At 59.8% G+C, this 57,162-nt stretch carries 54 protein-coding genes (2 of these 54 running past the window's edge); 37 read left to right on the top strand and 17 right to left on the bottom strand.

Annotated elements, in window-relative coordinates:
* Positions 1-1,071, top strand: the 3' portion of a protein-coding gene (locus tag HWX34_RS13160; protein WP_178972669.1) for an EAL domain-containing protein. It extends 168 nt beyond the left edge of the window; 1,071 of the gene's 1,239 nt are visible here — the last part of the coding sequence; the start codon falls outside the window, past its left edge; the stop codon is at positions 1,069-1,071.
* Here the strand turns inward: HWX34_RS13160 and HWX34_RS13165 are convergent.
* Entirely contained in the window at positions 1,048-1,959 is a 912-nt protein-coding gene (locus HWX34_RS13165; RefSeq protein WP_218645172.1) for a DMT family transporter, read from the bottom strand. The genes HWX34_RS13160 and HWX34_RS13165 overlap by 24 nt on opposite strands.
* 85 nt (positions 1,960-2,044) lie before the next feature.
* Between HWX34_RS13165 and HWX34_RS13170 the strand changes: the two genes are divergently transcribed.
* The 4 genes from HWX34_RS13170 (at position 2,045) to HWX34_RS13185 (ending at position 7,904) form a co-directional block, all read left to right on the top strand.
* Positions 2,045-2,905 (top strand): LysR family transcriptional regulator, encoded by an 861-nt coding sequence (locus tag HWX34_RS13170; protein WP_255496715.1) that lies wholly within the window; start codon positions 2,045-2,047, stop codon positions 2,903-2,905.
* 147 nt (positions 2,906-3,052) lie between these two features.
* Positions 3,053-4,285: an MFS transporter gene (locus HWX34_RS13175; protein WP_178972670.1), complete on the top strand. Its 1,233-nt coding sequence runs from the start codon at positions 3,053-3,055 to the stop codon at positions 4,283-4,285.
* Between the two features lie 290 nt (positions 4,286-4,575).
* Entirely contained in the window at positions 4,576-6,345 is a 1,770-nt protein-coding gene (locus tag HWX34_RS13180; protein ID WP_178972671.1) for a DUF1302 domain-containing protein, read from the top strand.
* Between the two features lie 89 nt (positions 6,346-6,434).
* Positions 6,435-7,904 (top strand): tetratricopeptide repeat protein, encoded by a 1,470-nt coding sequence (locus tag HWX34_RS13185; RefSeq protein ID WP_178972672.1) that lies wholly within the window; start codon positions 6,435-6,437, stop codon positions 7,902-7,904.
* Positions 7,905-7,910: 6 nt separating this feature from the next.
* Here HWX34_RS13185 and HWX34_RS13190 read toward each other — a convergent pair whose 3' ends face one another.
* From HWX34_RS13190 to cobA, 10 genes are all read right to left on the bottom strand, one after another.
* Positions 7,911-8,252, bottom strand: coding sequence for an FKBP-type peptidyl-prolyl cis-trans isomerase (locus HWX34_RS13190; protein WP_178972673.1), 342 nt, complete (start codon positions 8,250-8,252; stop codon positions 7,911-7,913).
* Positions 8,253-8,415: 163 nt separating this feature from the next.
* Entirely contained in the window at positions 8,416-9,684 is a 1,269-nt protein-coding gene (locus HWX34_RS13195; RefSeq protein ID WP_255496717.1) for an NnrS family protein, read from the bottom strand.
* A gap of 71 nt (positions 9,685-9,755) precedes the next feature.
* Positions 9,756-10,874 (bottom strand): HPP family protein, encoded by a 1,119-nt coding sequence (locus tag HWX34_RS13200; RefSeq protein ID WP_178972674.1) that lies wholly within the window; start codon positions 10,872-10,874, stop codon positions 9,756-9,758.
* 123 nt (positions 10,875-10,997) lie between these two features.
* Entirely contained in the window at positions 10,998-11,438 is a 441-nt protein-coding gene (locus HWX34_RS13205; RefSeq protein ID WP_178972675.1) for a MarR family winged helix-turn-helix transcriptional regulator, read from the bottom strand.
* A gap of 42 nt (positions 11,439-11,480) precedes the next feature.
* Positions 11,481-11,894 carry a DUF488 family protein gene (locus HWX34_RS13210; protein WP_178972676.1) on the bottom strand — a complete coding sequence of 138 codons (414 nt, stop codon included), beginning with the start codon at positions 11,892-11,894 and terminating at the stop codon, positions 11,481-11,483.
* Between the two features lie 14 nt (positions 11,895-11,908).
* Positions 11,909-12,472, bottom strand: coding sequence for a YIP1 family protein (locus HWX34_RS13215; protein WP_178972677.1), 564 nt, complete (start codon positions 12,470-12,472; stop codon positions 11,909-11,911).
* Between the two features lie 126 nt (positions 12,473-12,598).
* Positions 12,599-13,897 carry a hypothetical protein gene (locus tag HWX34_RS13220; RefSeq protein WP_178972678.1) on the bottom strand — a complete coding sequence of 433 codons (1,299 nt, stop codon included), beginning with the start codon at positions 13,895-13,897 and terminating at the stop codon, positions 12,599-12,601.
* Positions 13,894-14,106, bottom strand: a complete 213-nt coding sequence (locus HWX34_RS13225) for a DUF2249 domain-containing protein (protein ID WP_045846230.1) — start codon at positions 14,104-14,106, stop codon at positions 13,894-13,896. Before HWX34_RS13225 ends, HWX34_RS13220 begins: the two co-directional genes overlap by 4 nt.
* Entirely contained in the window at positions 14,103-14,531 is a 429-nt protein-coding gene (locus HWX34_RS13230) for a hemerythrin domain-containing protein (RefSeq protein WP_178972679.1), read from the bottom strand. Before HWX34_RS13230 ends, HWX34_RS13225 begins: the two co-directional genes overlap by 4 nt.
* Before the next feature lie 72 nt (positions 14,532-14,603).
* Positions 14,604-15,440, bottom strand: coding sequence for a uroporphyrinogen-III C-methyltransferase (gene cobA / locus HWX34_RS13235; RefSeq protein ID WP_178972680.1), 837 nt, complete (start codon positions 15,438-15,440; stop codon positions 14,604-14,606).
* Positions 15,441-15,602: 162 nt separating this feature from the next.
* Here cobA and HWX34_RS13240 point away from each other — a divergent pair, with 162 nt between their 5' ends.
* From HWX34_RS13240 to HWX34_RS13270, 7 genes are all read left to right on the top strand, one after another.
* Positions 15,603-16,028: a cytochrome c gene (locus HWX34_RS13240; RefSeq protein ID WP_178972681.1), complete on the top strand. Its 426-nt coding sequence runs from the start codon at positions 15,603-15,605 to the stop codon at positions 16,026-16,028.
* Positions 16,029-16,060: 32 nt separating this feature from the next.
* Positions 16,061-17,488, top strand: coding sequence for a cbb3-type cytochrome c oxidase subunit I (locus tag HWX34_RS13245; protein WP_218645173.1), 1,428 nt, complete (start codon positions 16,061-16,063; stop codon positions 17,486-17,488).
* Between the two features lie 55 nt (positions 17,489-17,543).
* Positions 17,544-18,137: a cytochrome c oxidase subunit 3 gene (locus tag HWX34_RS13250; RefSeq protein ID WP_178972682.1), complete on the top strand. Its 594-nt coding sequence runs from the start codon at positions 17,544-17,546 to the stop codon at positions 18,135-18,137.
* A gap of 51 nt (positions 18,138-18,188) precedes the next feature.
* Positions 18,189-18,470, top strand: coding sequence for a cytochrome C oxidase subunit IV family protein (locus tag HWX34_RS13255; protein ID WP_255496718.1), 282 nt, complete (start codon positions 18,189-18,191; stop codon positions 18,468-18,470).
* Between the two features lie 9 nt (positions 18,471-18,479).
* Positions 18,480-19,283, top strand: a complete 804-nt coding sequence (locus HWX34_RS13260; RefSeq protein ID WP_045846236.1) for a CbbQ/NirQ/NorQ/GpvN family protein — start codon at positions 18,480-18,482, stop codon at positions 19,281-19,283.
* A 12-nt stretch (positions 19,284-19,295) separates the two neighbouring features.
* On the top strand, positions 19,296-21,128 hold the full coding sequence (locus tag HWX34_RS13265; protein ID WP_178972683.1) for a nitric oxide reductase activation protein NorD: 1,833 nt from the start codon (positions 19,296-19,298) through the stop codon (positions 21,126-21,128).
* A 167-nt stretch (positions 21,129-21,295) separates the two neighbouring features.
* Positions 21,296-21,511 carry a DUF3079 domain-containing protein gene (locus HWX34_RS13270; protein ID WP_178972684.1) on the top strand — a complete coding sequence of 72 codons (216 nt, stop codon included), beginning with the start codon at positions 21,296-21,298 and terminating at the stop codon, positions 21,509-21,511.
* Between the two features lie 45 nt (positions 21,512-21,556).
* Here the strand turns inward: HWX34_RS13270 and HWX34_RS13275 are convergent, their stop codons facing one another.
* Complete coding sequence (locus HWX34_RS13275; protein ID WP_178972685.1) at positions 21,557-21,841, bottom strand: hypothetical protein; 285 nt, start codon at positions 21,839-21,841, stop codon at positions 21,557-21,559.
* 617 nt (positions 21,842-22,458) lie between these two features.
* Between HWX34_RS13275 and HWX34_RS13280 the strand changes: the two genes are divergently transcribed.
* The 13 genes from HWX34_RS13280 to HWX34_RS13340 all read left to right on the top strand — a co-directional run bounded on the left by HWX34_RS13280 (position 22,459) and on the right by HWX34_RS13340 (position 36,880).
* On the top strand, positions 22,459-23,727 hold the full coding sequence (locus tag HWX34_RS13280; RefSeq protein WP_218645174.1) for a radical SAM protein: 1,269 nt from the start codon (positions 22,459-22,461) through the stop codon (positions 23,725-23,727).
* Between the two features lie 163 nt (positions 23,728-23,890).
* Positions 23,891-25,099, top strand: a complete 1,209-nt coding sequence (locus tag HWX34_RS13285) for an MFS transporter (protein ID WP_218645175.1) — start codon at positions 23,891-23,893, stop codon at positions 25,097-25,099.
* The gene (gene speD / locus HWX34_RS13290) at positions 25,092-25,475 is read left to right on the top strand and encodes an adenosylmethionine decarboxylase (RefSeq protein WP_178972687.1); all 384 of its coding nucleotides are present in this window, start codon (positions 25,092-25,094) and stop codon (positions 25,473-25,475) included. The genes HWX34_RS13285 and speD overlap by 8 nt, the downstream gene beginning before the upstream one ends.
* Positions 25,462-26,631 carry a cytochrome P450 gene (locus HWX34_RS13295; RefSeq protein ID WP_178972688.1) on the top strand — a complete coding sequence of 390 codons (1,170 nt, stop codon included), beginning with the start codon at positions 25,462-25,464 and terminating at the stop codon, positions 26,629-26,631. The genes speD and HWX34_RS13295 overlap by 14 nt, the downstream gene beginning before the upstream one ends.
* A gap of 849 nt (positions 26,632-27,480) precedes the next feature.
* Positions 27,481-29,208 carry a nitrite reductase gene (locus tag HWX34_RS13300; protein ID WP_178972689.1) on the top strand — a complete coding sequence of 576 codons (1,728 nt, stop codon included), beginning with the start codon at positions 27,481-27,483 and terminating at the stop codon, positions 29,206-29,208.
* A 79-nt stretch (positions 29,209-29,287) separates the two neighbouring features.
* Positions 29,288-29,596 (top strand): c-type cytochrome, encoded by a 309-nt coding sequence (locus HWX34_RS13305; protein ID WP_178972690.1) that lies wholly within the window; start codon positions 29,288-29,290, stop codon positions 29,594-29,596.
* Positions 29,578-29,922: a cytochrome c gene (locus HWX34_RS13310; RefSeq protein ID WP_178972691.1), complete on the top strand. Its 345-nt coding sequence runs from the start codon at positions 29,578-29,580 to the stop codon at positions 29,920-29,922. Before HWX34_RS13305 ends, HWX34_RS13310 begins: the two co-directional genes overlap by 19 nt.
* Positions 29,883-31,091: a cytochrome D1 domain-containing protein gene (locus HWX34_RS13315; RefSeq protein WP_178972692.1), complete on the top strand. Its 1,209-nt coding sequence runs from the start codon at positions 29,883-29,885 to the stop codon at positions 31,089-31,091. The genes HWX34_RS13310 and HWX34_RS13315 overlap by 40 nt, the downstream gene beginning before the upstream one ends.
* Positions 31,091-32,095: an Lrp/AsnC family transcriptional regulator gene (locus HWX34_RS13320; RefSeq protein ID WP_178972693.1), complete on the top strand. Its 1,005-nt coding sequence runs from the start codon at positions 31,091-31,093 to the stop codon at positions 32,093-32,095. The genes HWX34_RS13315 and HWX34_RS13320 overlap by 1 nt, the downstream gene beginning before the upstream one ends.
* A complete protein-coding gene (locus HWX34_RS13325; RefSeq protein WP_178972694.1) occupies positions 32,079-33,086 on the top strand; it encodes an Lrp/AsnC family transcriptional regulator in 1,008 nt (335 codons plus the stop codon). The genes HWX34_RS13320 and HWX34_RS13325 overlap by 17 nt, the downstream gene beginning before the upstream one ends.
* An 88-nt stretch (positions 33,087-33,174) precedes the next feature.
* Positions 33,175-34,371, top strand: a complete 1,197-nt coding sequence (gene nirJ, locus HWX34_RS13330; RefSeq protein ID WP_178972695.1) for a heme d1 biosynthesis radical SAM protein NirJ — start codon at positions 33,175-33,177, stop codon at positions 34,369-34,371.
* 134 nt (positions 34,372-34,505) lie between these two features.
* Positions 34,506-36,044 (top strand): cytochrome D1 domain-containing protein, encoded by a 1,539-nt coding sequence (locus tag HWX34_RS13335; protein ID WP_255496720.1) that lies wholly within the window; start codon positions 34,506-34,508, stop codon positions 36,042-36,044.
* Between the two features lie 158 nt (positions 36,045-36,202).
* Positions 36,203-36,880: a Crp/Fnr family transcriptional regulator gene (locus tag HWX34_RS13340; RefSeq protein WP_178972696.1), complete on the top strand. Its 678-nt coding sequence runs from the start codon at positions 36,203-36,205 to the stop codon at positions 36,878-36,880.
* A gap of 78 nt (positions 36,881-36,958) precedes the next feature.
* Here the strand turns inward: HWX34_RS13340 and HWX34_RS13345 are convergent, their stop codons facing one another.
* Positions 36,959-39,115 (bottom strand): TonB-dependent siderophore receptor, encoded by a 2,157-nt coding sequence (locus tag HWX34_RS13345; RefSeq protein WP_178972697.1) that lies wholly within the window; start codon positions 39,113-39,115, stop codon positions 36,959-36,961.
* Between HWX34_RS13345 and HWX34_RS13350 the strand changes: the two genes are divergently transcribed.
* The 9 genes from HWX34_RS13350 to HWX34_RS13390 all read left to right on the top strand — a co-directional run bounded on the left by HWX34_RS13350 (position 39,102) and on the right by HWX34_RS13390 (position 48,973).
* Positions 39,102-39,365, top strand: a complete 264-nt coding sequence (locus tag HWX34_RS13350) for a hypothetical protein (protein ID WP_178972698.1) — start codon at positions 39,102-39,104, stop codon at positions 39,363-39,365. The genes HWX34_RS13345 and HWX34_RS13350 overlap by 14 nt on opposite strands.
* A gap of 166 nt (positions 39,366-39,531) precedes the next feature.
* Positions 39,532-40,851 carry a lysine N(6)-hydroxylase/L-ornithine N(5)-oxygenase family protein gene (locus HWX34_RS13355; protein WP_178972699.1) on the top strand — a complete coding sequence of 440 codons (1,320 nt, stop codon included), beginning with the start codon at positions 39,532-39,534 and terminating at the stop codon, positions 40,849-40,851.
* A complete protein-coding gene (locus HWX34_RS13360; RefSeq protein WP_178972700.1) occupies positions 40,848-42,023 on the top strand; it encodes an MFS transporter in 1,176 nt (391 codons plus the stop codon). Before HWX34_RS13355 ends, HWX34_RS13360 begins: the two co-directional genes overlap by 4 nt.
* Positions 42,020-42,616: a GNAT family N-acetyltransferase gene (locus HWX34_RS13365; RefSeq protein WP_178972701.1), complete on the top strand. Its 597-nt coding sequence runs from the start codon at positions 42,020-42,022 to the stop codon at positions 42,614-42,616. Before HWX34_RS13360 ends, HWX34_RS13365 begins: the two co-directional genes overlap by 4 nt.
* Positions 42,617-42,677: 61 nt before the next feature.
* Positions 42,678-44,501, top strand: a complete 1,824-nt coding sequence (locus HWX34_RS13370) for an IucA/IucC family siderophore biosynthesis protein (protein ID WP_178972702.1) — start codon at positions 42,678-42,680, stop codon at positions 44,499-44,501.
* Positions 44,488-45,273 carry a siderophore ferric iron reductase gene (locus HWX34_RS13375; protein WP_178972703.1) on the top strand — a complete coding sequence of 262 codons (786 nt, stop codon included), beginning with the start codon at positions 44,488-44,490 and terminating at the stop codon, positions 45,271-45,273. The genes HWX34_RS13370 and HWX34_RS13375 overlap by 14 nt, the downstream gene beginning before the upstream one ends.
* Positions 45,257-46,024, top strand: coding sequence for an ABC transporter ATP-binding protein (locus tag HWX34_RS13380; protein ID WP_178972704.1), 768 nt, complete (start codon positions 45,257-45,259; stop codon positions 46,022-46,024). Before HWX34_RS13375 ends, HWX34_RS13380 begins: the two co-directional genes overlap by 17 nt.
* Position 46,025: 1 nt before the next feature.
* Positions 46,026-48,026, top strand: coding sequence for a Fe(3+)-hydroxamate ABC transporter permease FhuB (gene fhuB, locus HWX34_RS13385; protein WP_178972705.1), 2,001 nt, complete (start codon positions 46,026-46,028; stop codon positions 48,024-48,026).
* Positions 48,023-48,973 (top strand): iron-siderophore ABC transporter substrate-binding protein, encoded by a 951-nt coding sequence (locus tag HWX34_RS13390; RefSeq protein WP_178972706.1) that lies wholly within the window; start codon positions 48,023-48,025, stop codon positions 48,971-48,973. The genes fhuB and HWX34_RS13390 overlap by 4 nt, the downstream gene beginning before the upstream one ends.
* Here HWX34_RS13390 and moaA read toward each other — a convergent pair.
* The 4 genes from moaA to HWX34_RS13410 all read right to left on the bottom strand — a co-directional run bounded on the left by moaA (position 48,951) and on the right by HWX34_RS13410 (position 53,918).
* A complete protein-coding gene (gene moaA / locus HWX34_RS13395; protein WP_178972707.1) occupies positions 48,951-49,925 on the bottom strand; it encodes a GTP 3',8-cyclase MoaA in 975 nt (324 codons plus the stop codon). The genes HWX34_RS13390 and moaA overlap by 23 nt on opposite strands.
* Before the next feature lie 107 nt (positions 49,926-50,032).
* Positions 50,033-51,259, bottom strand: a complete 1,227-nt coding sequence (locus tag HWX34_RS13400; protein WP_178972708.1) for a sensor domain-containing diguanylate cyclase — start codon at positions 51,257-51,259, stop codon at positions 50,033-50,035.
* Positions 51,260-51,357: 98 nt separating this feature from the next.
* A complete protein-coding gene (locus HWX34_RS13405; RefSeq protein WP_178972709.1) occupies positions 51,358-52,014 on the bottom strand; it encodes a response regulator transcription factor in 657 nt (218 codons plus the stop codon).
* Complete coding sequence (locus HWX34_RS13410) at positions 52,011-53,918, bottom strand: type IV pili methyl-accepting chemotaxis transducer N-terminal domain-containing protein (protein ID WP_178972710.1); 1,908 nt, start codon at positions 53,916-53,918, stop codon at positions 52,011-52,013. Before HWX34_RS13410 ends, HWX34_RS13405 begins: the two co-directional genes overlap by 4 nt.
* Positions 53,919-54,233: 315 nt before the next feature.
* On the opposite strand from HWX34_RS13410, the gene HWX34_RS13415 reads away from it, so the two are divergent.
* The 3 genes from HWX34_RS13415 to HWX34_RS13425 form a co-directional block, all read left to right on the top strand.
* Entirely contained in the window at positions 54,234-55,478 is a 1,245-nt protein-coding gene (locus HWX34_RS13415; protein ID WP_178972711.1) for a nitrate/nitrite transporter, read from the top strand.
* A 62-nt stretch (positions 55,479-55,540) separates the two neighbouring features.
* Positions 55,541-56,920 (top strand): NarK family nitrate/nitrite MFS transporter, encoded by a 1,380-nt coding sequence (locus tag HWX34_RS13420; protein ID WP_178972712.1) that lies wholly within the window; start codon positions 55,541-55,543, stop codon positions 56,918-56,920.
* A gap of 154 nt (positions 56,921-57,074) precedes the next feature.
* A protein-coding gene (locus HWX34_RS13425) for a methyl-accepting chemotaxis protein (RefSeq protein WP_178972713.1) crosses the window boundary here: on the top strand, positions 57,075-57,162 show its 5' portion. It continues 1,889 nt past the right edge of the window; only the first 88 of its 1,977 coding nucleotides appear in the window; it begins with the start codon at positions 57,075-57,077; its stop codon lies off the right edge, out of view.

Raw genomic sequence — 57,162 nt, forward strand, 5'->3', positions numbered from 1 at the left:
AAGTACGATCTGATGATTTGTGACATTGGCATGCCTGAGCTGGATGGCATCCAGCTGATGCGCCATTTGGGTCAACTGGATCATTTGCCACAACTGATTTTTTGCAGTGCTCATAGCGAAGACATCTTGCACAGCGTGCAGCGGTTTGGTAGTCACCATCACCTTCCTGTACTGGCTTGTCTGGAGAAGCCATTCTCGGCAGACCAGTTATCCACCTTGTTACAGCAGTGTGTACAGCAGCGGTCGGACAATACCGTTTCAGCTGGGTTGGACAGTATGGTGTTTTCACGGCAGGAGCTGGAAGAGGCGATGCAGGACGGGCAGATTCAACCGTGGTATCAGCCCAAGATAGACCCGCAAACACTTGAGGTTCTTTCGGTTGAAGCGCTGGCCAGGTGGGATCATCCGGTATACGGTGTGCTGACCCCGGGAGTGTTTCTGCCTCAGCTTGATATGTTGAATCTGAGCGAGGAACTGCTTTGCAGCATTTTGCAGCAGGCCGCACGGGATTGCTGTGCCTGGGATATCAAATTTCCCCAGAAAAGACTGGGTGTGGCGGTTAATATTAATGTCCGCGAGTTTGATAAACCCGATATGCCAGAAAAACTGAATGCCATTGTGCAATCCATGCATTTGTCACCAAGCCGTATTACCCTTGAATTGACAGAAACCCAGCCCTTGAATAATTTGAGTTTGTCATTGGAAAATGCCATTCGCTTGCGTGTGATGGGTTTTAATCTGGCATTGGATGATTTTGGTGTCGGCTATTCCGGTTTTCATCATTTACGTGAGATTCCGGCCAATTCGGTCAAGATCGACCGCCTGCTGGTGCATCAGGCGGCGGGAGACCCGGCGGCTGAAAAGCTACTGGGTTTTGCTGTACGCATGCTGCAAAGCCAAAATGTTTCCGTGGTGGTTGAAGGCGTTAGCCGGCGGCAGGATTTTGAACTGGTGAAACAATTACAAGTAGATCTGGTACAGGGTTTCCTGTTGGCCGAACCCATGTCACGTAGTCGTCTGGACGCCTTCATCATGTCACCGGTTTGCTCAGTCAACCTTGAAGCGGCGTAGCGACCACAGCGCCAGTCCCATCAGACCGATGCCGCAAAGCTGCCAGTGATCCAGTGCATGGTGGTATACCTGCCAGTCCACCACGATGGCTGTTACCGGATAAACAAATTGCAGTACGGCAAAGCGACTGATGGATATCTGGCTCATGCCGCTATACAGCAGAGCATAAGCAAGACCGGTATGCAAGCTACCCAGCCCGGCCAGCCAGGCCCAGCTGCTGGCCGTTGTTGGCCAGCCATTGAGCAGTGGCCACCAGGCTGTCAGTACCACGCCAACAGCGCATTGCCACCAGGCAAAGGCAAATGAGCTGATGTTGGGCTGTTGTCTGGCAATGATGGGCAGGCCGGCATACGACAATGACCCGCCAATGCACATCAGTACGCCACCCCAAAAGCCATCCGGAATAACCGTACTGCTCAATCCGGCCATCCCGCAAGCCAGCGCCAGGCCAAGCAGGGCGGTGATGGCGGCCAGCAGGTGGCGGCGTGACAGTGTTTCCCCAAGCCGCAGGCTCCCATAAAGCATCACCCAGAACGGTTGCAGGTGAAACAGCACCGTTGCCAGCCCGATGGTGGTGCGTGGTATGGCGGCAAAGAACAGCCCCCAGTTGCTCACCATCAGCGCGCTTGCCAACAACACGGCCACTAGCGAGCGGCCACGCAAATGCAGTTCACGCAGTTTGCCGCTATAGCCGCCCCAGACAAGCAGGGCGAGCGCACCAAACAGGCAACGCATGAACACCGTCAGCAAAGGTGGCTGATTTGCCTCGCTGACGAAAATACCCAGTGTGCCCAGCAGCAAGCCGGCCATCACCATATTGCGGCTGCCCTGGTTGGATGTAACTGCCCCGCCGGTTTCCGTCAGGTGCATGGTGGTGGTGTTTTTCATGCCGGAGATCATCGTGGCAGCAGCTTGCTTTGGTAAAGCGAATTTATGCTATGTTAATCATTCGAATATCGAATGATGTGGCGTGATGATGAAGCAGCAAGATTTACAACTGGATTGGCTACGTGCCTTCGTTGCGGTGGTGGATGCCGGTTCACTCAGCGCAGCGGCGGCTGTGGTGCATCGTTCGCAATCTGCAGTCAGCATGCAGTTGAAAAAGCTGGAGCAGGCTGCAGGCAGCGTGCTGCTGTTGCGCACGCCCAGAGAGGTGGCGCTGACAGCTGCCGGTGCGGAGCTGCTGCCACATGCCCGGCGGGTGTTGGCAGCCCATGCGGCAGCGCTGGAGACTTTACACGGTGCCCAGATTCATGGCCAATTGCGGCTGGGAGTGCCGGAGGATTACGCCCAGGCCTATCTGGGCAAGGTGTTACGAGACTATGTAGGCCTTTATCCGGCAGTGGAAATCAATCTGGTTTGCGAGCAATCGACAGCGCTGATTGGCAAGGTAGAAAATGGCGAGCTTGACCTGGCGGTAGTCAGCCGCGACGAGCCGGACCGAGGCGAGTACCTGTTTGATGAAACCATGGTCTGGGTTGGAGACAGCCAGCATGCCGCCTGGCTGCGCGACCCGCTGCCCATTGCACTGTACGAATTGGGTAGCCGCGCACGTACTGCGGTGCTGGATGCGGTGAATGCCATACAACGCGAGTGGCGGGTGGTGTACAGCAGCCCCAGTGTCGCCGGGCAACTGACAGCAGTGCACAGCGGCATGGCCGTTGCGGTGCTGACCGAATGCAGCTTGCCGCCGGGCATTCAGGTGTTGGACATGAAGCACGGTTTGCCTCGGCTGCCGCCCTTGCAAGTGGCCTTGATACGCAGCTTGCATTCGCAAGGATCACGCGCTTGCGACGTCATGCAGGCCTTGATCTTGCAGATATTGCGCCGGTAGTAAGGTGCCTGGTGCTAGGCGGGGTTGATTGCCATACCATTGATAAGGTTGACAATATCAATTAATAAATTCATATTGGTGATATTGTCAATTAAATAGCCATGCGCTTGTCTGTACTGGATAAGCCATGCCTGCAAGGAGTTGCCCTTGGCTGAATCAAGCCCCTCGCGCGAACGCGGCCTGTTGTGGTTGCTGGCGCTTACCCAGTTCACCATCATCATGGACTTCATGGTGATGATGCCGCTGGGGCCGCAAATCATGCACGCTTTTGCCATCAGCCCGGCGGCATTTGCCACAGCGGTCTCGGCTTATTCATGGTGTTCCGGCCTGTCCGGCCTGTTTGCCGCCACCTATATCGACCGCTTCGACCGTCGTCGGCTGCTGTTGGTGATATACGGCCTGTTTGCCATTTCCAACCTGGTGTGTGCGCTGGCAGGCAATTTCCACATGTTGCTGGTGGCTCGTGCATTTGCCGGTTTGAGTGGTGGGGTACTGGCGTCCATCATCATGGCCATTGTCAGTGACATCATTCCGGTTTCCCGCCGTGGTGCGGCCACCGGCACCATCATGACGGCTTTTTCGCTGGCCGCGATTGCCGGAGTGCCGGCCGGCATTGTGCTGGGTGCACATCTGGGATGGTCGTCGCCGTTTTACCTGCTGGCGGTATTGTCGGTGCTGATCTGGCTGGCTGCACTGGCGCTGGTGCCTTCCTTGCGGCTGCATTTGCAGGTGGGTCCCCCGCCATTGCGTCAGGTGTTGCCAGAGTTGTGGCGTTTGCTGAGTAATCCGCTGCATCTGCGGGCGTTCGGGCTGACCTTCCTGATGCTGGTGTCGCACATGATGGTCATTCCTTTCATTTCTCCCGTGCTGGTGGCCAACCACGGCATTGCGCCACAGCAAATTGCCTGGATTTACATGGCTGGCGGGGCGGCCACCTTCTTTACCTCCCGTCGTATTGGCAAGCTGGCCGACCGCTATGGCAAGCATCAGCTGTTTCGCATCATGGCCTTGTTTTCCATGCTGCCGGTATTGTTTGTCACCCATTTGCCAGATATTCCCTTTATTGCCATCGTGGCGTTTTTCCCGGTTTTCATGGTGGCGCTGTCCGGCCGCATGATTCCGCTGCAGGCCTTGTTGACTACGGTGCCCCAAGCGCAAAACCGTGGGGCATTCCTCAGTGTCAATAGTGCGATCCAATCCTTGGGCAATGGCTGCGGAGCCTGGCTGGGTGGTTTGTTGCTGAGTAATACGGCCAGTGGCCAGATTCTGGGTTATGGCCTGAATGGCTGGTGTGCCGTGGCGCTGGTGGGCGTGGCCTTGTGGTGGGTGGGGCGTGTTCAGGGGCAAGTCATGCCACCGCCTGTAACGGTGAATTCCTGAGGGTTCGGGGAAATGGCGGTGTAATTGATAGAGATATTTGCAGTGCAAGTTTAATGGTGTTGTGCTGGTTGAAGTTTTGCCAGCAACGTTAGAATGATGCCCTGATCTGATACCTTGCCAGTGGCTGATTGAGGAAGTGGCCTGGCTCGTATGGCGTATCGGATGCAATGGTTTGAATTCGGGGCACAATCATAACAAGCATGCAAAACAATAATCGCAGGACACTATTAGGGACATGGACCAGGCTGAGCAGCACCTTGCTGCTGGGGGGCGGACTAAGTGGGGTGTGCTTGCCACTGTGGGCAGCGGAAGTCAGCAATGGCATTACCACCATCAAACCGGAACTGGGTGAGGCCCGGTTGCTGGATGTGGGGGCCGCCACCTTGTCCCTGCGTGGCTGGCTGGGCGTCGGAACGGTGATCCGTGCGGCCAATCCTGACCCGGCGCTGATCAATGGCCCGTCAATGAATACCCTGAACGATGGTGATCAGAACTATCGTTCCGGGGATGCGGTTTCCACTGCCATCGAAAGCTATGTGCAGACCGACCTGCAATACCAGGGCCTTGGGCTGAGGCTGGCTGGCAAGGCCTGGTATGACTACACCCAGGCACAGCAATCCGTGTTGCATGGCAATGTGCCTAACCACTACCAGTCTGGCGCGCCCTTGAGCGATGAAGGCTTTGTGCCTTTGGGCCGTTTTGGCAACGTGGTGCTGGATGATGCCTATGTGTATGGCAATACCCAGCTGGCTGCTTATCCCTTGCAGTTACGCGCTGGCCGGCAAACCATTCCCTGGGGAAGCCCGACTGCTGGCGGCATGCTGTCCCAGGTGAATGCCATTGATTATGCGGCTCTTGGCCGCGCCAGTTCGGTGGCTGCCGAGGCAGGTATCCCGGACTGGGCCGTCTACGGCAAGTTGGACCTCAGCGAGCGGCTGACTCTGGATGCTTTCTACCAGTTCGCCTTTGCCCCCAATGTCTATCCCGGTTGCGGCACGTTTTACTCGACTGGCGATTATGTTCAGCCAGGTTGCAACCAGCTCACCTTGAATGGTGCCTTGTTATCGGCCATTACCCACCGCAACATCAGCACCAGTGACGCACAGGCGCTGGGCAATGCGCTGGATTATGTCGGTCGGGCTCCAGACCGTCTGCCATCTGGCGGGCAATACGGTGCCGGCTTGCACTATTTGCTGGCTGGGGTGGGCAGGTTCGGTCTTTATGCGGCCAATATCGACAGCAAGGTGGGGTATACCGGTGTGCAACACAATAGTGCGGGCGTGTTGACGCCCTTGTTGGCCAATACTGGCCAGGCCCAGGCCACCGGGCTGAGCAGCCAGTATTACCGTAGTTATCCGGCGAATCTGCACTTGTTTGTGCTGAATTTTGCCAGCCGCCTGCCAGACCAGACCGGAGTATACGCCGAACTGGGCTATATTCCTGATCAGCCGCTGGCCTGGAATGGTGCGGACTTCCTTAACGGCCTGTTGCTGGGGCGTGGCCCGCTGGCGCGCTTGAGCAAGCTGCCAGCAGGGGCAAGCGCGGACGGTTACGACCGTTATCAGGTGATGAACTTCAGTCTGGGGGCGCAACGACCGCTGGGCAAACTGCTTGGTGGCGAGTTCAAGCTGGCGGCCGAACTTGGCTTCAAGCATGTGTTTTCCCTGCCAGACCCGGCTGTGATGCGTTATGGGCGTGCGGGCTGGGGCATGGCGGCCAGTCAGGCCTATACCAGTTGCAGCGGCGATGCCAATACCTGCAGGCTGGACGGTTTCATCACCAGCAATGCCTGGGCTGCTCGCTTGCGTCTGGAGGCGCGCTATGCCACGCGCTGGCCAGACCTTACACTGACCCCGTCACTGACCTTGGGCCAGGATGTGCGCGGCTATTCCTACGATGGCCAATACTCGCAAGGCCGCTTCAGTACCTTGCTTGGCCTGGCACTGAATATGGGGCGTGATTACCAGATTGACCTTGGCTATCTGCGTACCGGGGGCGGTGATTACAATCTGCTGCGTGACCGCAGCCTGGTTTCCCTGGGGTTGGGCATGCGCTTGTAAGCTGTACGATCTGTTTGCCTGTATCAGGGCTGCCCCTTACACTGGCGGCGCTGTTTTCCCCGCCAACCCATTTCATTCGCCACCTCGCCATGAACGAACAACTCGCGCTCAACAAGATCAATCAGGCCATGCAGCAATTGCAACAAGGCCAGGCAGCTGCTGCCCGTGACTGTTTGAGCCGCGTGCTGAAGGCCTTCCCTGATAGCCCGGAAGTGCATTTCCTGCTGGGCCTCGCCTTGGTGCAACTGGTGCAGCCCAAGGGAGCGCTCGCCCATTTCAACAGTGCCATCGCGCTGGCACCGGACCTGGCCGAAGCCTATGTCAATCGCGGTATCTTGTTGAAGAGTCAGCAGCAGTTGAAAGCGGCCTTGCAGGATCTGGACCGCGCCATTGCTTTGCGTCCTGGCATGGCGGAGGCCTACTGCAACCGGGGCAATGTGCGGGTATTGCTGGACCAGCCAGACCAGGCCCACGCAGACTTTGCCGTGGCGATACGACTGGACCCGCACAATGTCGATGCGCTGCTTAATCTGGCTGCACTCATGGCCGATCGCGGTGAATATGCAGAATCACAGACCTTGCTGGAGCGGGTCCTCAGCCTGCGGCCGGACGATGCCTTGGCCCGGCATAACCGAGGCTGGCTGTCCTTGCTGCAAGGCGACTATGTCCGTGGCTGGCCAGACTACGAAGCACGCAAACTGGACCCGCAACTGCGTCGGCGCTCCGGTTTGCTGCATTTTTCCCAGCCGGAATGGCAAGGCGAGGAGCTGGCTGGCAAAACACTGTTGTTGCATCAGGAACAAGGGCTGGGCGATGCCATCCAGATGCTGCGCTACCTGCCACCTTTGCAGGCGCAAGGTGCGCGGGTGCTGATTTTGCTCAATCCGGCGCTCTCAGCGCTGGCCAGCCAGCTGTTGCCGTCCGGACAGGTGTTTACCCAAGGTGAGGCACTGCCGCACTTTGACCTGCACTGCTCGGTGATGTCGCTGCCCTTGCGCATGGCCACCACGCTGGACAACATTCCGGCTGCCCAGGGCTACCTCGCGGTGGATGAAGTTTGTCAGCAGCATTGGGCTGGCTTGCTGGGAGAGAAGAAACGCTTGCGTGTCGGGCTGGTGTGGTCGGGTTCGGCCAAGCATCTGAATGACCGCAAGCGCAGCCTGACGCTGGGGGCGCTGTCCGGTTTGCTGCAACAGGATGCCGAGTGGCACAGCCTGCAGCGCGAATATCAGGAAGAGGTGGCGGATGTGCTGGCGAGCGGCATCATCGACCATGCCGCACAACTGCAAACCATGCAGGATACCGCCGGGCTGATCAGTCAGCTGGACCTGGTCATCAGTGTGGATACCTCGGTGGCACATCTGGCCGCTGCCTTGGGCAAACCCTGCTGGCTGCTGTTGCCGTTCAACCCGGATTTCCGCTGGGGCCTGGGGCGTAGCGATAGCCCGTGGTATGCCAGCATGCGGCTATTCCGTCAGCTGCAGCCCGCTGACTGGGCCAGTGTGCTGGCTGAGGTCTCCGGTCAACTGGCCCTGCGCTTGACGCAGCCAGCGCACTGAAGCTGCTCAGTCGTCGCGGGTGAGTACTTCCAGCACTTCGATTTCAAACAGCAAATTGGCGTGCGGCGGAATGCGCGTGCCGATCTGCCGCTCGCCATAGGCTAGCGTGGCGGGCACCCACAGCTTGCGCTTGCCGCCCACTTTCATGCCCATCAGGCCGATATCCCAGCCCTTGATCACCCGGCCGGTGCCGATCACGCACTGGAAGGGGCGGCCCTTGTCGTGCGAGGAGTCAAACTTGCTGCCATCTTCCAGCCAGCCGGTGTAGTGGGTGGTGATGAGTGCGCCGCGCACCACTTCCTTGCCCTCGCCGATGTGCAAATCTTCGATTTTCAGTTGCTGGTCCATTTGTTCATTTACCGGTTCATTCGCATTTACGGCTACCGCAGCAGCCAACGTGGCGGCATTTTAGCTGGCCGTAGACGGCGGGTGAAGCAAGATGCAATAGCAGCGTGCCTGTGTTGCACTGGCAAGCCCGACCTTGTGGTGCGGCAGGGCCTGCATAGCGGCTTTAACCGGGTTTGCCATCACTGCGTGCGCGCAGATAAAGCCGGACAAAACGCAGGCTCCAGCACAGCAGCAACAGCAGGCAGATAACGGCGGTCAGCGCATATGCACCGCTAGCCCAGCTGGCGGGCAGGCAGTCGGTGGCCACGCGCAGCAAGGCCATGCCATGCACCGCCAGATACAGCCGCCAAAGCCAGGCTGGTGCTTGCAGGGCTTGCCCGGCGTGGCCCAGCGACACGCGGGAGACAAAGGCAATCACCATGCTGATGAAAAAGCCGGTGGTGATGGCATGCAGCGGTGCCAGACCCAGTGACACTGGCAGCAGCGCGGCCAGGCTGTACAGCAAGAAAGCCAGCGGCAGCCAGGCAAAGGCCAGGTGCAGCATGCCCAGCAGTCGGATCTGCCCGGTGCGCCAGCTCTGCCAGCGCGAGCAGGTATAGCTCAGCAACAGGCAAAATGGCAGATCAGCCGGTAATGTCGTCAACCCAATCACAGACAGCAGTCCGTGCAGCCAGCTGCCTGTCAGCATGGCCCACAGCAGCCAGTCCGGTTTCCAGGCAGGAATGTTCGGCATGGCGCTGACAGTGAAAAACGGCAGCATGCGGTGGCAAACGGTAAGGAATACCGGTAGCAAAAAGCCCCACAAGGCCAGGTCACGCATCAGCAGCCAGCCACGGGCATTGCCGCTGCCCAGCCAGTACAGGCCTGCCAGCAACCCGGCCAGACCCAGCACAAAGCCGCACAGCACCATCCAGGCATGCAGTCGGTTGACCTGCTGGCTACGCAGTATCAATTGGCCAAAGGTGAGGGTCAGCCCGGCAAAGCCGCAGCCATATATCAGTAGGCCAGCCAGCAGCCAGCCACTGCCCAGTGCCAGGGCCGCCAGCCACAACAGCAAGCCTGTTGCCATCAGTAGCGGAATACCCAGATAGCGCGCGCGACCGGGGCCGTCCACGCCCAGCCAGCGCGGTCCGGCAGTAAAAATGAAGCCGGTCATGAAGAAGGGAAAAATGCCGTACAGCATCAGGAAGGCATGCGCCATCACTGCCGGCACTACCGGCAGGATGGGATGGCTGCCCAGGCGTGAGGCCAGTTCGGCAAACCAGGCGGCAAACAGTAATAGCGCCAGCAACATGCCAAACAAAAAGGCAATGCGGTGCGGCGCGCGTAGCAAGGGGGTGGGAAGCGCAGGGGTTTGCATGATGCACTCGATGGGGTGGGTGAGGGCCCAGTATCGCCAGTCCGCTATCAGGATGGGAATGATTCGCGTCAAGACATTCGGCCTTGCCTGCCGGGCAGGCAAGGTTAGGTGGCGCAGCGCCGCCGCATTCCGGCTGGTGCTGCTTATTGCTTGAACAGCACGGCGATCAGATCCGACTGGGTAATCATGCCGCACAACTGGCCGGTGGCATCAAGCACCGGCATGTGGTGCATGCCGCCATCGGAAAAGGCCAGCGCCAGTTCGCTGATGGGCTGGGTGGCCTGCAGGCTGCGGGCCGGCTGGCTCATGATGTCGGCCACCTTGCCGTCCAGCCTTGCTGCCTGCGGGATGGTGCTGGCCTGGTGGTGTGGCAGGAAAAAGTCGTGCAGTGACACCAGGCCCAGTAACAGCCCGGCAGCATCAGTCACCGGCAAGGCCTTGACCTTGTGGTGTGCCAGCGTGTCCCAGGCTTGTTGCAAGCTGGCATCTGGCCGGATGGACACCACATCGCGCGACATGATGTCGGCACAGCGGATGGCTCCAAAGCGGCGCTTTTGTGCTTGTTGTTCTGCTGCAGTGAAAATGGCGGCCAGGTCATCTTCGCTGACATCCAGCACTTCGCCAAAATCGGCCAGTGCCTGGTGCAAGTCCTGCTGATTGAAGGCGCGGCGTTCGCTGGGCAGTGGGTCGTCGGTATGGTGCGGGTTGCTGTTGTCAGCCGGCAAATGCGGATAGCGGCGCTGTAAGGCATTGTTGAACAGCAAGGCCACACCCAATAGCAGCACGGAATTGGCCAGTACCGGCCACAGGACAAACTGGAAGCCCAGCGCCTGGATGGCCGGGCCGCCCAGCACGGCGGTAATGGCGACGGCACCGCCGGGTGGGTGCAGGCAGCGCAGCTGGAACATGGCGGCAATGGCCAAGGCACCGGCCATGCTGGCAGCCAGGCCGGGGTCGGCAATGGCACGGGCGCAGGCCACACCAATGACGGCGGACACCAGATTGCCGGCCAGCATCGACCAGGGTTGGGCCAGCGGGCTGGAGGGGACGGCAAACAGCAAAACGGCCGAAGCGCCCATCGGGGCGATGAACCAGGGGCTGGCGCCACCCAGCGCGGCGCGGCTGATCAACTCGGTCAGCAACAGGCCCAGGCCGGCACCAACACAGCCATACAGCCGCTCACGGCGGCCTGCCAGTAACTGCACCGGCAAAAAGCCACGCAACCAGTGCCGCTTGCGCGGTGCTTGGGATAAGGAAGTCATGGTGGGTAAAGGGATAGGTGGGTGGGATATTGTATCGTATGGCGATATGTTTGCCTGCCTGCACTGGCTTGCCTCCAGTAGCGCTTGGATCTCGCTAACAAAACAGCGCAGCGTTCCTGGCGGCTATTCGTCTTGCAGGGTTTGCTGCACGTTCAGCAGCAGGTCCAGCGACTGGCTACCGCCCAGATTTTTCAGCAGCAGCAGTTCTTCGCGGTGCAGGGCGGCCAGCTTGGCCACCAGTTCCTGCCCCTTGGGCAGCAGGCTGATTTCCACCTGGCGGCCATCCTGACGGCCGGGGGTTTTCTTGACCAGATCTTGCTCCTCGCAGCGTTTGATCAGGCCCACCACGCTGTGGTGATGTGATTGCAGCCGCTCGGCCAGTTCCGCCACCGTGGCCCAGTCGCGCCCCGGATAGCCCTGCACCTGCAGTAACAGCAGGTATTGCAGCGGCGTGATGCCGTGCTCCTGCGCCAATTCCTCGCTAAAGCGCAAAAACTGGCGCAGGCGGTAGCGGAAGTCGGCCAGGCGTTCGAAATCCTGTTTGCTGAGTATGGGGGCAGTCATGGTGGGCAACAGCGGTGATGAAAGACAAGTCCGGCCACCATATCACATCAGCCCTCCACTGCCGAATTGTGCGGCAAAGCACACCGGAGACGCATACGCCAGCGGCTGTGCCTCTTGCTGCAACAGGAACAATTGCAAGGCGCGGGCGGCACTGAGCGTGGCATCGGCTTCGGCATGCAGCAACACAATGTGCTGCCGGCTGGCCATGCGCGCCAGCCATTCCCAGCGCTGCGGATTATTGTGCAGCACGGCCCAGTAAATTTCGCAAAACTGGCTCCAGCGTTCCTCGCGCCAGTGCAGCCAGTCACTCAAGCCCGGTGCGGGCGAGAGTGCCGGCACATGACGCAGGCGGCGCGTGATGTCGGGGGGCAGGCCGGCAGCCGGTTCGCTGCCGATCAGGAAGGCCGGTGTAGCGTCAGGCCGGTAGCTTTGCAGGGATTGCAGGGTGATGTGCATGGTGATGGCTCCGTTTACAGCAGGGGTAGCAGCAAGAGCGCCACCACAAACAGCCATACCAGCGCGCCAATGGCGAAAATGGTATAGGCCAGTGACAGGGTATGCACCGAATCATCGTGTTCGAACCAGGCATCCAGGCCGTGAAAAAGCAGGCCTGCTGATGCGGCCAGCCCCAGTAGTGCACACAGCACATTCAGCGTGGGGTAGGGCAGTAGCAAGGACAGGGCAGACAACCAGATGGGCAGCGGCACCAGCGCCGCCAGCCGGTAGCAGTCGGCAAAGGCCGGGCGGCGGCTGGCATGTACCGACTGGCGGATGACCCAGGCCATCAGGCTGACGGCCAGCCAGCTGGTCAGCAGCAGGATCAGGCTGGCTTGCTGCCAGTTTTGCAGCGGCACGCCGGGGGCATAACTGTCAGCATGATAAATGGCGGTGTATTGCACCATGCCCGCGGCAAACAGCGAGCCTGGCAGTACGATTTTCATGAAGCTGTGGAGCACGGATGGATGGCGCTGGCCTAGCTGGTCCCAGCCATGGCGTGATGAGTAAATCATCTGTAGCGGATGTTGCAGGTTCATGGCGATCTCCTTGGTAGCGATGGGCTACCTTGTGAATATATATCGTAATGCGATATAAATCTACAACAAGATGCGGCTGGGAGTGGGGAGTGGGGGAAGGCAGGCGCTGGGTGAGCGCCTGCCTGATCAGGAAGTCTGTTGTGCTGGCTGGATGGTTTGTTTCAGGCAAAGGGCGCGCACCTGGCGGTAGCGTAGCCACAATTTACCGCCATGCCACACGGCAGTGCTGGCCAACAGCAAGGTAGAGATGGCCAGTGCGGTCTGCCAGCTGGCTGGCCAGCGACACCAGGCCAGTGCCGTCAGCAGCCACAGCCCATGCAGGCCGGTCAGCCACCGCACGGCCTGTTCGGAAAGAAAGCCATGGGTGGCGGGTAGTACGCCACGCGGGGGCTGCAAGCGTTGCAGATGCAGCCAGGCCAGAAATGGCGCGATCTTGCCCAGCATGCCCAGCACACAGCCCAGGCCCAATCCTCCCAGCCACAGCACACCGCAATACAGCGGCAGGCTGGTATCGGTGGGCCAGTACAGTGCGGCAGCGGCACACCGCAGACCAAGCAGCAGTGCCAGCATGGCCAGCAGCCAGCTCAGCCACAGGGGGTCTTGCCGCCGACGACAGCGGTGCAACTGATGCAGGGTGAGGCCGGCAAAACAGGCGGCAGGCAGACTGGCGAGTAGCAGCCAACCGTGGGCCTGCTCCTGCTGCCAGATCAGCACCAGCCCAAGCGCCAGCAGCAGTGCCAACTGGCCGGGCAAGAGCTGGCGGGTAAAGGCGGGAAAAGCCGGGGCGATCAGAAACAGCGGAATCACGGTCTGGCTGACGGCCAGCAGCAGGGCCAGCAAGCCGCCAAGTCCCGCCCACAGCACATGGCTGTGCAACAAGGCCATGAACGGCAGGTGTAGCTGCCCACCTAATGTCAGCACCAGCAACAGGCCTAAGGTTAGCGCCACACCCAGCCCGGTCAGCGCCAGCCGCAGCCCCTGGCTGGTGGCGTCACGCGCCGGGCTGCGCCACAAGCCGGGCAGCGCATGCGCCAGCAAGCCCAGCCCGGCGCTGTATGTCAGTAGCGCACCGGCAGTCAGCCATGTCGCGGAAAAGCCATGACTGAAGCCCCAGCACAGGCAGGCCACACCGCCTTGCCAGGCCGGAAATATCCGCCACCACAGCGCCCGTGGCTGCGGGCAGCCCACCCCGGCGGCCACGGCCAGCAATTGCAATACCGCCCCCAGCATGCTGTTGCCCAGCACACCCAGTGCCAACAGGTGGGTGAGGGTGACAATCAGCGGATCAAACCGATTGGCTGCGACGGTGTCGCCCACGAGCAGGGTCAGCCCGGCGATCAGCAGCCAGATCAGGCTGGCCACAAAAAAGCTGCCCGGCAACCAGGGCGGCGGGGCAGCGTCGTAGGACAGCCAGGCCTGGCTCATGGCCGACTCAGAATCAGAATGACCCCACCGTCACCGGACAGTTCGAAACGGAAATCCAGCCCCTGCTGTTGTAACAAGGGCAGCAGCGGGCTGGGGTGATGCGGCAGGATGTAGGCCGCTTGCTGGCCGGGTGCCAGTCCGTCGGCTTCGTCCAGGATGATTTCCATCGGCTGCGGTGGCGGCAGCTGACGCAGGTCGCGCGGGCTCATGCGGCGGCTCCGGCAGCCACCAGATCGGCAAAACCGGCAATGTGCTGGCTGCACATGGGGTAGAGAATGTTTTCTTCTTTCATATTGTGCTGCTGCATCAGGATGAGCAGCGTATCGGCACAGCCCAGATAGTCGCCGGCTTGCTCGGACGACAACAGCTGGGCCATGTCTTGCATCAGTGCGCGCATCTGGCTGTGCTCGTTACGCATTACCACGGTAGGGCCCATCTGGCTGCCGGTGGCGGCTTCGAAGGCTGGAAACAGGCTGTCTTCTTCGAGCGCAAAATGTTGCAGCATGCCAGTGTGAAACGCTTGAAACACGGCGCGGGCCTTGGGCCAGTCGCCCTGGCGTACCGCTGTTTCGGCGATGGCGAAGTCGGCATCGCATAGGCGGTGTTGTTCGGTCAGTTGCTGGATGGCATTCATGGTGCTTTGCCTTGGCTGAGGTTGATGGTGAGCAGTATTGCCTGTTTAGTGCGTCGGCCTGAATGACCCGTATCAAGAAATCTGCGCCTGTTGCCGCAGCGCCTGTAACTGCTGGTGCAGCAGCACCACATTGCCAATCACCAGCAGGGCCGGGCTGCTGATTTCCTGCTGGCTGATCAGCTGGCTTAATTGGTCCAGCTGGCCGCACACGCAGCGCTGCGTTGGGCTGCATGCCTTTTCCACCACCGCCACCGGTGTGGCCGGGTCGCGGCCATGGGCCAGCAATTGGCTGGCGATACGGGCGGCCTCGCCCAGCCCCATATACACCACCAGGGTTTGTCCCGGCTGGCTGTAAAGAGTCCAGTCCAGTTGCTGCTCGCCCTGACGGCGATGGCCGGTGACCAGGCTGCAACCCTGGGCATGATCGCGATGAGTGAGCGGCAGCCCCAGCGCGGCGGCGGCACCCAGCGCCGCGCTGATGCCGGGTACCACCTCGCAAGGGATGCCTGCTTGTGCCAGCGCCAGCATTTCCTCACCACCACGGCCAAACAATAGCGGGTCGCCCCCTTTGAGGCGCACCACGCGCTGGCCGTTGCGGGCAAAGTCGATCAGCAACTGGTTGATGTCCGCTTGCGGCAGTGTATGACGGCTGGCGCGCTTGCCCACGCAGATGCGGCTGGCCTGCGGCGGGGCCAGGCGCAGTATCTGCGGGTCCAGCAGATGGTCGTACAGCAGCACATCCGCCTCGCCCAGTCGCTGCACTGCGCGCAGGGTGAGCAAGTCCGGGTCGCCCGGGCCTGCCCCCACCAGGCAAACACTGCCGGGGGCAAATACCTGGCGGTCTTGAGGGGTGGAAATGATGCTGCCAGCCGGCGTGGGCGGCAGTGTGGGCAGGGCTGGGCGGTACATGCAGACTCCCGGGCAAAGGCTTGCCAAATGACGATGCCGCCAGTGTAGGAAAGTGGGTGGCCGGGAATCGTTGATACGAATCAATGCTATCGGGATGCCCGAATCCGTACATTTCGCCCCAGGTACCGGACTTGCCGGTGCAAGCACTTTGAGGAGGACGTGATGAGCGCGAGCTTCACCAAATCGACGGCCCGCAACATCTTTTACGGTGGGTCGGTGTTCTTTTTCCTGTTGTTCCTGGGGCTGACGCTGGATACCACCATGGCCCTGCCCAGCCATAACGCCAAGGCCAAGCTGACCGATGCGGCCGTGCGCGGCAAGAAAATCTGGGAGACACGCAATTGCGGTGGCTGCCATACCTTGCTGGGCGAGGGAGCGTATTTCGGACCGGAGCTGGGCAATGTCTACGTACGCCGTGGCCCGGATTTCATCAAGGGCTGGATGAAGGCCATGCCCACCAACGTACCCGGTCGCCGCCAGATGCCGCAGTTTCATCTGAACGATGGCGAACTGGACGACGTGGTGGCCTTCCTGAAATACACCTCCGAGATCAATACCAATAACTGGCCGCCCAATATCCAGGGCTGAGCGCACCAGACCAATCGCTGACGGAGATAAACATGAGCAATGCAAGTGCGGCGACGCTAGCGGCTGAACAAGCCCGTGCGCCAGCCCAGATCAAATACCGCTCGCAGGCGGTGGCCAAGCCTTATTTCATGGCAGCCATCGGCCTGTTCATCGGCCAGATCCTGTTTGGCCTGATCATCGGCCTGCAGTATGTCAAAGGGGATTTCCTGTTCCCGGCCATCAGTTTCAGCACCGCGCGCATGGTGCATACCAATTTGCTGATCGTGTGGCTGCTGTTCGGCTTCATGGGGGCGGGTTACTTCCTGATTCCGGAAGAGTGCGAGCGCGAGCTGTACAGCCCCAAGCTGGCCATCATCACCTTCTGGGTGTTTCTGGTGGCCGGCGCGCTGACCATTGTCGGCTACCTGGGCCTGCCCTATAACGTGCTGGCGCACCTGACCGGTAACGACTTGCTGCCCACCATGGGGCGCGGTTACCTGGAGCAGCCGCTCATCACCAAGGTGGGCATCGTGCTGGTGGCCTTGTCCTTTTTGTTCAACCTGTCGATGACGCTGCTGTCCGGCCGTAAGACCAGCATCAGCATCGTGATGCTGCTTGGCTTGTGGGGCCTGGCCATCTTCTTCCTGTTCTCCTTCGTCAACCCCAACAACCTGGTATTGGACAAGTACTTCTGGTGGTGGGTGGTGCATCTGTGGGTGGAAGGCGTGTGGGAGCTGATCATGGGTGCCATGCTGGCCTTCGTGTTGGTGAAGGTAACCGGCGTGGACCGTGAAATCATCGAAAAATGGCTGTACCTGATCATTGCCATGACGCTGATCACCGGCATCATCGGTACCGGTCACCATTACTTCTGGATCGGCACACCGGCCTACTGGCAGGTATGGGGTTCCATCTTCTCCGCGCTGGAGCCGGTGCCCTTCTTCATGATGACCATGTTTGCCTTCAATATGGTCAAGCGTCGCCGCCGCGAACACCCCAACCAGGCCGCCACGCTGTGGGCGCTGGGTACTGGCGTGATGTCCTTCCTGGGTGCTGGTGTGTGGGGTTTTCTGGGTACGCTGTCGGTGGTCAACTACTACACCCACGGCACGCAGCTGACGGCATCGCACGGTCACATGGCCTTCTACGGTGCTTACGCCATGGTGGTGCTGACCATGATTTCCTACACCATGCCGCTGCTGCGTGGCCGTGAAGCCAACAGCCCGCAAGCGCAGAACGTGGAAAAACTGGCGTTCTGGGTGATGACCCTGTCCATCGTCGGCATCACGCTGTGCCTGACTGCTGCCGGGGCCACCCAGGTGTGGCTGCAGCGCATGTCCAGCGCACCGCTGTCCTTCATGGAAACGCAGGAGCATATCATGCCGCTGTACTGGGCACGTCTGGTATGCGGCCTGGGCTTCTTCAGCGGCCTGATGCTGTATCTGATCAGCTTCTTTGTCACCGGCAAGCGTCAAGACTGAGTGATCAAACAGACAAGCGGCCCCTGGTGGGCCGCTTTTTCTTTGGAGCGATTCCATGCGTACTGACAGCCTGCCAATGGAAGACATCCCGCACGACCGCCACGTGCCGGGCGACCTGGCCATGTGGTGTTTCATCCTGGCCGAGCTGGCGGTGTTCGGCGTGTTTTTCCTGGTGTACGGCTATCACCGCTGGCGTGATCCGGCGCTGTTTTCCCACGGTCAGCAGCAGCTGCACCTGCTGCTACCCACGCTCAATACCTTGCTGTTGCTGGCGGGCAGTGCTGCCATCGTGGCTGCGGTACGCGCCTTTGCGCTGAACCGCCAGCGCAGCGGACGGCGCTGGCTGATGTCCACCATGCTGGCCGGTGGCGGTTTTCTGGTGCTCAAGGCCATCGAGCTGGGCGGCAAGTTTGCCGCTGGCATCACCCTGTCCAGCGGCGATTTCTGGATGTTTTACCTGTCGCTCACCGTATTTCACTTTCTGCATGTGGTGCTGGGCATGGTGATTGTGGCCGCCGTGTGGTGGCAGGCCCGCGACGGGCGCTATGCCGGTGCGACCATTGATGGCGTGGAAACCGCCGCCGCCTACTGGCATATGGTGGACCTGGTGTGGATTGTGCTGTTTGCGCTGATTTACGTGGCACGTTAAGCGCCGCAGTTTGTTGGCAGGGCTTATCTGGAATCAAGGCCATGGCCCGGCATGGCCGGTATCGTTGACCCCATGAACACACCCGCCCCCCTTACCCAATGGCTGTTGTGGGCCTGGCTCAGTGGCCTGACCCTGCTGGCCGCCGTCCTGGCCGAAAGCGGCCAGCTGTCACAACACTGGCTGGCACCGCTGGTGCTGGGTTTTGCCTGGCTCAAGGGTTGGGTGGTCATCGAGCGCTACATGGGGCTGTGCCATGCCCCGCACTGGCTGCGCGCCAGCGTGCATGGCTGGCTGCTGCTGGTGACCGGTGTGCTGCTGTTGAGTTTTCGCTAAGGAAAAGCCATGAACGCACCGCTGCGTCCCGAATTGTCCGCCCCCTTCTATCAGCCGCAGGGCGATGAATGCCAGCTGTTTGAAGCCGCCTGGCAGCAGCAGCTGCCGGTGTTGATCAAAGGCCCCACCGGCTGTGGCAAAACCCGCTTTGTCGCCCATATGGCAGCCCGGCTGGGCCTGCCGCTGATTACCGTGTCCTGCCATGACGACCTGTCCGCCGCCGATCTGGTGGGCCGCCATCTGATCGGCGATGGCCAGACGGTATGGTGCGACGGCCCGCTCACCCGCGCGGTGCGCCAGGGTGGCATTTGTTATCTGGACGAAGTAGTGGAAGCGCGCAAGGACACCACCGTGGTGTTGCATCCCCTTACTGACGACCGCCGCATTCTGCCCATCGAACGCACCGGCGAAGTGCTGGTGGCCCCGCCCGGCTTCATGCTGGTGGTGTCCTACAACCCCGGTTACCAGCATGTGCTGAAAACCCTCAAGCCCAGCACGCGCCAGCGCTTTGTCGCCATGAGCTTCGATTTTCCGTCTGCCGAAGTGGAACAGCAGGTGGTGATGCAGGAATCCGGCCTTGCTGCGGCACAGGCGCAGCAGCTGGTGACACTGGCCGGCCAGTTGCGTCGGCTGTCCGGTTACGATCTGGACGAATCGGTCAGCACCCGCTTGCTGGTGTATGCCGCCAAGCTGATGGCATCCGGCATGCGCCCGGCGCTGGCCTGCCGCACCGCGCTGGCCGAACCGTTGAGCGACGAGCCGGACACGGTGGCGGCCCTGCTGGCCATCATTCACACCCAGTTTCCTGCCTGAGCGGGGCCTGTCATGGAAGATATCGTCGGCGGCTGGTGGGACAAACTGGTCAAGCGCGCAGCCTATCGCGGCCATGCCGCCGCAGCGGTGCGGCTGGAGCAGGTGGCACCGCTTGCGCCGGTGTTCTTTCGCGCCATGGGCGGCGACCCGGCCTTGGCCTTGCGTTCCACCGTGGGTACCGAACACGGCGCCCGCCGCCGCTGGCTGGAGCGCCTGTCCGGCACCGGCGAGCGGGTGGAACTGGCCTGGTCCGACCAGCAGGCCTTTTATCTGCCGGAAAAAATCGAGCTGTTCGCCGATGCGGCGCTCAACCGCGAACTGTATTTCTGGCTGATGGCGCTGGCCGCCAGCAACCGGCCCGATGGTGACTGGCTGAATGCCAATCGACAGGCTGCTGCCGCATGCCTGGCCGCCATGCCCGGCCTGGCTGCCAGCTATCAACGGCTGGTGGCCGCCCATCTGCCACAACGGCCAGACCCGGCCCGTCTGCCGCCAGCCGAGGCTGCCTGGGAGCGTGCCATCCGTCAGGCCCTGCTGCAGCCGCAGCAAGCGCTGGACACGCCGCCGCCAGTCCGTGCCCCTTACCCCTTGCCCCTGTGGCTGCACCCGGCCCCGCCCACGCTGGAGCATACCGCCCCGTCTACTGCGCAGGACCCGCAGCAAAGCGGCCCGCGCAGTAAGCCGCAGCAGCGCCAGCGCCGCCGCTACCGTGCCCAGCGCGTGGTACAGGACGAGCGCAAAAACGGCATGCTGATGATTTTCCGCGCCGAAAGCCTGTTTACCTGGGACGAATACGTCAAGGTCAACCGTCATACCGACGAGGATGACGACGACAACGTCGCCGCCGCGGCCGAGGACATGAACCGCCTGTCACTGGCACAGGACGCCCACACCAAGGGCGGCAAGCTCAAGTTTGACCTGGACTTGCCCGCCGCCGCCTGGGACGACACCCCGCTGGGCCCCGGCCTGCTGCTACCGGAGTGGAACTGGAAACAGCAAAGACTGGTTGACGACCACTGCCGCCTGCAACCCATGCTGCCGCGCGATGCCGTCCCCGCCGCCTTGCCCGAGCGCCTGCTGCCACTGGCCCGCCGCCTGCGCCGTCAGTTTCAGGCACTGGCACCGGAGCGCACGCGCAAGAGCGGGCAGGAGTGCGGGCCGGATATCGACATCGACCGCGTCATCCGCTTTCTGGCCGAACGCCACAGCGGTGTCGCCCAGTCCGAACCCGGCCTGTACCAGGCCTGGCCGCCAGGCGAACGCAGCCTGGCCTGCCTGACCCTGGCCGACCTGTCGCTCTCCACCGAAAGCTGGGTAGGGGACGAGGCTGGCCGGGTGATCGACGTCATCCGCGACAGCCTGCTCTTGTTTGCCGAGGCCTTGTCCGCGGCAGGTGACAGCTTTGGCCTGTACGGCTTTTCCTCCATCCGCCGCCAGGAAGTGCGCTTTCAGGTGCTGAAGGATTTTGCCGAACGCTACGACGACAGCACCCGCGGCCGCATTCTGGCCATCCGCCCCGGCTATTACACCCGTATGGGCGCGGCCATCCGCCAGAGCAGCCGCATCCTGCTGCAACAACCGGCTGCGCGTCGCCTGCTGCTTATCATCTCCGACGGCAAGCCCAACGATCTGGACCACTACGAAGGCCGCCACGGCATCGAGGACACCCGCCAGGCCATTCTGGAAGCCCGCCGCGACGGTCTGCTGCCCTTCTGCCTGACCGTAGACCGCGAAGCAGGGGATTATCTGCCCCATCTGTTCGGCCACCGCGGCTATGTGGTGGTGCAACAGGCACAGATGCTGCCCAGCGTGCTCACCCGCTTGTATGCCCATTTGACCGCCTGAGCAGCCCAGCTGCTGTTCAAGCTCAACTCGACTCCAAGGTGTAATCACCTTCTTCACCCGGCCTTGTGCCGGGTTTTTTTTGATATGTGGCAAGTCGCCAGCCAGCCCATGCCCGGACAATGGCAGGCTGCTGCTCAGTCTATTCAGTCAATGGAAAGGAAAACGTCATGGCCCGGAAATTTCCCCTGCACCCGGCGCACCCGGAGCGCATTTGCTGGGGCTGCGACAAATACTGCCCGGCCGACTCCCTGCAATGCGGCAATGGCTCCGGCCGCACTCAGCATCCGGCAGAAGTACTGGGCGAGGACTGGTATGAATACGGCGACTGGGGGCTGGAGGTGGAGCCAGAACAAAAATCGCTGACGCTGCCGAAGAAGGGCTAAGGAAGGTCTGAACAAGTTCCGACCTTCCCATTAAAAACCATTATCTCACTGCCGCAAGGAATAGCGGTGAGCAAGCTGCTGAGCTTCACCAATTTCGGACAGACCGTCAACAAGAAACTGACCCGTCGCAAAATCTTCCCGACTGGAATAGACAATGTCATGAGGTGGAATACGCTCGAAGCCGCAATTACATCTTTCTGTCCCAAGCCCAGCAATGGCGGTCGCCACTATCCCTTGTCCAGCATACTGCGTATTTATTGTCTCTAGCATCTGTGGAATTTCGACATGAAAGCCTATATTGCTGTGGATGCGCGGTCGGGTCTGGTTCATTACCTACACAACCTGCACCCCACCCCGTCCAATACGGCTGACGTAAAGATACTGCTTGTCTGAAATGTAAATGCCCGGTTTCCATCTCCTTTTGAATACTTATCCTGGCCCGGTACTAGCCAAGTTGGTTTACTGATCAGCTGGCACATCACTCAGATGTGCTCTGGCTCACCAAAGTGCAGGCTTATTCAGATCTTTCCTAACCATTACGCAACAGAGAGCACCTCTCAGACTTGTTGACTACAGCTAGTCTTCGTCCATCGTGATATTGGTCGCATCGCTAGTTCACGCCTAATTGGTCGAACCTGTATTGTCTCCCTGAACTGAAATTCATCGGCTAAATAGCCAGTTTATGATGTTTATTATTTTGATTAGCGTAACCATCGTGGAGTCGGTTATGTAACACCATCCACACAACATGCTGAAGCTAAGTTCAGCATACTTGCAGGAAACATTCTGTATTTCAACTTGAAGGAGAAATATCATGGAAGATATATTCAGCTATTTCGAAACTGACGAATCTTCGTTCGATCGTATCAACACGATTGCTTGGTGATTGTTTAACCAGCATGAGGGGAAGGGGCTTTATGCCCCTTTTCTCGCTTTGAGATATTGATATGAATCTATTAAACCAGCCCTCTCTGATCAAATTTGATCGTCAGTTTCCTATCTACAACTTCTTCTTTCCCGGACAAGGAAAAGAAATTTCTAAGGTATCTTTACAGGAAGTACTTGCTCTTGCACAGAATAAAATAAAATCTCGAGCGCTGTACTTTCACATTCCGTTTTGCGACACAATTTGCAATTTTTGTCCATTCACTAGAGGGAAATATTCTAGTAGAGATGCCATTGATCAATATTTTGAATCTTTGATCACCGAAATTAAAATGAAGGCAGATTTGGTTGATCTTAAATATATTCCCATAGGGGCAATTTTCTTTGGTGGTGGTACACCTAGCCTATTGAGTCCAGAACAGATTGTTAAAATTGGTGAGATTATCCGTTCTACATTTAATCTTTCCAATTTGCGCGAATTTTCCTTCGAAATAGAAGCAAAGAGTCTGACGCTAGATCGGGCACAAGCTATGCACGAAATTGGCGTAACGCATCCGAGATTTGGATTGCAAACATTTAGCCCGAAGTGGCGTGAAATGTTTAATTTAACTGCATCTCTTGAGCAGATTTACGATGCGACTGAGTTGCTCAAGAAAATGTTTCCAGTACAGACGTTTGACATCCTCTACGGTATGAGCGGCCAGGATGAGGAAGAGTTAATTGCGGATTTGCATGCGGCAGTGGCTATGGGGACAACAAATATCGATATTTATCCGATTGATAATATTATGACCCAAGTCGGATTACATACAAAGCTTAATGAGGCTAAGCTTGCTCCAACGTCGGCTATGCGTAAATTTAGTATGAATGTACTCATTGATCAATTTATGCGCCACTCCGGCTTTATGCCGCATAATGGACACGGATATGTGCGTACACCTCCAACTTCTGATGTTGTGAGTGATGTGTACTCTTTTGTTTATCATGAGCATGTCTATGGTTATCACAATTTTGATATTTTGGGGTTTGGTTCCAATGCTGTCAGTTCGACCATGGGTCATGTGATTACTAATACCCACGGGAAAAAGTTATATCGTGAGACTCTAGCTGAAAAACGCTTTCCCTGTGTAATTAGTCAGCATGATGTGTCACTTGACTATTCTCGTCCAGTTATTTTGCATTTGGCCTATCACGGCTTTTTAGATAAACGGCAAGTCTTGTGGGGTAAGGTGCATCCAGAAGTTCTCCGAAAGCTTGAGCAATTAAAGCAGGAGGGTCTGGTTGTGGATAATGAGGAATCGATGTTTCTGACTAAGCTTGGCTGGTATTGATATGTCAATATTATGTATTACTTGATGCCAAGAGAGGATCAGTTAGTGATGAATGGTATCGTAGTTGAAAAGTTGAAAGATACTGGACGCAGCTTCACTAAGCGAGAATTACTGTACCCAATCAACTTGTCCTAGTCAGTAATGTAGGTTCGCTATGATAAAAATGCTGCTGCATGAAAAGCCATTTTCCATTTTGCTTGGTGGAAATTTTTTATCAAGAGTTGGCGATGGCGTGCATGATTTTATTTTTATAATCACAGTATTGAAGGTGACTGGTAGTAACCTTGTAATGGCTGGAATTATTTATTTCTTCCGCTTTATTCCATATTTAGTCCTCGGGCCGCTTGGTGGTGCTTTGGCTGATAGGCTAAAACGCAAATCGCTCATGCTGAATGCGGATATTGCTCGTATGTTCATTACTACTGCCTTTTGTAGTCTTCTCATTAGCGACCAAGCTGGTCTAATAGCACTGACGTTGGTTGGTATGCTGATGACCGCATTTCGAACCATATTCCAACCAGCTTTCCAAGCTGCAGTTCCATCATTGGTATCCGCTCAGAACTTACCGACAGCTAACGCTGCGACGCAGATCGTTGCTGAAGCAGGTGGATTAGTTGGTCCCGGATTTGGCGCGGCGGCACTAGCGATTGTTGGACACCCTGGCCTCGTTCTCTTGTTGGATGCTGCAACATACCTTATCTCAGCAATCTGTGTTTGGCTGATTAGTGTTCCTAGCGGTAATGTATCTGAAGTTGGGAAAGGGTTAACGCTAAAATTACTCTACAGTGAGTTTTGGCAGAATATTGTCTATGTGAGAAAAAAATCTCAGTTATATATCACTATTGTATATTCATCAATATGTATCCTTCTTGTAGGAGGGGCACTTCGTATTCTGATTCCTATGATGCTGAAAAGCGAAGGTTATTCGGATAGTATGATTGGTTATGCGATGAGTCTTACTGCGGTTGGGGCTATTGTTGGTGCCGTTGGATTCTCAAAGATAGCCAATGACTTCAGTACCCGCAGTTTGATGCTGTACTGGTGCCTATACGGTATTATGTTATCCATATTGCCAGTTTGCATGTCTAATATGATAACCATTCTCGTGGGGTGTTGCTTGCTTGGTGGAGTCGGCTCGTTTGTCGATGTGATTTTGCCGACAAATATTTACCATTTATCCAATGAAGCCAATCTGGGGAAGAATTTCAGCCTTTTTTCTACGCTTGCCAATACTGGTGAAGCGTTGTCAGGTAGTTTCGCTGGCTTGCTCGTTTTATTCTTCTCCGTTTCGATTGGCGTAACTGTGATAGGTTTATTGATTGCGTCAACTGCATATATTGGTAGGCTAAGTTCGGTGAGGGCACATGAATAGTCCAGCTTTTATTGCGTATGGTCGGCACGTGTTTGTGGATATTTGGGGTGTTGCTCCTGAAATACTTAATAATGTAGTGCGACTTGAAGAGTCTCTGATAACGGCCACAGTCGCAGAAGGTGTGACGGTTCTTGGAACAATGAGAAAAGTTTTTGAGCCAACGGGTGTGACAATTCTTTTGCTACTCGCTGAATCACATGTTTCGCTACACACCTATCCAGATCAGGGTAAAGCGTTCTTCGATGCTTTTACGTGCGGAACAAACTACAATCCCGAAAATATTTTTTACTCTTTCGCGTCGGACTCTATGCCTGGGCATTACAAAATCAAACATATTGAGCGAGGAGTAGAGGGTTCAAATAATGAATATTATTGATATACATCAACCATCGATCATTGCTGCATTAAAGCTAGGATTAGTTCAGCCACAGAAATATTATGAAGCATTGCGAGAATTCGGAGGTGTGGCATCAGTATTTTATGATCATTATATTGATGGTCATGTTGTCGTTGGGTATCACGTTTGTCAAGATATATATCGACGAACTTTTGATTTTGGTCGTGGCCGTTTTTCATTGCCACAAGAGCTTGTCCTAGTGAGTAAGAAAGCTGAATCTGGATACAATCTTATGCGGGAAATGTCGATTTTCCATGATGCAACTGGGACTTACAAATTGCGACGGCAGCGACTTCTCGGAATAGTCGGCCACGCCCAGCACACCTATTTTGAAAACCTGATACAGGCGATTGCTTCTGAATTCATCACAAGTATCCCTTCTGATTCACCGGTTGATATTTTTGCCACATCACTACGTCCATATACCGTGCAATGTGCCAACATGGCTGTTCTCGGAATCGATATAGTACCTGATGAGGTGACTGCAGATGCTCTAGCCGTGGCGTTTTTCTTTGATGGGAAGCGACCTCAAAGGCACCATGTAATTGCTGCATTGGAGGCCGTGGATCGACTAGGTGATTGGATTGCCACTCAGAAGAATATTTCACGTGATCAAGATCTCGAAGTTTTAGCTGATCTAGTACTCCTCTATGTTGCAGCGCACGAAAGTCTTGCATACTTACTCTATACATGTCTTGTACAGTTAAGCAGTAAAGATAGTGTTTCATATCCCTGTACCTTAGAGAGACTGAGCTTGCTCATTACAGAGGCAGTTCGCTTCGATTCACCAATCCAGATGAGTGGCCGTATAGCAAACAATGACGTAACCTTAGGGAATTATGTGATCCGTAAGGGTGAGAAAGTGTATTTACATCTGGGTGCTGCAAATCATGATGAGCGTGTATATGATAATCCATACCAGTTCATCGAAGGACGCGAGCAGGTTCACCTCGGCTTTGGTTGGGGGCCCACAAGATGTGTCGGATCAGCGTATGCGAGTGCATGTGCATTAGAATATCTAACAGCGATTGTTTCAAGGTTTACAGGTCGGACTTTTTTCTTAGAAGGATGTAAGTTCGACCATGGGCTTTCCGCCCGAGGATTGAATTCTGCGATATTTAGTTTTGGTGAGTAGTTGCTGCAGTCTCCTATAATAAATTACGTCATATTTAATCTGTAACAGGAGGTGTTTGTGGTGCAGGTGTCGGGTTGATTTATAGCTTGGGGCGCTGATTGCATCCTGTAGCTAACAACGAGGTGGAATGCTTTGTGTATTTCGCCTTTTATTCTGTAAGGTTTCTATGAGTAAACTATCTTGCATGATTGGCGTGTGTATTTCAATATTGCTTGCGGCTGGAGGAGGGGGCTGTACAAGGTTTTATCAGTCGTGATTTTTGGGGAGGTATGGGTGGTGCTGTGGTGATTATTTTGTTCGTGTGGATTGCCAGATATTACTGGAATATACTGGTGCATGAATATGATGGAAGGCGATCATTAATTAATTACCTTGTAGTTAATATGCCGGGGTTACAGCACACAGACTTTGTCGCACAAATCAGGACTTATGTTCGGTCAGTAGTATGGCGGCACACGCAAGTTTCTCCCTCTCAGATCCCCACTGAAAAGCCTGCATTCAGTCCTTCATTTCACGAAGACAACTACTCTTGGTCGGGCTTGATTGGGCTGTGTCCGAATTAGGCACGCTTTCCCATCGATACTAAAGAACGGCAGGTGGGTATACCGGCTACTCTTGTGATACACAAAAAAGCTTGCGAGATATCCGAATTTTTCTGGAATTTCTTCTGAGTGGTGGACAGATCAAGCCGGCATGGTGCCGGGATATTGCGTGATAGCTGGGATTAAGGATGCGCGGAGACCCTGGCCATGCCATGGTTAAACCGTTGATTCGAATCAAGGAGGGGGATATGCCCGCGGGATGAAGATGCCGGCAACCAAGCATTACTGTCACGCTGGAGCCCTAACCATGAAGACCCCGCGCTTGTCCTGGCTGCCAAGAAGTGTGTTGTTGGCGGCCCTGCCTTTTTCCGTGTTGCAGGCCTGGGCGGATACCGCCACTACCTCGACCTCCGCCCCGGAGGCGAAATACCAGGGCGCTGCCTCGCCGCTGGTTTCCGAGCCGATGCATCAGAACATCAATCCCAAGGCCCCGCCGATGACCGAGGCGGAATTCACCCACGCCAAGCAGATTTACTTCGAACGCTGCGCCGGCTGTCACGGGGTGTTGCGCAAGGGCGCCACCGGCAAGCCGCTGACACCGGACATCACCCTGACGCGGGGCACGGAATACCTCAAGACTTTCATCAAGTACGGTTCGCCCGCCGGCATGCCCAACTGGGGGACTTCCGGCGAGCTGACCGATGCCCAGGTCGACCTGATGGCGCGCTATGTGCAGCAGGAACCGCCCACCCCGCCGGAATTCGGCATGAAGGACATGCTGGCTACCTGGAAGGTGCTGATTCCGCCGGAAAAACGCCCGACGCATAAAGAGAACAATCTGGATGTGGCCAACCTGTTCTCCGTCACCCTGCGCGATGCCGGGCAGATTGCGCTGATCGACGGCAATAGCAAGCAGATTGTCAGCGTGCTGAAAACCGGTTACGCCGTGCATATTTCCCGCCTGTCGCAGTCTGGCCGTTATCTGTACGTGATTGGCCGCGATGGCAAGATCAACCTGATCGACCTGTGGATGGCCAAGCCGGACACCGTGGCGGAAATCCGCATCGGTCTGGAGGCCCGTTCGGTGGAAACCTCCAAGTTCAAGGGCTTTGAAGACAAGCTGGCGGTGGCCGGGGCTTACTGGCCGCCGCAGTACGTGATCATGGATGGCAACAGCCTCAAGCCGCTGAAGATTGTCGGCACCCGTGGCATGACGGTGGATAACGAATACCACCCGGAACCGCGCGTGGCATCCATTGTGGCCAGCCACTACAAGCCGGAATTCGTCATCAATGCCAAGGAAACCGGCAAGATCATGATGGTGAATTATTCCGACCTGTCCAACCTGAAAACCACCACCATCGACGCGGCCAAGTTCCTGCATGACGGCGGTTTCGATACCACCGGCCGTTACTTCATGGTGGCTGCCAATGCCTCCAACAAAGTCGCCGTGGTGGATACCAAGCTGGACAAGCTGGCCGCGCTGGTGGATGTGGGCAAAACCCCGCACCCGGGCCGTGGTGCCAACTTTGTCGACCCGCAATATGGCCCGGTATGGGCCACCGGCCACCTGGGCGACGACAGCATCAGCCTGATCGGCACCGACCCGGACAAGCACAAGGCCCAGGCCTGGAAAGTGGTGCGGGTGCTCAAAGGGCAGGGTGGTGGTTCGCTGTTTATCAAGACCCACCCCAAATCACACAATCTGTGGGTGGATACCGCGCTGAACCCGGATGCCGCCGTCAGCCAGAGCGCTGCCGTGTTTGACATCAACCATCTGGACAAGGGCTTTGTCACCCTGCCGATTGGCGAGTGGTCTGGCCTGGGCGATGGTGCCAAGCGCGTGCTGCAACCGGAGTACAACAAGGATGGCAGCGAGGTGTGGTTCTCGGTGTGGAGCGGCAAGGACAAGCAGTCTGCCATCGTGGTGGTGGACGACAAAACCCGCAAGCTCAAGGCCGTGATCAAGGACCCGCGCCTGATCACCCCCACCGGCAAGTTCAATGTGTTCAACACCCAGCACGATATTTATTGATTTGAGATAAGTCGTCGCCGTCATTTCACTGTTGAAATCCGGTAGACCGTACGAGGTCTGCTGGAACAAGGAGAGCAGCATGAAACATGTACTGATTGCGCTGGCCCTGTGTGGGACTGTTTCTGCCTCGCTGGCCCAGGCGGCCAGCGGGCCGGAACTGGCCAAACAATACAACTGCCTGGCCTGCCACAGCGTGGATGCCAAGCTGGTTGGCCCGTCCTACAAGCAGGTGGCTGCCAAATACAAGGGGCAGGATGTCACCGCCAAGCTGATGCAGAAGGTGAAGGCGGGTGGTTCCGGCAGCTTTGGTGCCATTCCGATGTCGCCGAATCCGCAAGTGCCGGATGCCGACCTCAAGCAGCTGGTGACATGGATTCTGGCCCAGTAAGACGCAGGCTGTGGCTGGCGGGATTATCGGCACTGCTGGCAGCCAGCCTGTGCCAGCAGGCTGCCGCAGCCCCAGCCGAAGCGCGCGCCGCAGTCTTGCTGCAACTGCTACATAAGGACTGCGGTGCCTGCCACGGGCTTAGCCTGAAAGGCGGGCTGGGCAGCCCGCTCACCCCCCAGGCGCTGGCCGGCAAACCGGCTGACAGCCTGGTGGCCACCATTCTGAATGGCCGCCCCGGCACCCCCATGCCGCCGTGGCGGCCTTTCCTTTCCGAAGAAGAAGCACAATGGCTGGTTCAACTCTTGCAACAGGGCGGCGCACGCTAGCCGGTCTGCTGGCTCCCTTGCTATGTCTGGCGCTGGCTGGCTGTGCCAGTACGCCACCCTTGCGTGGCACGGGCAATCTGGGCGTGGTGATCGAACGCGCCAGCGGCAGCGTGCAGATTATCGACAACAGCCATGAGCAGGCGCTGGCGCGGGTGCAGGGCCTGGGCGATCTGTCGCATGCCTCGGTGGTGTTTTCCCCGGATGCCCGCTATGCCTATGTGTTTGGCCGCGATGGTGCCATCAGCAAGGTGGACTTGCTCACCGCCCGGCTGGTGAAACGGGTGGAGCAAGCCAGCAACAGCATAGGCGGTGCCATTTCCAGCGATGGCCGGGTGATTGCCGCGCAAAACTACAGCCCCGGCGGGGTGAAACTTTTTGATGCCGACAGCCTGACCTTGCTGGCCAGCGTTCCGGCCGCTGCCGGGCCCAATGGCCAGCCCTCGCGCGTAGTGGGCCTTGCCGACCTGCCCGGCAAGCGTTTTGCCTATGCGCTGTTCGATGCCGATGAAATCGACGTGCTGGACGCCAGCACGCCTGCCGCGCCGAAAATCCAGCGCTTCCAGCATATCGGCAAGCAGCCTTATGACGGACTAGCCAGCAGCGATGGCCGCTATTTCATTGCCGGGCTGTATGGCGAAGACGGCCTGGCCTTGCTGGATAGCTGGCATGCCGACGCCGGTGTACGGCGCATTCTGGCTGGCTATGGCCGTGGCCGGCAAACCCTGCCGGTATACAAGATGCCGCATTTGCGCGGCTGGTCGATTGCCGGGGATTACGCCTTCCTGCCCGCCATCGGTCAGCATGAGGTGCTGGTGGCCGACAATCGCAGCTGGGCACAGGTAGCCAGCGTGCCGGTGCTGGGCCAGCCGGTATTCGTGATGGCCGAGCCGGGCGGGCGACGGGTGTGGGTCAACTTTGCCTTTCCTGATAACGACAAGGTGCAGGTGATTGATGTGCCGACCCGCTTGGTCATCAAAACCCTGCAACCGGGCCGTGCCATCCTGCACATGGAATTCACCCCCCGTGGCGATGCGGTGTGGCTGTCCAGCCGCGACGACAACAAGCTGGTGGTGATCGACACCGCCACGCTCACCGTGCGCCGCACACTGCCGTCGCTGGAGCCATCCGGTATTTTCTTCAGCAGCCGTGCCAGCAGGATGGGGATGTGATGCCAGATCAGCCAAGCCCGACCGTGCTGTCTGCGCGCAGCCTGCAGGCGCTGGACCGGTGCCAGAAGCAGTTTCCGCTCAGTGCCACGCCCTTTGCCGACATGGCCGCCATGTTGGGCGATGGCTGGACGGCCAGCGAGCTGATGCAGTTGCTGCACGAGGCGCAACAGGCCGGTCTGCTGTCGCGGCTGGGGGCGGTGTTTGCCCCCAATACCGTGGGCAGCAGCACGCTGGCCGCACTGGCCGTGCCGCCGGAGCGGCTGGATGCGGTGGCCGCCTTTGTCAGCAGCCATGCCGAGGTCAACCACAACTACCAGCGCGAGCATCACTTCAACCTGTGGTTCGTGGTAACGGCCAGCGATGCCGCCGCCGTGGCCGAGGTGCTGTCGCGCATTCATCTGGCTACCGCGCTGGTGCCGCTCAATCTGCCCTTGCTGCGCGAATACCATATCGACCTGGGTTTTGCGCTGGATGGCAGCATGGTAGAGCGTGAACCACAACGTCAGCCAGACCCTATCCACCCGGACTGGCGGCAGCAGCGCCTGCTGGCCGCCTTGCGTGATGGCCTGCCGCTGCAATTGCGCCCCTTCCAGTTGCTGGCCAGCCGCTGCGGTCTGACCGAACCGGAGGTGCTACAGCAGTTGCAGGACTGGCAAACCCGTGGCGTGCTGCGGCGCTTTGGCGCAGTACTGCGCCATGCCGAGCTGGGCTATCGCCACAACGCCATGTGCGTGTGGCAGATCGACGATGCCGCCAGCCGCGCAGCCATCGCCTGCCAGTTGGCGACAGAACCGGCGGTGACGCTGTGCTACGAACGCCCGGCACGGCCGCCGCATTGGCCTTATCAGCTGTTTTGCATGATTCACGCCAGTGATGCCGCCAGCCTGCACGCCATGCTGGACGATCTGATCCGGCGTCATGGTTTGCAGACCTTTCCACACGCGGTTTTGCCCTCGATACAACGCTACACCCAACGCGGAGCCTGTTATGGCCATCACGCATAGCCGGGCTGCACTCAACCCGCTGGAAACCTGCATCGTCAACCAGCTGCAAGGCGGCTTTCCGCTCACCAGCCAGCCCTTTGCCCATGCCGCCGCCACCCTCGGTTGCAGCGAGCTGGCCTTGCGGCAAGGGCTGGATGGCCTGCTGCAACGTCAGGTGCTCACCCGCTTTGGCCCGCTCTACCAGATAGAACGCATGGGTGGCTGCTTTGTGCTGGCGGCACTGGCTGTGCCACCGGCGCGCTTTGACGAGGTGGCGGCGGCGGTCAACAGCCTGCCTGCGGTGGCGCACAACTATCAGCGCACGCATAAGTTGAACATGTGGTTTGTGCTGGCGGCCGCCAGCCAGGCCGGGATTTCCGCCGCCTGCAGCGCCATCGAACTACTCACTGGCCTCACCGTGCATGCCTTTCCCAAGCAGCGCGAATACTTTGTCGGCATGCGTTTTACCGTGGGTGGCCAGGCGGCGGTAGGGCAGGCCAGTGCCGCGCGGGGCAGTGTGGATGAACCGCTCATGGCACCGGAACTGGACGAAAACGACTGGCGGTTGATCCGCGCCACTCAGGCTGGTCTGCCCTTGGTGGAGCAGCCCTACCGCCAGCTGGCCGACAGCCTGCAATTGCCAGAGCAGGAGGTATTGACCCGACTGGGCCGCATGCTGGAGCAGGGGGTGATACGCCGCATCGGCGCGGTGCCCAATCACTATGCCATCGGCTACCGCGCCAACGGCATGGCGGTGTTTGATGTGGCGGATGAGCTGGTAGACCAGCTGGGTCAGCAACTGGGCCGACTCGATTGCGTCAGCCATTGCTATCGCCGTCCACGCCATCTGCCGCACTGGCCGTACAACCTGTTTGCCATGGTGCATGGCGACAATCGCCGTGCCGTACGCGAACAGCAGGCCGCGCTATTGCAATTGCTGGGCCCGGCCTGCCGCCGCCATGCGCTGCTGTTTTCCACCCGCATCCTGAAGAAGTCCGGCCTGCGGGTGTAAGCCGGGATTGATCCCGTTGATACGGGTCAAGGAGACGGGCCGGGGGCGGCCTGCACACTGATGGCCATCACCATTGCCGGAGCCAGCCATGCTGCGCCTGACACCCTATCTGCAAAGCCTGCTGGACCCGGCCGCCGCCCCCGCCCGCAGCGGCAAACCCGGCGGCCCGGTGGTGATCTGGAACCTGATCCGCCGCTGCAACCTTACCTGCCAGCATTGTTACTCCACCTCGGCCAACAAGGATTTCCTGGGTGAACTGAGTACGGCAGAAGCCTGCGCGGTGATGGACGATTTGTACGCCTTTGGCGTGCGGGTGCTGATTCTGTCCGGCGGCGAGCCACTGCTGCGGCCGGATATTTTCGAGCTGGCCGCCCGCGCCAAGGCCATGGGTTTTTATGTGGGCCTGTCCAGCAACGGCACGCTGATTGACGAGCGCAATATCTCGGCGCTGGCCGCGGTCGGCTTCGACTATGTCGGCGTCAGCCTGGATGGCATTGGTGCCACCCACGACCGCTTCCGCCGCCTGGCCGGTGGCTACGAACTGGCCTTGCACGGCATGCGACTGGCGCGCGATGCCGGCCTCAAGGTGGGCCTGCGCTACACCATGACCGAAGATAATGCCGACGACCTGCCCGCACTGCTGCAATTGCTGGCGGTGGAGGATATAGCCAAGTTCTATTTTTCCCATCTCAACTATGCCGGGCGCGGCAACAAGCACCGGGCCGATGATGCCCGTCAGCCACGCACGCGTTGGGCGATGGATTTGCTGATCGAGTCCTGTCTGCAACACATTCGCGCGGGCAAGCCGCGCGATTTTGTCACCGGCAATAACGACGCCGATGCGGTTTACCTGCTGCACTGGGCTGCGCGGCATTACCCGGCGCAGGCGGCGCAGCTGCGGCAGCGCCTGCTGGCCTGGGGCGGTAACGCCAGCGGGGTGAACGTCGCCAATATCGACAATCTGGGCAATGTGCACCCGGACACCATGTGGTGGAAGGTGCAGCTTGGCAATGTGCGCCAGCGGCCGTTTTCCGCCATCTGGCAGGATGAATCCCATCCCTTGATGGCCGGACTGCGCCAGTCGCCACGGCCGGTGCAAGGGCGCTGCGCTGCCTGTCAGCATCTGGCCATCTGCAATGGCAATACCCGGGTACGCGCCTGGGAGCTGACCGGCAATTTCTGGGCAGCAGATCCGGCCTGTTATCTGAGCGATGAAGAAGTGGGCGTGGCCAGCGGCGTGCATGCGCTGGCACCGCTGACACCATGGCAGAGGGAGACAGCATGATGAAACGCTGGTTAGTCTTGTTCGGCATGGCGCTTAGAGCCGCTAGCAAAAACCCTTCTGCTACGTTGCGCCTCCTTGCCGTACCCTTGTACTGTCGGCGTCGGCACGCCTTGCCCCAGGGACGCTACGCTATTTTGTTAGCCGCTCTTAGCCTGCCGCTGCATGCCGCCCCCGCCGCCGACATGGACCCATCCGCTGCCGCGCAGTTATACGGCCAGCATTGCCAAAGCTGCCACGGCGCGGACCGCTTGGGCGGCATGGGCCCGGCCTTGCTGCCGGAAAGCCTGGAGCGGCTGAAACCCGCCGAAATCAGCAACACCATCCGCCAGGGGCGCAGCGCCACCCAGATGGCCGGTTTTGCCGACCGGCTGAGTGATGAGCAGATCCGCCAGCTGACGGCCTATGTACAAAGCAGCCCGACCACGCCGCCGCGCTGGAGTGATGTCGACATGCGCGCCTCGCACCGCCAGCCGGTGGCACTCTCCAGCCTGCTGGCCAAGCCGCAATACACAGCCAATCCGCTCAACCTGTTTGTGGTGGTGGAGGCGGGCGACCACCATGTCACGGTGCTGGATGGCGACCGCTTCCAGCCCATTACCCGTTTTGCCAGCCACTATGCCGTGCATGGCGGCCCCAAGTTTTCGCCTGATGGCCGCTTTGTCTATTTTTCCAGCCGCGATGGCTGGGTGACCCAGTACGACCTGTACAGCCTGCAAGTGGTGGCGGATATCCGCGTGGGCTTGAACACCCGCAATATCGCGGTATCAGACGACGGCAACTGGATTCTGGCCGGCAACACCCTGCCGCAAACGCTGGTGCTGCTGGACGCCCACGGCCTGGCCCCGGTGAAAACCATTGCGGTGCGCGATGCTGCCGGTCGCCCGTCGCGAGTGTCCGCCGTGTACGAAGCCGCGCCGCGTCACAGCTTTGTGGTGGCCCTGAAAGATGTGCCGGAGCTATGGGAAATCAGCTACGACCGCCACGCCGCGCCGGTTTACCCCGGCCTGGTGCACGACTACCAGATGGGCGAGGCGCTGGCGCAGCCGGGCTTTCTTTCCCCGCGCGTGACGCCGCTGTCCATGGTGCTGGACGACTTTTACTTTGACCCGTCTTATCAGCATGTGTTGGGTGCTTCTCGCAGCGGGCAGGCGCAGGTGATCAGCCTGGACAGCCGCAGCAAGGTGGCGGACCTGCCGCTGGATGGCATGCCGCATCTGGGTTCCGGTATCAGCTTCGAGCGCGATGGCCATCGCATCATGGCTACACCTAATCTCAAGGGTGGCCAGCTCAGTTTCGTTGACATGGATAGCTGGCAGCTGATCAAACAGGTGCAGTTGCCGGGGCCGGGCTTCTTTCTGCGCAGCCACGAAAACACGCCTTATGCCTGGGCCGATTCCATGATGAGCGCACACAAGGACACGCTGTCCATCATCGACAAGCGCAGCCTCAGCGTGGTGCGCCAGCTGGTATTGCGGCCGGGCAAGACCACCGCCCACGTGGAATTCACCCGTGATGGCCGTTATGCGCTGGTGTCGGTGATGGAAAACCCGGGCGAGCTGATTGTGGTGGATGCGCAAACCCTGCGCGAAGTGGCGGCGCTGCCCATGGCCAAACCCATCGGCAAATACAATGTGTTCAACAAGGTCAATCGTTCGGAAGGGACCAGTCACTGAGGCCCGCAGTCCTTGAAACCACCGAACGCCAGCGCGCATGCGCCATGCTGGTTCTACGCCGATTGGCGTAGTTGCCTGATGCTTTGTGTGCATGGTGCTGTGGCGAGCGGCGGCTTATAGTCGGCAGCGTTGCTGCACAGCGCGCCTATGGAAAAGTCATGCAAACAGTCGATATTCCCGCTTTCTTGCGGCATCAGCCCTTGTTCCAGCAACTGTCTCCGGCGCAGATCGAGGCGCTGGTGCCCTTTACCCACGAAGTGCGTGGCAGCAAGGGGCAGGTGATTTTCCAGAAGGGCGACCCTTGTGACGGCATGTTCCTGGTGGTGTATGGCCGGGTGAAGCTGGCCATTTCCTCCAGTCAGGGCAGCGAAAAAGTAATGGAAATCATCCACCCCGGCCAGAGTTTTGCCGAGGCGGTGATGTTTCTGGGCAAGCCTTGCCCGGTGATGGCGCAGTTGCTGGAAGACGGCTTTTTACTGAAAGTGGAGGCACAGGGCATCAACCAGGCCATCGAAAATGACCCGGCCTTTGCCCGCCGCTTGCTGGCCGGGCTGTCGATGCGCTTGCACGGTCTGGTGCGTGACGTCGAGCGCTACACCATCGAAACATCGCTGCAGCGGGTGGTGGGTTATCTGTTGCAGAACGCCGACCTCACTGTGCCGATGCCGCTGGTGACGCTGCCGGTCAACAAGAACCTGATTGCCTCGCGGCTTAACCTGACGCCGGAAACGCTGTCGCGCATGCTGCACCAGTTGAGCGAAGCGGGGCTGATCGAGGTGAATGGCCGGGAAATCAGCCTGCTGAATGTGGACGGCCTGCGCCAGAGCGCGGACTAGGCGGCACTGTCCTTCTTGCTGCGCTGAACAATGAAAAACGCCTGATCATGTCAGGCGTTTTGCTTTGTCAGCCAGGCATTACCACTTGTAGCTGACGGTGGCGCTGATATTGCGCTTTTCACCGTAGTAGCAGGCATAGCTGCTGTAGCACGATGCCACGTAGGTCTTGTTGGCCAGGTTGTTGGCGTTGATCTGCAGCGTGCTGCCTTTGAGCGACGGGCTGAACTGGCCCAGTTGCAGCCGCAGGCGCAGGTCGTACAGCGTGACACCCGGAATGGTCAGGGTGTTGGCGCTATCAGCCCACATCCAGCCGGTATGGCGAATGCCGCCGCCCAGATTGATGCCGCGGTCAAAGGCGTAGTCCAGCCAGGCAGTGGCCTTGTGCGCCGGGGCCAGATACGGTGTTTTGCCCTGGTTGCTGCCTTCGGTCACTTCCATGTCGGTATAGGTGTAGCCAGCCAGCAAGGACAGCTGCTTGGTCAACTTGGCATTGGCTTCCAGTTCCACGCCGCGTGAGCGCACCTTGCCGATGGGATCGTATTTGAAAGTGGTGGCGTTGTACTGGGCGACATTGCTTTGGCGCAAGTCGTAAATGGCCGCCGACAGCTGGATGTCGCTGCTTGGCTGGTAACGGATGCCGACTTCGCTTTGCTTGCTTTGCATCGGTTTGAGCACATTGCCATTGGTATCGGTGGCATAGGCCTGGCTGGGGTCGAAACCTTCGCTATAGCTCAGGTAGGGGCTCAGGCCATTGGCGGCCTGGTATACCAGCCCCAGCCGACCGGTGGTTTTGCCACCATCCCAGCTATTGCTGACGCCGGTGCCGGTATTGGTTTCCGATACCTTGGCCTGATCGTGACGCAGGCCGGCGGTCAGCTTCCAGTTGTCCAGTGCCATCTGGTCCTGCAGGTAGACGCCGGTCTGATCGCGCTTGCGGTCGAAGTATTTGTAGGACAGCGGGTGGCTGCTGTCGTCATAGACGGTGTTGAAGGGATTGATGGTGGTGCCGGTGTAGGTATAGGAGTTGTCGCCCTTGTTGCGGCTGGTCTGGTAGTCCAGCCCGGCCAGCACGGTGTGCCTGAGTCCCAGCGCACTGAAGCGGGCTTCCAGGTTGTTGTCGATGATGTGGGCGGTGGAGCGCTCGCTGGAGCGGGCATAGGTGCGGTTGAGCAGATCGGAGCTGTCCGACACCCAGCCCACATCGGAGTACTGGCTCAGGTCGGTCTTGCTCAGTTGCAGGCGGTATTGCTGGCGGAAGGTCAGCGCGTCGTTGATGCGGTGTTCCAGCTGATAGCCAAAGTATTGCTGATCGCGGCTCATGCCGTCGCCACTGGAGCCTTCGTTGAAGCTGGTGGAGATGGTCTTGCCGTTATGCGGTACCACGGTGCCGTAATAGGGCAGGGTGCCGTGGTAGCCGGTGCTGGGGTCTTTCTGCAAATAGGCTTGCAGCAGCAAATTGGTGCGGTCGCTGATTTTCCAGTTGAGCGAGGGGGCCAGCACATAGCGCTCGGTGCTGGCGCCATTCTGCTGCTGGTCGGCGGCGCTGCCTTTGGCCACCAGGCGGTAGGACAGATCATCGCGCCCGGCCACGGCACCGCCAAAATCCAGCCCCAGCGATCGTTGCTGATGGTTGCCCACGGTCAGCGACAACTCGTGGTAGTCCGATTGCAGCGGGCGTTTGCTGGTGATGGCCACCACACCGCCGGGTGCGGCCTGGCCATAGCTGGCGGATGCCGGCCCGCGTACCACATCCAGCCTTTCCACTACGTAGGGGTCAATCTGTAGGGTGTTGTAGCCGTCCGGGTCGCCAAACAGGCGCAGTCCGTCCAGAAATTCATTGGCGGTGGGGTGATCGCTAAAGCCACGCAACACGATGTAGTCGTAGCGGGTAGTGGAACCCACCGCACCGGTAAATACCCCAGGGGTGTAATTGAGTGCTTCGCTGATGGTGCGGGCTTGCTGGTCTTCAATTTGCTGACGGGTGACCACAGACACGGCCTGCGGAATGTCTTGCAACGGTGTATCGGTTTTGCTGGCGCTCTTGCTGCTGCCCACCTGATAGCCCTGTGTCGGTGCCAGCGCATCATTGGCTTGATCGGCGCTGACTTTCACGGTGTCCAGCGTGGCGCTGTCGGTGGCGGCATAGGCCTGTTGCACCGCCAGTGCCAGGCTGGCCATGCACACTGCGTGACCCAGAACCTGGCTGGTGGATCGCTGCTTCTTGCTGCTGTTCATCACTGTTCCCTTGATGGATGACGGATATTGCTTCCCGCGCCCGGCCCCCGCCGGTTTGCTGAAGGGGAAGCATTCGACCATGCCTGCGGCGTGTGGCCGTGGCATGGTTGATGCAATAATGCTATTGATAATTATTATCATTCGCAATAATATTGTGAAAATTCTGATTGCAGGAGTGGCATTCATGACAACTCGCAACATGCAGCACGCTGGCCGGCAGGCTTCCTGTAAGCCCTTGGCGGGGCGCTAAGCACCCGCCGGGACAGCCTTGTCCGTCCGGTTTGCCCAGACAGTGGCCCACCGGTACCGGACCTCCCACCCACTGGCTCAGCCAGTACCCGGAGCGATGAAAACATGAAGCAGAATCTTGTCCCGCAAGCCATCTTTCCTGTCTTGACTGTCAGGAGGGCGCTGTAATGAACAGCAAGATCCACGACTTTGTTGCCATTGGCATTGGCCCCTTCAACCTGGGTCTGGCCTGCCTGACTCAACCGCTGGACGGGCTGGATGGTGTGTTTCTCGATCAGGCCGACGGCTTTGACTGGCATCCCGGCATGCTGCTGGAGAACGCCACCCTGCAAACGCCGTTTCTGGCCGACCTGGTGACGCTGGCGGACCCCACCAGCCGCTTCAGCTTTTTGAACTACCTCAAGCAAAGCGGGCGGATTTACGCGTTTTACATCCGCGAAGACTTTTTCATGCTGCGTCAGGAGTACAACCAGTACTGCCAGTGGGTGTGCGCACAGTTGGAGAACCTGCGTTGGCAGCGCCGGGTAGAGCGGGTGGAGTACGACGAAATCAACCACCTCTATCAGGTGTATTGCCATAACCTGGCCAGCGGCGAAGCCGAGCTATACCGTGGTCGCCATCTGGTATTAGGTACCGGTACCGTGCCGCTGTGGCCGGAGTGCTGCCAGTCGGTGCAGCAGCAGGCCAGCCACTCCGCCAGCTATCTGGCTGACAAGGCAGCCTTGCAGCGCCAGCCTTCCATCACCATTGTCGGCAGCGGGCAGAGTGCGGCAGAGATTTATTACGACCTGCTGCAAGACATCGACCGTTACGGCTACCAGCTCAACTGGCTCACCCGCTCGCCGCGTTTCTTCCCGCTGGAATACACCAAGCTGACGCTGGAACTGACTTCGCCGGAATATGTGGATTACTTCCACCGGCTGTCGCTGCCGCAGCGCGACCAGTTGTTGCAGCAGCAAAAAGGCCTGTTCAAAGGCATCAATGCCAGCCTGATCAACGACATTCACGAGCTGCTGTACCGCAAGCACCTGAACGGCACGCCCAACACCCTGCTGCTGGCCAATACCGCGCTTACCGCTTGCCGGCATGACAAGGCCAGCGGGCGCTTCGTGCTCAGCTTGCAGCAGCAGGAACAACAGCAGGACTTCCAGCTGGAAACCGCCGCACTGGTGTTGGCCACCGGTTATGGCTACCGCCAGCCAGACTTCCTGGCACCCATTGCCGGGCGCATCCAGCGTGATGCCCGTGGCCGCTTTGCCGTGGCGCGCGATTACAGCATCGATGCCGACCACCGCCTGTTTGTACAAAACGCCGAACTGCACACGCATGGCTTGTCGTCGCCGGACCTTGGCATGGCGTGCTATCGCAATGCCCGGCTGATCCGCAGCATGACCGGTGTTGCCCACTATCCGGTGGAGCAGCGCATTGCCTTCCAGCAATTCACCGTGCCGCAGTCGCAGCCCGCGCCGGAGCGCATGAGCGCATGAGGCGGGTATTGCTGACCCTGACCAGCCTGGCGGTGGTGGGCGATGCGGTATTGCTGCCGTTTTATCCCCAGTACTTTGCCAGCCGCTTCGGGGTGAACGATGCCAGCCTGGTGGGCAATTACCTGGCTGCCATGTGTCTGGTGGTGATGCTGGCGCTGCCCGCCTGGGCGGCACTGGCAAGGCGGGTGGCCTTGCTGCGGCTATTGCCTGTCACCCAACTGGCGGCGGCCTTGCTCTGCCTGTGCAGCGCCTACAGCAACAGCATGGCCGCCTTCTGGCTGGCATCGCTGGGCATGGTGGCGTGCAAGGCCAGCTATCTGCTGATCTACCCCATGCTGATGAGCCAGACCCCACGGCAACAGCACGGCAGCCTGATCGGCCTGTTGTCGGTGATTGTTCACTTTGGTGGCATCGCCGGAGCCTTGCTGGGTGGCGCCTTGCTGGGCCTGTTGCCACCGGGGGATATCTTCTTGCTGATGGCGCTGGCAGACCTGCTGCAAATGGCTCTGTGCCTGTGGCTGCGCTGGCATCCGCGCGCGTCATCTGCGGTTGTGGAGGCAGAGCAGGAGCAGGCAGCCAGCCCGCCGGCGGCAGGTGCTGCGCTGTGGCGGCTGGGACTGCTGATGTTGTTGTTCTACTGCAGTGCCTATCTGGTGCGCGGCTTCTTTGCCCTGTACTGGCAGCAGCAAAGCGGTATCGACAACAGTCTGCTGGCCGCGGCGGTGTTTGCCCTGCCTGCTGCCATGGCCTTGCTGGGTTTGTGGCATGCGCGGCGGCGTTCGCAGCGTGGCCTGACGGCAACGGCTGGCCTGCGCCACCTGTGGTGGCTGGGGGCGGCCGGTTTGCTGTTGCAGGCCCAGCCCTGGCTGCCACTGCTGTTGCTGGGGCGCTGCCTGTTTGGCTGGGCGCTGTTCCAGCTGACGGTATGGCTGGATGTGCAATTGTTCCGCCACAGCAGCCCGGCGCACTACGCCCGTGACTACAGCCGCATCAGCCTGTGCCAGAACCTGGGCGTGTTGCTGTCTTCTTCCGCCGCCGGTGTGCTGGTGGCGGGCCATGGCTTGCTGGCCCCGTTTGTGGCCGCAGCGCTGGGGCTGCTGCTGTGCTGGCTGTTATCCCCTGTATTGCTGCGGGAACCTGCCCCGGCACTTTCCCAAGGAGTTTGCCCATGACGGCGCGTTTACCTTTGTTCACCCGTCAGGTGGAGGGTTTTGGCTACTTTCGTCTGCATGGCTTGCGCATTCCCGAGGACATCCCCTTGCTGCATGACTGGGTGCAGCGTGATTACGCCCGCTACTGGGGCATGCAGGGGCATGAGCTGGCAGCAGTCACTGCCGCCTATGCCAGCTTGCAGGCCAGCGGCCATGCCCAGGCCTGGCTGGCCTGGCTGGACGATGCACCGGCTTTCCTGATGGAGCGCTACGACCCGGCCCATGACGAGCTGGGCCGCCATTACCCGGTACAGCCCGGCGATATCGGCATGCATTTGCTGCTGGCCCCGCCAGAGCAGCCGCGCAGCGGTTTTAGCCGGGTGGTGATGGATACGGTGCTGGCCGCCTTGTTTGCCGAGTCATCCGTCCGCCGCGTGGTGGTGGAGCCGGATGTGCGCAACGACAAGATCCACCAGCTCAACCGCTATGCCGGCTTTGTCTATCAAGGCGAAATCGCACTGCCGCACAAGCGTGCCGCGCTGGCTTTCTGCACGCGGGCGCAGTTCGACGCCCATCTGCAAGCCATCAGCGGCCAGGCCGCGTGTGCACTCTGACAACATTTACCCTGCCAGGGCAGCCGCTGTCAGGCGGCCAGGTCCTGGTGCAAGGAACACCATGCAAAACGTCAATCATCAACATCCGCAACAACTGGTTTCCCATCTGCAGCCGGCCATCTGGGCCAAGGTCAACCGCCTGCTGCTGCGCAAGGCCATTGCCGAGTTCTCCCACGAACTGTTGCTGACGCCGGAATTGCAGCAACAAGAGGATGGCTGGGGTGAATACCGCCTGCCCATTCCGGATGGCAGCGGCGCATACACCTTCCGTGCCCGGTTACTGGCACTGGAGCACTGGCTGATCGATCCGGCATCCATCCAGCGTACTGTTAAGGGTGCCGCCGCCGAGCTGGACGCGCTGGCCTTCATCATCGAATTCAAAACACCGCTGGGCATAGGCGACGACATGATGCCGGTGTACCTGGAGGAAATCAGCAGCACCTTGTATGGCAGTGCCTACAAGCATGCCCGTGGCGGGCTGAGTGCCGAGGAACTGACCCGGGCGGATTTCCAGTCGGTGGAAACCTCGATGATGGAAGGGCATCCGGGCTTTGTCGCCAATAACGGCCGTATCGGCTTTGATGCGGTGGATTACCTGCGCCATGCGCCGGAAGCCGCAGCGCCGCAGCGGCTGATCTGGCTGGCGGTGCACAAGGCGCGGGCCACCTTCTCGTGCGCGGCCGATCTGGATTACCAGCGCCTGTTGCAAGAAGAACTGGGCAGCGAGGCGCTGGCCGGTTTTGCCCGCCAGCTGGCCGCGCAGCAACTGGATATGGACGACTACCTGCTGATGCCGGCCCACCCGTGGCAGTGGTTCAACAAGCTGGCCATTTCCTTTGCGCCGGAAGTGGCACAGCGCCATATCGTCTGCCTGGGGTATGGCGAGGATGCCTATCTGGCGCAGCAGTCCATCCGCACCTTTTATAACATCAGCCAGCCGCAGCGCCGCTATGTGAAAACCGCGCTGTCTATTCTCAATATGGGCTTCATGCGCGGGCTGTCGCCGTATTACATGCTGGCCACTCCGGCCATCAACGACTGGATCCGCCAGCTGGTGGACAGTGATGCCTACTTGCGCCAGCAAGGCTTTGCCATTTTGCGCGAAGTGGCTTCCATCGGTTTTCGCAATCCCTATTTCGACAGCGGCATCAGCAAGGACTCGCCGTACAAGAAGATGTTGTCGGCGCTGTGGCGTGAAAGCCCGGCGTCCTTGCTGGCACCGGGCAAGCGGCTGATGACCATGGCCGCGCTGCTGCATATCGATGCGGCGGGGGAGTCCTTGCTGGCCGCGCTGATCAAGAGTTCCGGTCTGGATGCGCGCAGCTGGGTGGCGCGCTATCTGCAAGCCTATCTGGCACCGCTGCTGCATTGCTTCTATGCCCACGAGCTGGTGTTCATGCCGCATGGGGAAAACCTCATCCTGCAGCTGGACAACAATATTCCGCAGCGCGCCATCATGAAGGACATTGCCGAGGAGGCCGCCATCCTCAACCCGGACGCCGCCTTGCCACCGGCAGTGGCACGGCTGGCGGTGAAGGTGCCGGAACACATGAAACTGCTGGCCTTGTTCACCGACGTGTTCGACGGCTTCTTCCGCTATCTGTCCGCCATTCTGGATGAGCATTGCGGCCTGCCCGAACAAGCGTTCTGGCAGGAAGTTGGCCAGTGCGTGCGTACTTACCAGGCGCAATTCCCGCAGTTGGCCGAGCGTTTTGCCCGCTACGACCTGTTCATGCCGGAGTTTGACCGCTCATGCCTCAACCGGCTGCAACTGGGCAATAACCAGCAAATGCTGGACCTGGCCAACCCGGCGGGCAACCTCAAGTTTGCCGGCACCTTGCGCAATCCGCTGGGCAATCATGCGGCGAATCATGTGGCCGACTGATTGCGCCGCAGGCAGCACTCTGCCACTGGGTAGTTTGCTGCCGCTGCTGGCCCGGGCGCTGCCCGGGCTGGAGGGCCGGGTGGGGCTGCCCGCGCAAGATGAATTTGCCATTGGCAGCGCCAGTGCGGCCATCGGCCAACTGCTGCAGCACCTGTGCCAGCAGCATCCGGAAGCGGGCCCGCATTACTGGGGCTGCCGCAGCTGGAGCCTGCTGCTGTGGCAGCCTGCCTACGCCACGGTGCTGGCGGTGGAGCTGGCGGCAGTGCTGCCGGACTTCACTGCCATGCAGCAGCGCTTGTTGCCCGGCATGGTGGCCGGTTTCAGCCTGCCAGACCAAGTGCTGCAGCCTGCTGCTGTCGCCAGCCTGCGCCAGCAGGCCGCGTGGCAACTCACGGAAATTGCCGACTGCCTGCATGCCCAGCTGTATGCCCAGCAGCCATTGCACCCCAAGCTGGCAGGCCGCTTATTGGCCGATTGTGTGGCCGCCGCCTTGCTGCGGGTGCAGCAGCAGCGCCCGGCGCTGGATAACGCCACGGTGACCGACTGGTGTGCACAGTGGCTGGATGCAATGCAACTGCCAGAGGCCAGCGGGCTGTGGCCGGTGGCGCTGGAGCAGGGCGGCGAGCGGCTGGCACTGGAGCGGCGTGCCTGCTGTCAGCATTTTCGCCGCTGTGACGGGACACTGTGCAGTACGTGTCCGAAATTGAAACCGGCAGCGCGCATTGCGCTGCTCAAACAGGAGTGGGCACAACAAGATGTTGAGCTTGCATGATATCCAGGTGCAGCGTCAGGGACGTCGCCTGTTAGACATACCGGCCTTGCAGCTGGACGGGACGGCCTTCACCGTCATTCTGGGGCATAACGGCTCCGGCAAATCCACCTTGATGAATGTACTGGCCCGCCAGCTACAGCCGGATCAGGGACAGGTATTGCTGAATGGCGTGCCCAACGCCCGGCTGTCTGCCCGCCAGTTTGCCCGTCAGGTGGCGTATTTGCCGCAGCGCCTGCCGGACGCCGCCGGGCTGACGGTGGCGGAACTGGTGGCGCTGGGACGTTATCCCTGGTGCGGGCTGTTTGGCCGCTGGCGCGAGCAGGATAGTGCCGTGGTGGCACAGGCCATGGCCGATGCCGATGTCAGCCAGTATGCCGCGCGGGCGGCGGACAGCCTGTCCGGCGGCGAGCGCCAGCGGGCCTGGATTGCCATGTTGCTGGCCCAGCAATCGCCGTTGCTGCTGCTGGATGAGCCCACCTCGGCGCTGGATCTGGCCCATCAATACGAAATGATGGGCCTGTTGCGCCGCCTGAACCGGCAGACCGGACGTGGTGTGGTGGTGGTGCTGCATGATCTGAACCTGGCCGCCCGCTTTGCCGACCGCATCATCGCCTTGCAGCGCGGGGCCTTGTACTTTGACGGCAGCCCGCTGGAATTATTGCATTCGCCGCGGCTGTCCGGCCTGTACGGCATAGAAATCCGCCTGCTGGAGCAGGCCGGGCAAGCCTGTCCGGTGGCGGTGGTGGCCTGATATGGAGCATGTGATTGCCAAGCCTGGCCTGTACGGCCGACTGCCTGGGGCGCTGTACTGGGCATTAGCTGGCCTGATGGTATTGGCGGGCCTGCACCTGTGGCTTAACGGTGGCATGCCGCCTGCCGGACCGTGGTGGCAACAGCAGGACATTGCCAGCCTGCAGTTTTATTACGCCAGCCTGCCACGCATGGTGATGGCCTTGCTGGCCGGCGCCGCGCTGGGCCTGTCCGGCAGCGTGCTGCAACAACTCAGCGGCAATCGGCTGGTGTCGCCCATGACGCTGGGCATTTCTTCGGGTGCCTGGCTGGGTGTGGTGCTGGCTGCCGTGGTGCTGCCGGACAATCCCTCCTTGAGCAGCGGCTGGCCGGCCTTGCTGGGTGCCATGCTGGCCTTGGGGCTGGTTTTGCTGTTGGCCGGTCCGCGCGGGCTGAACGGCTTGCCGCTGGTGCTGGCCGGCATGGCGGTGAATCTGCTGCTGGGCGGCATGGCCACCATGCTGGTGTTATTGCACGACCAGTACGCCAGCAATCTGTTTGTCTGGGGTGCCGGCGATCTGGTGCAAATAGACTGGCAATGGGCGCAGTGGTTGTGGCCACGCCTGCTGCCTGTCGTGTTGTTGCTGTGGCTGGCACCCCGGCCATTGGCCATGCTGTCGCTGGGTGTGGCGGCCGCGCGCGGCCGCGGGCTGGCACTGGGCACCATTCTGCTGTTGTTGCTGGCGGCACTGTGGCTGAGCGCGGTGACGGTGACGGCGGTGGGGCTGATCGGTTTCATCGGCCTGCTGGCCCCCAATCTGGCCCGGTTGCTGGGTGCGCGCCGTCCGCTGGCGCAACTGGCCTGCAGTGCGTTCCTGGGCGCGGCTTGTTTGCTGGGCAGCGATTGTCTGGCACTGGCCATCGGCCGCTGGACGGGCAGCAGCCTGCCCAGCGGCGCGGTGACGGCCTTGCTGGGCGGGCCGCTGCTGCTGTGGCTGGTACGGCGCAGCATGAACGCGGCGCAGCACACGGCGATGTTGCAGATACCGGGCAGTCAGCGTCAGTGGCGCAAGCGCAACTACCTGCTGCTGCTGGGGACATTGCTGGGCTTGTGCTGGCTGAGTATCGCGCTGGCCCCCGGCCCCGATGGCTGGCAATGGCAGTGGCCGGATGCCTTGCTATGGTCGTTGCGCTGGCCGCGCAGCCTGGTGGCCCTGAGCGCCGGGGCGGGCCTGGCGCTGGCTGGCGTGCTATTGCAGCGGCTGCTGCGTAATCCGCTGGCCAGCCCCGATCTGCTCGGCCTGTCGGCGGGCTCCACCTTGTGCATGCTGCTGGTGGCCGCTTGCCTGGGGCGGTCCTTGCTGCAGGACGGCATCCTGTTTGCCTTGCTGGGGGCCTTGCTGGTGCTGGTTGCTTTGCTTGGGCTGGGCCGTCGCCACCAGTATGCGCCGGGCATGATGGCGCTCAGCGGCATTGCCTTGGCAGCCATGCTGGACGCCATGTTGCAAACGGTACTGGCCAAGGGCACGCCGGACAGCCTGGCGGTATTGGCATGGTTGTCCGGTTCCAGTTACCGGGTAACGCCGGCGCAGGCCTTGTCGCTCGGCCTAGCCATGCTGTTGCTGGCCGTGCTGGCCCTGGCCTGCCAGCGCGTGCTGACTCTGCTTGGTCTGGGCGATGGCCTGGCACAGGGGCGTGGCCTGCATCTGGCTGCCGCGCGTCTGGGCCTGCTGCTGCTGGTGGCCTTGCTGACTGCTGCGGTGACCGCGGTACTGGGGCCGGTGGCGTTTTTAGGCCTGCTGGCACCCCATATGGCCAGCATGCTGGGCGCGCGGCAGGCAGCAAGACAGCTGCTGGTGGCCGCCTTGCTGGGCGCCGCTTTGCTGCTGCTGGCCGACTGGCTGGGACGGGTGCTGATTTATCCGCGTCAACTGCCGCTGGGCATGCTGGCATCGGTGTTGTGCGGTTGTTATTTCCTGTTGTTGCTGGGGTGGCAACGCCTGCGGCGTGGAGGTGGGCAATGAGGCGTGGCTGGTATTGTGTGCTGTTGTGGTGGGTGCTGGCCTGCCAGGCCATTGCCGGTGGTGTGGATGAACTGAGGGCGGCACCGGCCATGCCGACAGCCAAGCGTATTGTGGCGCTCAGCTGGGAGGCGGCGGAAAACCTGCTGGAGCTGGGCATCACCCCGCTGGCGGTGGCGGATGCCGACGATTACCGGCGCTGGGTGGCGCAGCCATTGCTCCCCGCCGGAGCGCTGTCGGCGGGCAGCCGGCTGGAGCCGAATCTGGAATTGCTGGCCAGCCTGAAGCCCGATCTTATCCTGAGCAGTCCGGTGCTGGATGCCTTGCGCCCGCGACTGCAAGCCATTGCGCCGGTGCTGAGCATCGATGCTTTCCGCCCGAACGAGGACCATGCCCAGGCAGCCGAAGCCATTTTCCGGCAACTGGGCCGGGTGCTGGGCCGCCAGCCGCAGGCTGACGCCAGGTTGCACCAGCTGGCACTGGGCTTTGCGCAATTACGTCAGCAATTGCAGGCGCATGGTGCCCGGCGTTTGCCACGGGTGCAGGTCATTCGTTTTGCCAATGCCTCCAATGTGTATGTGTATGGCAGCAATGCCATGCCGGTGCTGGCCTTGCGCCGGCTGGGCCTGAACACTACCGGCACGGCGGCGGCTTCGGTATGGGGAATCAACCAGCAGCGGGTGGTGGACCTGGTGGCCTGGCGCGATGATGTTGTGCTGTATCAAGAACCATTTGCCGAAGCCGGGCGGCTGTTTGTCAGCCCGCTGTGGCAGGGCATGCCTTTTGTCCGGCAGCAGCGGCTGGCTGCGGTAGCCCCGGCCTGGAGTTATGGCGGGGTGGGCTCCTTGTATTACCTGGCCCAGCGCATGACGGCAGCCTTGTTACGCTTGCCGCTACTGGCTGACCAGCCGGTGGCAGCAAACCGGGCTAGCCGCCGGTCATCGACATGAAGCGCACCACCTGCTGTGGCTGCTGAATGAATTCGTGTTTTTCCGGCTTCAGTTCGATAGCGGCGCGAATGGCGGCTTCCAGCTCGGCATCGCTGCAACCGGCACGTAATAGCGGGCGCAGTTCCAGTTGTTCTTCCTGGCCCAGACACATGTACAGCGTGCCATCCACCGATAGCCGCACCCGGTTGCAGGTGGCGCAGAAGTGCTGCGACAGCGGCGTAATCAGTCCCAGGGTGAAGCTGGCGTCGGCGTTCTGCCAGTAAGAGGCGGGGCCGCCGCCCAGGCTGCGGCTGCTGGCCATCAGGCCATGCTGGCGGGTGAGTTTGTTCAGCAACTGGCTCAGGTCCAGCCCTTGCGCGGCCTGGCCGGTACTACCCATGGGCATGGCTTCGATCAGACGCAGCACAAAGCCCTGTTCCATGCAGTAGGCCAGCATGGATTCGATATCACCGTCGTTCACCCCGGCCAGCGGCACCATATTGATCTTGATATTGGCAAAGCCCGCCTGTTTGGCAGCCGCCAGCCCCAACAGCACCTTGTCCAGGCTGTCGCTGCCACTGATGCTGGCCACGCAGTCGCGGCGCAGCGAATCCAGGCTGATATTCAGGCGTTGCAGGCCGGCGGCTTTCAGCGGCGCGGCCAGGCTGGCCAGCTGGGTGCCATTGCTGGTGAGCGACAGGTCTTCCACGCCGGGCAGGGCTGCCAGTGCAGCTACCAGCTGCGGCAAGTCACGCCGCAGCAAGGGTTCGCCGCCGGTCAGGCGGAAGCGGCGCGTGCCCAGCCGGGCAAAAGCGGCCACCACGCGTTCGATTTCGTCAAAGCGCAACCAGTTTGCCGGTTCCTCGAAGCCTTTGAAGCCTTTGGGAATGCAATAGCTGCAACGCAGGTCGCAGCGGTCGGTGACGGATACGCGCAGATAGTCGATGGTTCTGCCAAAACGGTCGGACAGCATGGCTGGCACCAGAAGGGGAGAATGGCTGTCAGTGTAGGCTGAGCGTGGCGGCTTGCCAGTTGGCCAGTGGTGGAGGCCGGGCTACGCCGTAGGGAGTAGGGGGCGGCTCAGGCCGCCATCACGCGATTGCGACCCAGGTGCTTGGCCTGATACAGCGCGTTGTCCACCCGCATGATCAGGCTTTCCACGGTTTCATTGTCCTGGTGGATGGCCACGCCCAGGCTTACCGTGATGGCCGGCAGTTTCTCATGCCGGTTTTCTGCCACGGTGCGGCGCAGTGCTTCGGCCAGCCGCATGGCATTGTCGTGACTGGTTTGCGGCAGCAGGATGACGAACTCCTCGCCACCCCAGCGGCACACGGTATCTTGCGCCCGCACGCGGGACTCCAGGGTGCGGGCCAGCCATACCAGCACTTCGTCACCGGTAAAGTGGCCGTGCTGGTCGTTGATTTGCTTGAAGTTGTCCGCGTCGATCAGGATCAGGCTGAAATCGTTGCCAAAACGCTGCTTGTCCTGGATGGCACGTTCCAGTTGCAGCAGCAGGTGCCGCCGGTTCCACAGGCCGGTAAGCGGGTCTTTCAGTGCGGCCTGTTCCAGTTCGGCCTTCAGCCGTTTTTGCTCGGTAATGTCGTGCACCACGCATAACATCAAGCGTTGGCCGTGAATCAACACCGGCCCGGCATAGGTCTGTACGTCGCGCAGGCTGCCATCGGCCAGGCGGTGAACAAAACTCAGCGGCTTGTGGCCACCGGGCAATTGTGAAATATGGTGCATCACCGGCAGGATGTCCCGCCCCATGGCGTTGATTTCCCAGGTGTGCTTGTGGATGAATACTTCGCGCGGATAGCCATAAAAACGCGCAGCCGCCTGATTGACGTTGACGATGCGGCCATCATCGGCCGGGTCGATCAACAGCATGGGCGCGCTATTGGTTTGCATCAGCATTTCGTGAAAGCTGCCGTCGCGTCCGGGGTCGGCAGACAGCACGCTGGGGGCTACGGCGGGCAGGGCGGCTTCCAGCATGCCTTCGGCAATGATGGCCGGGCGGTCGTCTTCCAGTCGCAGATGGCCCAGGCGGCAGCACAGCACTTGCGGGCCGTCCTGACCGGGCAGGGTCCATACTTCCACCACCTGCTGGTATTGCAGCATGTCCGGGCTGTAGTCGCTCAGCTGTTCCAGTGCGCGTGCAGACAGATGACCACCACGCAGGCAGGCGATGTCCTGACCGCCAGACAGTTGACTGGCCTGGCGGTTGGCGAACAACAGCTTCCCGCTGTCCGGCAGGATGATCCAGACCGGGGTATGCAGGGCATCCAGCAGCGCAAAGGATGTCATGGTGTTTAGCTGGCAGCGGCAGTGTTGGGCGTGTCCATGTATGACATGGTAGTTGTCCTTTTTGCCAGCTTCAACACCATTAATGGCAAGGTCATGGTTCAGGGCAGCTTGTCCAGCCCGTGTTCGACGGCAAACAGCGCGGCCTGTACCCGGCCGTTAAGGCTGAGTTTGCGCAGGATATTCTGCACATGGACCTTGATGGTGCTCTCTGCCAGGTCCAGCGAGCGGGCAATTTCCTTGTTGCTGACGCCACGGCTGAGCCAGGCCAGGATTTCCCGCTCGCGCTGGGTCAGTTGCTCCACGCCGCTGCGCTTGCTTTTGCTGCTTTCGCCGCCACGCAATTGCGACAGCAGCTTGGAGGTCATTTCCGGCGACAGCACGCTGTCGCCATCCACCGCCCGGCGGATGCTGTCCAGCAGGAAGTCGGCATTGATGTTTTTCAGCAGATAGCCGCGTGCGCCGGTTTTCAGGCATTCAGCCAGGTCGTCGCCGTCTTCGGACACGGTAAGCATCAACACCGCCAGCTGGGGCTGGGTGACCTGGATTTGTGCCAGGGCTTCGCGGCCGTTCATCTGCGGCATGTCAATGTCCAGCAGCACCACGTCGGGCTTTAGTTGCTCGCACAGTTTGACGCCTTCCAGACCGTCGGCGGCTTCGCCGACGATTTCAAAATCGTTCTGGCGTTGCAGCAGGGCTTTCAGGCCACTGCGAAACAGGGTGTGGTCGTCAACCAACAGGATGCGGATGGGGGTCATGCGGCTTGTCTTTCAGTGTGGGGGAGCAGCAGGCTGACTTCGGTGCCGCCGTCGGCATGCGCCTTGATGCTGATCTGGCCATGAATGCGCGCTGCGCGTTCCTGCATGATGGACAGGCCGACATGGCTGGCGCGACGGCTGGCGACAAGATCTTCGTCAAAGCCGCAGCCATCATCACGTATCTGCATGCAAAAATCGGCATCATTGCTAATTTCCACCGTGACGCGGCGGGCGTGGGCATGTTTGCGTACATTGGACAGGGCTTCTTGCAGGATGAAAATCACCTGCAGCTGCTGTTGCGGGTCCAGCGCCAGGCCATTACCGCTGAGGCTGAGCTGGGTAGGCACACGCGCCTGTTTTTCGAAACGGTCCAGCAAGGTGCGTACCGCATCGGCAAAGTCTTCCTTGTTGATGCGGGTGCGGAAGTTGAGCAGCAGTTCGCGCACGTCCTCATAGCATTCCTGCACACCGGCACGGATGCAGGCCAGGTTTTCCTGTGCCTGTTCCGTTTGCTGCTCGGCCAGAGCGGATTCCAGCATCTGTACTTGCAGGTTGAGGAAGGACAGTGACTGGGCAATGCTGTCGTGCAGGCCTTGCGCCATCAGGTTGCGCTCTTCTGCCACGGCAAACTGGCGGTCGCGTGCGGCCAGGCGCTGGTTTTCCACCGCCACGCCCAGGTGGCTGCCCAGGGTTTCCAGCAAAAACTGGTCTTGCGTGCTCAATTGCGACGCTTGATAGAAGTACAGCGTGAAAATGCCGACATTGTTCTGGTTGTGACGGATGTGGAACACCGAAATGCTGGCAAAGCCGACGCGTTGGCAGTGTTTTTCTTCCATCTGCGGCAGTTGGTCGAAGCGGTGAATCACCGACACCGGCTGTTGCACGGCATCGCCGCACAGGCAGCCGTCGATGGGGGCGCAGTCATCGTGCTCCAGCATGTCCAGCGGCAGGCCTTGCTGGGCAATCAGTTCCAGCCGGCCACGCTTGAAATCCACCAGCCGTACGCTGCCGGCATCGGCACCGGTGAGTTCGATCAGACGGCTGATGAAGCCACTGCACATATTGTCCAGCGTGTGCGAGCCGTGCAAAAAGGCCGTGACGTTGTACAGGGCGGCCAGTTGGCGGTTTTTCTCTTCCACCGAACGGGTTTTTTCGACCACCTTTTGTTCCAGCGTGGTGTACAGGTCTTGCAGGCGGTCGGCCATCTGGTTAAAGCCGGTGGCGATGGAGGCAAATTCATCACTGCTGTCCACGCTTACGCGGGTGGCCAGATTGCCGTCGCGCAGCCGCAGCATGCCTTCGCCCAGGGCATTGAGCGGACGGATCACCAGCAGGAACAACAAGAACATCATGCTGAAGGAGCCGACTATGGCCATGGCAATCAGCGCCATCTGGAAAAAGCGCAGCAAGGTGGTGTTGCGTGCATTGTCTTCTTCCACCAGTTTCACCAGCCGGTCTATGCGGTTGACGAAGCTGGCAATGTCAGGTCGTTCCATCTTGCGTGGCTGGCCGGCCTGCCGGGCGGCGGTTTCCAGCAGGGGTTGCATGTCCTGCTGCCAGGCTTGCTCGATGAGCGCCACCTGCTGATGAACCGCAGCATTGTCCGGCAAAAACAGCGGGCGGGCCGGGTCACCTTTTTTCAGGCGCGCCAGAATGGTGGCAAATTGCTGTTCTTCATCGTGAATGGCATTCAGCGGCGCGCCTTCGCTCACTTGCAGGGCAATGTGATAGCTGCGCATGCGCAGGCTGCCGGCATCGTTGATGGCGGCGGCGCCGCCTTCCAGCTTCCAGGACAGCACCAGGGTGTAGCCGATGGAGGTCATGGCCAGCAGCAGCCAGGCGATGGTCAGCATCAGCAGTTTGGTGGACAGGCTGCGCCATTGCGGGGTCTGGTAAAGCATCATTCAGGACGGGTCCGGTGGGGCTGGGGGGCAGGAGAGGGCATGGTTACTCTCCTGTGCTTCAGCTTAACAATAATGCCTGTCCTGTGTGACAGCAATTCTCCATAAGGAGGAGAACAGCGCCGGGATGGCAGCTGGCTGATGGCCCGCTGTGGCGCGGTTTGGCGGCTGACCATCCCCCATAGTGATTAGTCCGGCTTCTCCATCTGCCGCAGCTGCCTAGCTCCTCATGCCGCCTGGCGTGCTGCTATCGGTGAATATTTCCCGCGTGTGGAAAAGGGTTAAATGCCAGCTATCCCAATAGCGGAGCACGGCATCATGGCTTCATTACGCTTCAAGCAGTATGCGGTACTGGCGTCCAGCACCCTTGCCTTCACCATCTGTTTCATGATCTGGATGATGTTTGCCGTGCTGGGCATTCCCATCAAACAGCATCTGGGGCTGAACGAAACCGAATTCGGTATTCTGGCCGCCACGCCGGTGCTGTCCGGCTCGCTGGTGCGGGTGCCGCTGGGTATCTGGACCGACCGCTTTGGCGGCCGCATCGTGCTGTTTGTGCTGATGCTGACCTGCGTGCCCTTCATTTTCATCATGCAGTACGCCACGGCCTACTGGCAGTTCCTGGCCATCGGCCTGCTGGTGGGGCTGGCCGGCGGGGCTTTTTCTGTTGGCACGCCCTATGTGGCGCGCTGGTTCAAGCCGGAGCAGCAGGGCATGGCCATGGGCGTGTTTGGTGCCGGTAATGCCGGTTCTTCGCTCACCAAGCTGGTGGCACCCGGCATCATCGCCATCGGTGGCTGGCAGCTGGTGCCTTCGGTATACGCCGGCATCATGCTGGTGACGGCCATCTTGTTCTGGCTGTTTTCCTATCAGGACAAGGCCCATCTGGTCAGCAGCAAGGCCAGCCTGCGCAGCCAGCTGGTGCTAATGAAAAACCCGGCCGTGCTGCGCTACTGCCAGTACTACTCGGTGGTGTTTGGCGGCTATGTGGCGCTGGCACTGTGGATGACTAAGTACTACGTGGGCGAGTACGGTTTTGACATCAAGCATGCGGCGTTTCTGGCGGCCTGTTTCTCCCTGCCCGGCGGCGTGCTGCGGGCGATGGGCGGCTGGCTGTCCGACCGCTTTGGCCCCTACAAGGTGACCTGGGGGGTGATGTGGAGCTGCTGGGTGGCGTTTTTCATCCTGTCTTACCCGCAAACCGACTTCAGCATCACCACCACTCATGGCGTGCAAAGCTTCCATATCGGGCTGGGGGTCACCCAGTTCACCCTGATGCTGTTTGGCGTGGGCATTGCCATGGCCATCGGCAAGGCCTCGGTGTTCAAGTTCATTGCCAATGAGTTTCCCGACAATATCGGCGCGGTATCCGGCGTAGTGGGCCTGGCGGGCGGCATGGGCGGTTTCCTGTTGCCCATCCTGTTTGGCGTGCTGCTGGATGTCACCGGCGTGCGCAGCAGCGCCTTCATGCTGCTGTACGGCACGGTATGCGTGTCGCTGGTATGGATGCACTTTTCCTTCAAGCCCGCACAGGGCAAGGCCGTGGCCGCAGCGGCCAAATAGTCGGCCTGAAAGCAGCAACCCCATTTTTGATTGACGGCCGTGTGGCCGTCAGGGAGGACGTGATGTCACATGTACTGGACCGGTGGGAACCGGAAAACAAGGACTTCTGGCAGCAGGAGGGCAAGTCGGTTGCCCGGCGCAATTTGTGGATATCCATCCCTGCGCTGATGCTGGCTTTTGTCATCTGGCAGGTATGGAGCGTGGCAGTGCTGAACATGCCCAATATCGGCTTCAGCTATAGCCAGAACCAGCTGTTCTGGCTGGCGGCGCTGCCGGCACTGTCTGGCGCCACGCTGCGCATTTTCTACAGCTTCATGGTGCCGATTTTCGGTGGCCGCAAGTGGACGGCCATTTCTACCGCCAGCTTGCTGGTTCCGGCTGTCGGCATCGGTTATGCAGTGCAGGACCCGAATACCAGCTACATCACCATGGTGGTGCTGGCGCTGCTGTGCGGTTTTGGTGGCGGCAATTTCAGCTCGTCCATGTCCAATATCAGCTTCTTTTTTCCCAAGGCGGAAAAGGGCACGGCGCTGGGGCTGAATGCCGGTCTGGGGAATCTGGGCGTGTCGCTGGTGCAGTTTGTGGTGCCGCTGGTGATTACCATGGGCGTGTTCGGTGCCTTTGGCGGCGAGCCGCAAGCCTGGGTGAAGGCGGCGGTACACAAGAAAATGTGGCTGCAAAACGCCGGTTTTGTCTGGGTGCCCTTTATTGTGCTGTCTACCATTGCCGCCTGGTTTGGCATGAATGACATCGCTTCGGCCCGCGCTTCGTTTGCCGATCAGGTGATCATTTTCAAGCGCAAGCACAATTGGCTGATGTGCTGGCTGTACATTGGCACGTTCGGCTCTTTCATCGGTTTCTCTGCCGGCTTCCCGCTGCTGATGAAAGGCCAGTTTCCGGATGTAGACCCCACCAAGTATGTGTTTTACGGCCCGCTGGTGGGCGCGCTGGCGCGTCCGGTAGGCGGCTGGCTGGCGGACAAGATTGGCGGTGCCAAGGTGACCCAGGCGGTATTCCTGCTGATGATGCTGGCGGTGGGCGGTGTGCTGGGCTTTTTGCCGCATGCCGGTCAGGGCGGCAGTTTCCAGGGTTTCTTTGCCATGTTCCTGTGCCTGTTTGCGCTGACCGGCGTGGGTAATGGCTCCACCTTCATGCAGGTGCCGGTGATTTTCCTCACCCTGCATCAGCGTCTGGCCGGCAAGGGCGAGGCGGCGCAGAAACAGGCTCAGGCCGATGCCACCCGTGAGGCCGCAGCGGTGCTGGGCTTCTCCGGTGCCATCGGGGCTTATGGTGGTTTCTTCATTCCCAAGAGCTATGGCACGTCCATTTCCATGACCGGTGGCGTGGAGGCAGCGCTGTACGCTTTCATCCTGTTCTACGCCAGCTGCGTGCTGATCAACTGGTGGTTCTACGCGCGTAAAAACGCGGAAATGCCTTGCTGATCACTTGCAGCACATGACGTCATGGTCATGGCGGAAAAGAGAAGGAGGCACAGATGTGCCTCCTTTAAAATTTTATTGGCATATTTATTGCTGATGAATCATTGCCTATGCTGCAAAGCATTGCAACACACACCGCAATGATTGTGAGGCCATCATGTTGTCCAGATTCTCCATCGCCAGCAGGTTAAGCGTGCTGATTTTTTCCTTCATCCTGGTCGTCACCGGGCTTGCCGGTGTGCTGT

Origin of the sequence: Aquitalea sp. LB_tupeE (genome assembly GCF_013391415.1) — a bacterium.
Classification (GTDB): Bacteria; Pseudomonadota; Gammaproteobacteria; order Burkholderiales; family Chromobacteriaceae; genus Aquitalea.

Coding starts and splice junctions, on each gene's coding strand:
- HWX34_RS13295 (WP_178972688.1), top strand. CDS start 25,462: ATGAATATTATTGATATACATCAACCATCGATCATTGCTGCATTAAAG.
- HWX34_RS13165 (WP_218645172.1), bottom strand. CDS start 1,959: ATGAAAAACACCACCACCATGCACCTGACGGAAACCGGCGGGGCAGTT.
- HWX34_RS13315 (WP_178972692.1), top strand. CDS start 29,883: ATGGCTGGTTCAACTCTTGCAACAGGGCGGCGCACGCTAGCCGGTCTG.
- HWX34_RS13375 (WP_178972703.1), top strand. CDS start 44,488: ATGTGGCCGACTGATTGCGCCGCAGGCAGCACTCTGCCACTGGGTAGT.
- HWX34_RS13250 (WP_178972682.1), top strand. CDS start 17,544: ATGCGTACTGACAGCCTGCCAATGGAAGACATCCCGCACGACCGCCAC.
- HWX34_RS13225 (WP_045846230.1), bottom strand. CDS start 14,106: ATGAGCCCGCGCGACCTGCGTCAGCTGCCGCCACCGCAGCCGATGGAA.
- moaA (WP_178972707.1), bottom strand. CDS start 49,925: ATGCTGTCCGACCGTTTTGGCAGAACCATCGACTATCTGCGCGTATCC.
- HWX34_RS13305 (WP_178972690.1), top strand. CDS start 29,288: ATGAAACATGTACTGATTGCGCTGGCCCTGTGTGGGACTGTTTCTGCC.
- HWX34_RS13285 (WP_218645175.1), top strand. CDS start 23,891: ATGCTGCTGCATGAAAAGCCATTTTCCATTTTGCTTGGTGGAAATTTT.
- HWX34_RS13300 (WP_178972689.1), top strand. CDS start 27,481: ATGAAGACCCCGCGCTTGTCCTGGCTGCCAAGAAGTGTGTTGTTGGCG.
- HWX34_RS13240 (WP_178972681.1), top strand. CDS start 15,603: ATGAGCGCGAGCTTCACCAAATCGACGGCCCGCAACATCTTTTACGGT.
- HWX34_RS13400 (WP_178972708.1), bottom strand. CDS start 51,259: ATGACATCCTTTGCGCTGCTGGATGCCCTGCATACCCCGGTCTGGATC.
- HWX34_RS13310 (WP_178972691.1), top strand. CDS start 29,578: ATGGATTCTGGCCCAGTAAGACGCAGGCTGTGGCTGGCGGGATTATCG.
- HWX34_RS13415 (WP_178972711.1), top strand. CDS start 54,234: ATGGCTTCATTACGCTTCAAGCAGTATGCGGTACTGGCGTCCAGCACC.
- fhuB (WP_178972705.1), top strand. CDS start 46,026: ATGGAGCATGTGATTGCCAAGCCTGGCCTGTACGGCCGACTGCCTGGG.
- HWX34_RS13410 (WP_178972710.1), bottom strand. CDS start 53,918: ATGATGCTTTACCAGACCCCGCAATGGCGCAGCCTGTCCACCAAACTG.
- HWX34_RS13405 (WP_178972709.1), bottom strand. CDS start 52,014: ATGACCCCCATCCGCATCCTGTTGGTTGACGACCACACCCTGTTTCGC.
- HWX34_RS13215 (WP_178972677.1), bottom strand. CDS start 12,472: ATGAACCTGCAACATCCGCTACAGATGATTTACTCATCACGCCATGGC.
- HWX34_RS13390 (WP_178972706.1), top strand. CDS start 48,023: ATGAGGCGTGGCTGGTATTGTGTGCTGTTGTGGTGGGTGCTGGCCTGC.
- speD (WP_178972687.1), top strand. CDS start 25,092: ATGAATAGTCCAGCTTTTATTGCGTATGGTCGGCACGTGTTTGTGGAT.
- HWX34_RS13185 (WP_178972672.1), top strand. CDS start 6,435: ATGAACGAACAACTCGCGCTCAACAAGATCAATCAGGCCATGCAGCAA.
- HWX34_RS13255 (WP_255496718.1), top strand. CDS start 18,189: ATGGCCGGTATCGTTGACCCCATGAACACACCCGCCCCCCTTACCCAA.
- HWX34_RS13210 (WP_178972676.1), bottom strand. CDS start 11,894: ATGCACATCACCCTGCAATCCCTGCAAAGCTACCGGCCTGACGCTACA.
- HWX34_RS13380 (WP_178972704.1), top strand. CDS start 45,257: ATGTTGAGCTTGCATGATATCCAGGTGCAGCGTCAGGGACGTCGCCTG.
- HWX34_RS13420 (WP_178972712.1), top strand. CDS start 55,541: ATGTCACATGTACTGGACCGGTGGGAACCGGAAAACAAGGACTTCTGG.
- HWX34_RS13270 (WP_178972684.1), top strand. CDS start 21,296: ATGGCCCGGAAATTTCCCCTGCACCCGGCGCACCCGGAGCGCATTTGC.
- HWX34_RS13260 (WP_045846236.1), top strand. CDS start 18,480: ATGAACGCACCGCTGCGTCCCGAATTGTCCGCCCCCTTCTATCAGCCG.
- HWX34_RS13365 (WP_178972701.1), top strand. CDS start 42,020: ATGACGGCGCGTTTACCTTTGTTCACCCGTCAGGTGGAGGGTTTTGGC.
- HWX34_RS13355 (WP_178972699.1), top strand. CDS start 39,532: ATGAACAGCAAGATCCACGACTTTGTTGCCATTGGCATTGGCCCCTTC.
- HWX34_RS13230 (WP_178972679.1), bottom strand. CDS start 14,531: ATGAATGCCATCCAGCAACTGACCGAACAACACCGCCTATGCGATGCC.
- HWX34_RS13345 (WP_178972697.1), bottom strand. CDS start 39,115: ATGAACAGCAGCAAGAAGCAGCGATCCACCAGCCAGGTTCTGGGTCAC.
- HWX34_RS13325 (WP_178972694.1), top strand. CDS start 32,079: ATGGCCATCACGCATAGCCGGGCTGCACTCAACCCGCTGGAAACCTGC.
- HWX34_RS13360 (WP_178972700.1), top strand. CDS start 40,848: ATGAGGCGGGTATTGCTGACCCTGACCAGCCTGGCGGTGGTGGGCGAT.
- HWX34_RS13370 (WP_178972702.1), top strand. CDS start 42,678: ATGCAAAACGTCAATCATCAACATCCGCAACAACTGGTTTCCCATCTG.
- nirJ (WP_178972695.1), top strand. CDS start 33,175: ATGCTGCGCCTGACACCCTATCTGCAAAGCCTGCTGGACCCGGCCGCC.
- HWX34_RS13340 (WP_178972696.1), top strand. CDS start 36,203: ATGCAAACAGTCGATATTCCCGCTTTCTTGCGGCATCAGCCCTTGTTC.
- HWX34_RS13245 (WP_218645173.1), top strand. CDS start 16,061: ATGAGCAATGCAAGTGCGGCGACGCTAGCGGCTGAACAAGCCCGTGCG.
- HWX34_RS13190 (WP_178972673.1), bottom strand. CDS start 8,252: ATGGACCAGCAACTGAAAATCGAAGATTTGCACATCGGCGAGGGCAAG.
- HWX34_RS13265 (WP_178972683.1), top strand. CDS start 19,296: ATGGAAGATATCGTCGGCGGCTGGTGGGACAAACTGGTCAAGCGCGCA.
- HWX34_RS13275 (WP_178972685.1), bottom strand. CDS start 21,841: ATGAACCAGACCCGACCGCGCATCCACAGCAATATAGGCTTTCATGTC.
- HWX34_RS13320 (WP_178972693.1), top strand. CDS start 31,091: ATGCCAGATCAGCCAAGCCCGACCGTGCTGTCTGCGCGCAGCCTGCAG.
- HWX34_RS13220 (WP_178972678.1), bottom strand. CDS start 13,897: ATGAGCCAGGCCTGGCTGTCCTACGACGCTGCCCCGCCGCCCTGGTTG.
- HWX34_RS13170 (WP_255496715.1), top strand. CDS start 2,045: ATGATGAAGCAGCAAGATTTACAACTGGATTGGCTACGTGCCTTCGTT.
- HWX34_RS13205 (WP_178972675.1), bottom strand. CDS start 11,438: ATGACTGCCCCCATACTCAGCAAACAGGATTTCGAACGCCTGGCCGAC.
- HWX34_RS13280 (WP_218645174.1), top strand. CDS start 22,459: ATGAATCTATTAAACCAGCCCTCTCTGATCAAATTTGATCGTCAGTTT.
- cobA (WP_178972680.1), bottom strand. CDS start 15,440: ATGTACCGCCCAGCCCTGCCCACACTGCCGCCCACGCCGGCTGGCAGC.
- HWX34_RS13200 (WP_178972674.1), bottom strand. CDS start 10,874: ATGACTTCCTTATCCCAAGCACCGCGCAAGCGGCACTGGTTGCGTGGC.